Source organism: Mesorhizobium sp. P2_F5 (assembly GCF_056403715.1).
On record NZ_JBFUEY010000020.1, the window covers coordinates 191,275 to 241,861 of the forward strand.

63 protein-coding genes (1 of these 63 cut by a window edge) are annotated in these 50,587 nt (G+C 62.2%); 13 read left to right on the forward strand and 50 right to left on the reverse strand.

Annotated features, from left to right (window positions below; all coding sequences use genetic code 11):
* On the forward strand, positions 1-999 hold the 3' portion of the coding sequence (gene ald, locus AC1DYO_RS24895) for an alanine dehydrogenase (protein WP_477267098.1). The gene continues 126 nt to the left of window position 1, outside the view; 999 of the gene's 1,125 nt are visible here — the last part of the coding sequence; its start codon lies off the left edge, out of view; its stop codon occupies positions 997-999.
* 365 nt (positions 1,000-1,364) lie between these two features.
* Here ald and AC1DYO_RS24900 read toward each other — a convergent pair whose 3' ends face one another.
* From AC1DYO_RS24900 to sseA, 4 genes are all read right to left on the reverse strand, one after another.
* Positions 1,365-1,832, reverse strand: a complete 468-nt coding sequence (locus tag AC1DYO_RS24900; RefSeq protein ID WP_477267099.1) for a DUF1203 domain-containing protein — start codon at positions 1,830-1,832, stop codon at positions 1,365-1,367.
* 144 nt (positions 1,833-1,976) lie between these two features.
* Positions 1,977-2,549 carry an OmpA family protein gene (locus AC1DYO_RS24905; protein WP_477267100.1) on the reverse strand — a complete coding sequence of 191 codons (573 nt, stop codon included), beginning with the start codon at positions 2,547-2,549 and terminating at the stop codon, positions 1,977-1,979.
* A 96-nt stretch (positions 2,550-2,645) separates the two neighbouring features.
* Positions 2,646-3,209, reverse strand: coding sequence for a GNAT family N-acetyltransferase (locus AC1DYO_RS24910; RefSeq protein WP_112562354.1), 564 nt, complete (start codon positions 3,207-3,209; stop codon positions 2,646-2,648).
* Between the two features lie 5 nt (positions 3,210-3,214).
* Positions 3,215-4,066, reverse strand: a complete 852-nt coding sequence (gene sseA, locus AC1DYO_RS24915; RefSeq protein WP_477267101.1) for a 3-mercaptopyruvate sulfurtransferase — start codon at positions 4,064-4,066, stop codon at positions 3,215-3,217.
* A gap of 114 nt (positions 4,067-4,180) precedes the next feature.
* On the opposite strand from sseA, the gene AC1DYO_RS24920 reads away from it, so the two are divergent.
* The 3 genes from AC1DYO_RS24920 to AC1DYO_RS24930 are packed head-to-tail and all read left to right on the forward strand — an operon-like array spanning position 4,181 to position 6,302.
* Positions 4,181-4,612: a hypothetical protein gene (locus AC1DYO_RS24920; protein ID WP_477267102.1), complete on the forward strand. Its 432-nt coding sequence runs from the start codon at positions 4,181-4,183 to the stop codon at positions 4,610-4,612.
* Positions 4,612-5,478: an alpha/beta hydrolase gene (locus AC1DYO_RS24925; protein WP_477267103.1), complete on the forward strand. Its 867-nt coding sequence runs from the start codon at positions 4,612-4,614 to the stop codon at positions 5,476-5,478. The genes AC1DYO_RS24920 and AC1DYO_RS24925 overlap by 1 nt, the downstream gene beginning before the upstream one ends.
* Positions 5,479-5,513: 35 nt before the next feature.
* A complete protein-coding gene (locus AC1DYO_RS24930) occupies positions 5,514-6,302 on the forward strand; it encodes a Stf0 family sulfotransferase (protein ID WP_477267104.1) in 789 nt (262 codons plus the stop codon).
* A 9-nt stretch (positions 6,303-6,311) separates the two neighbouring features.
* On the opposite strand, the gene AC1DYO_RS24935 is transcribed toward AC1DYO_RS24930, so the two are convergent.
* On the reverse strand, positions 6,312-7,514 hold the full coding sequence (locus AC1DYO_RS24935) for a cytochrome P450 (RefSeq protein ID WP_477267105.1): 1,203 nt from the start codon (positions 7,512-7,514) through the stop codon (positions 6,312-6,314).
* A gap of 221 nt (positions 7,515-7,735) precedes the next feature.
* Between AC1DYO_RS24935 and AC1DYO_RS24940 the strand changes: the two genes are divergently transcribed.
* Both AC1DYO_RS24940 and AC1DYO_RS24945 read left to right on the forward strand, forming a co-directional pair.
* Positions 7,736-8,620 carry an Lpg1974 family pore-forming outer membrane protein gene (locus AC1DYO_RS24940; RefSeq protein ID WP_477267106.1) on the forward strand — a complete coding sequence of 295 codons (885 nt, stop codon included), beginning with the start codon at positions 7,736-7,738 and terminating at the stop codon, positions 8,618-8,620.
* A gap of 34 nt (positions 8,621-8,654) precedes the next feature.
* A complete protein-coding gene (locus AC1DYO_RS24945; RefSeq protein ID WP_477267107.1) occupies positions 8,655-9,494 on the forward strand; it encodes an alpha/beta fold hydrolase in 840 nt (279 codons plus the stop codon).
* A 51-nt stretch (positions 9,495-9,545) separates the two neighbouring features.
* Here AC1DYO_RS24945 and AC1DYO_RS24950 read toward each other — a convergent pair whose 3' ends face one another.
* The gene (locus AC1DYO_RS24950; RefSeq protein WP_477267108.1) at positions 9,546-10,289 is read right to left on the reverse strand and encodes an alanyl-tRNA editing protein; all 744 of its coding nucleotides are present in this window, start codon (positions 10,287-10,289) and stop codon (positions 9,546-9,548) included.
* A complete protein-coding gene (locus AC1DYO_RS24955) occupies positions 10,289-11,323 on the reverse strand; it encodes a cysteine synthase A (RefSeq protein WP_477267109.1) in 1,035 nt (344 codons plus the stop codon). The genes AC1DYO_RS24950 and AC1DYO_RS24955 overlap by 1 nt, the downstream gene beginning before the upstream one ends.
* A gap of 215 nt (positions 11,324-11,538) precedes the next feature.
* Between AC1DYO_RS24955 and AC1DYO_RS24960 the strand changes: the two genes are divergently transcribed.
* A complete protein-coding gene (locus AC1DYO_RS24960) occupies positions 11,539-12,360 on the forward strand; it encodes an SDR family oxidoreductase (protein WP_477267110.1) in 822 nt (273 codons plus the stop codon).
* Positions 12,361-12,431: 71 nt separating this feature from the next.
* A complete protein-coding gene (locus AC1DYO_RS24965) occupies positions 12,432-13,412 on the forward strand; it encodes an alpha/beta hydrolase (RefSeq protein ID WP_477267111.1) in 981 nt (326 codons plus the stop codon).
* 93 nt (positions 13,413-13,505) lie between these two features.
* On the opposite strand, the gene AC1DYO_RS24970 is transcribed toward AC1DYO_RS24965, so the two are convergent.
* Positions 13,506-14,936, reverse strand: a complete 1,431-nt coding sequence (locus tag AC1DYO_RS24970; RefSeq protein WP_477267112.1) for a DEAD/DEAH box helicase — start codon at positions 14,934-14,936, stop codon at positions 13,506-13,508.
* 630 nt (positions 14,937-15,566) lie between these two features.
* Entirely contained in the window at positions 15,567-15,803 is a 237-nt protein-coding gene (locus tag AC1DYO_RS24975) for a transcriptional regulator (protein WP_203278203.1), read from the reverse strand.
* Between the two features lie 63 nt (positions 15,804-15,866).
* Here AC1DYO_RS24975 and AC1DYO_RS24980 point away from each other — a divergent pair, with 63 nt between their 5' ends.
* Complete coding sequence (locus tag AC1DYO_RS24980; protein ID WP_477267136.1) at positions 15,867-17,399, forward strand: acyl-CoA carboxylase subunit beta; 1,533 nt, start codon at positions 15,867-15,869, stop codon at positions 17,397-17,399.
* A gap of 20 nt (positions 17,400-17,419) precedes the next feature.
* Here AC1DYO_RS24980 and AC1DYO_RS24985 read toward each other — a convergent pair whose 3' ends face one another.
* Both AC1DYO_RS24985 and AC1DYO_RS24990 read right to left on the reverse strand, forming a co-directional pair.
* Positions 17,420-19,420: a hypothetical protein gene (locus AC1DYO_RS24985; protein ID WP_477267113.1), complete on the reverse strand. Its 2,001-nt coding sequence runs from the start codon at positions 19,418-19,420 to the stop codon at positions 17,420-17,422.
* A complete protein-coding gene (locus tag AC1DYO_RS24990) occupies positions 19,417-20,940 on the reverse strand; it encodes an NAD(P)H-hydrate dehydratase (RefSeq protein WP_477267114.1) in 1,524 nt (507 codons plus the stop codon). Before AC1DYO_RS24990 ends, AC1DYO_RS24985 begins: the two co-directional genes overlap by 4 nt.
* 384 nt (positions 20,941-21,324) lie before the next feature.
* Here AC1DYO_RS24990 and AC1DYO_RS24995 point away from each other — a divergent pair, with 384 nt between their 5' ends.
* The 3 genes from AC1DYO_RS24995 to AC1DYO_RS25005 all read left to right on the forward strand — a co-directional run bounded on the left by AC1DYO_RS24995 (position 21,325) and on the right by AC1DYO_RS25005 (position 23,719).
* Positions 21,325-21,663, forward strand: a complete 339-nt coding sequence (locus AC1DYO_RS24995) for a P-II family nitrogen regulator (RefSeq protein WP_006205430.1) — start codon at positions 21,325-21,327, stop codon at positions 21,661-21,663.
* A 76-nt stretch (positions 21,664-21,739) separates the two neighbouring features.
* On the forward strand, positions 21,740-23,149 hold the full coding sequence (glnA, locus tag AC1DYO_RS25000; protein WP_477267115.1) for a type I glutamate--ammonia ligase: 1,410 nt from the start codon (positions 21,740-21,742) through the stop codon (positions 23,147-23,149).
* Positions 23,150-23,275: 126 nt separating this feature from the next.
* The gene (locus tag AC1DYO_RS25005) at positions 23,276-23,719 is read left to right on the forward strand and encodes an SRPBCC family protein (protein ID WP_477267116.1); all 444 of its coding nucleotides are present in this window, start codon (positions 23,276-23,278) and stop codon (positions 23,717-23,719) included.
* Positions 23,720-23,814: 95 nt separating this feature from the next.
* Here the strand turns inward: AC1DYO_RS25005 and AC1DYO_RS25010 are convergent, their stop codons facing one another.
* Entirely contained in the window at positions 23,815-24,855 is a 1,041-nt protein-coding gene (locus AC1DYO_RS25010; protein WP_477267117.1) for a glutamine synthetase beta-grasp domain-containing protein, read from the reverse strand.
* 317 nt (positions 24,856-25,172) lie between these two features.
* Between AC1DYO_RS25010 and AC1DYO_RS25015 the strand changes: the two genes are divergently transcribed.
* Positions 25,173-25,370, forward strand: a complete 198-nt coding sequence (locus tag AC1DYO_RS25015) for a DUF2735 domain-containing protein (RefSeq protein WP_477267118.1) — start codon at positions 25,173-25,175, stop codon at positions 25,368-25,370.
* A 96-nt stretch (positions 25,371-25,466) separates the two neighbouring features.
* Here the strand turns inward: AC1DYO_RS25015 and AC1DYO_RS25020 are convergent, their stop codons facing one another.
* The 38 genes from AC1DYO_RS25020 to AC1DYO_RS25205 all read right to left on the reverse strand — a co-directional run.
* On the reverse strand, positions 25,467-27,353 hold the full coding sequence (locus tag AC1DYO_RS25020; RefSeq protein ID WP_477267119.1) for an MFS transporter: 1,887 nt from the start codon (positions 27,351-27,353) through the stop codon (positions 25,467-25,469).
* A 182-nt stretch (positions 27,354-27,535) separates the two neighbouring features.
* Entirely contained in the window at positions 27,536-28,327 is a 792-nt protein-coding gene (locus tag AC1DYO_RS25025; RefSeq protein ID WP_477267120.1) for an ATP12 family chaperone protein, read from the reverse strand.
* An 11-nt stretch (positions 28,328-28,338) separates the two neighbouring features.
* Positions 28,339-29,196 carry a DMT family transporter gene (locus AC1DYO_RS25030; RefSeq protein ID WP_477267137.1) on the reverse strand — a complete coding sequence of 286 codons (858 nt, stop codon included), beginning with the start codon at positions 29,194-29,196 and terminating at the stop codon, positions 28,339-28,341.
* Between the two features lie 62 nt (positions 29,197-29,258).
* Entirely contained in the window at positions 29,259-30,239 is a 981-nt protein-coding gene (locus AC1DYO_RS25035) for an RluA family pseudouridine synthase (protein WP_181061931.1), read from the reverse strand.
* A 63-nt stretch (positions 30,240-30,302) separates the two neighbouring features.
* Positions 30,303-30,641 (reverse strand): DUF190 domain-containing protein, encoded by a 339-nt coding sequence (locus tag AC1DYO_RS25040; RefSeq protein ID WP_477267121.1) that lies wholly within the window; start codon positions 30,639-30,641, stop codon positions 30,303-30,305.
* Positions 30,638-31,138, reverse strand: coding sequence for a fluoride efflux transporter CrcB (gene crcB, locus AC1DYO_RS25045; protein ID WP_477267122.1), 501 nt, complete (start codon positions 31,136-31,138; stop codon positions 30,638-30,640). The genes AC1DYO_RS25040 and crcB (AC1DYO_RS25045) overlap by 4 nt, the downstream gene beginning before the upstream one ends.
* Positions 31,135-31,521: a fluoride efflux transporter CrcB gene (gene crcB / locus AC1DYO_RS25050; RefSeq protein ID WP_477267123.1), complete on the reverse strand. Its 387-nt coding sequence runs from the start codon at positions 31,519-31,521 to the stop codon at positions 31,135-31,137. Before crcB (AC1DYO_RS25050) ends, crcB (AC1DYO_RS25045) begins: the two co-directional genes overlap by 4 nt.
* 31 nt (positions 31,522-31,552) lie before the next feature.
* The gene (locus AC1DYO_RS25055) at positions 31,553-32,383 is read right to left on the reverse strand and encodes an aspartyl/asparaginyl beta-hydroxylase domain-containing protein (RefSeq protein ID WP_477267124.1); all 831 of its coding nucleotides are present in this window, start codon (positions 32,381-32,383) and stop codon (positions 31,553-31,555) included.
* Positions 32,384-32,614: 231 nt separating this feature from the next.
* On the reverse strand, positions 32,615-33,943 hold the full coding sequence (locus AC1DYO_RS25060) for a replication-associated recombination protein A (RefSeq protein WP_477267125.1): 1,329 nt from the start codon (positions 33,941-33,943) through the stop codon (positions 32,615-32,617).
* Positions 33,944-33,986: 43 nt separating this feature from the next.
* Positions 33,987-35,480, reverse strand: coding sequence for a DegQ family serine endoprotease (locus tag AC1DYO_RS25065; protein WP_477267126.1), 1,494 nt, complete (start codon positions 35,478-35,480; stop codon positions 33,987-33,989).
* 190 nt (positions 35,481-35,670) lie between these two features.
* Positions 35,671-36,102 (reverse strand): 50S ribosomal protein L17, encoded by a 432-nt coding sequence (gene rplQ / locus AC1DYO_RS25070; protein ID WP_477267127.1) that lies wholly within the window; start codon positions 36,100-36,102, stop codon positions 35,671-35,673.
* A 104-nt stretch (positions 36,103-36,206) separates the two neighbouring features.
* Positions 36,207-37,217: a DNA-directed RNA polymerase subunit alpha gene (locus tag AC1DYO_RS25075; protein WP_032933403.1), complete on the reverse strand. Its 1,011-nt coding sequence runs from the start codon at positions 37,215-37,217 to the stop codon at positions 36,207-36,209.
* A 102-nt stretch (positions 37,218-37,319) separates the two neighbouring features.
* The gene (gene rpsK / locus AC1DYO_RS25080) at positions 37,320-37,709 is read right to left on the reverse strand and encodes a 30S ribosomal protein S11 (protein ID WP_006205444.1); all 390 of its coding nucleotides are present in this window, start codon (positions 37,707-37,709) and stop codon (positions 37,320-37,322) included.
* Between the two features lie 127 nt (positions 37,710-37,836).
* The gene (rpsM, locus tag AC1DYO_RS25085; RefSeq protein ID WP_006205445.1) at positions 37,837-38,205 is read right to left on the reverse strand and encodes a 30S ribosomal protein S13; all 369 of its coding nucleotides are present in this window, start codon (positions 38,203-38,205) and stop codon (positions 37,837-37,839) included.
* A gap of 191 nt (positions 38,206-38,396) precedes the next feature.
* The gene (locus AC1DYO_RS25090; protein ID WP_477267128.1) at positions 38,397-39,005 is read right to left on the reverse strand and encodes an adenylate kinase; all 609 of its coding nucleotides are present in this window, start codon (positions 39,003-39,005) and stop codon (positions 38,397-38,399) included.
* Positions 39,002-40,342, reverse strand: a complete 1,341-nt coding sequence (gene secY / locus AC1DYO_RS25095) for a preprotein translocase subunit SecY (RefSeq protein WP_454575218.1) — start codon at positions 40,340-40,342, stop codon at positions 39,002-39,004. Before secY ends, AC1DYO_RS25090 begins: the two co-directional genes overlap by 4 nt.
* A 191-nt stretch (positions 40,343-40,533) precedes the next feature.
* Positions 40,534-41,007: a 50S ribosomal protein L15 gene (rplO, locus tag AC1DYO_RS25100; protein WP_142865528.1), complete on the reverse strand. Its 474-nt coding sequence runs from the start codon at positions 41,005-41,007 to the stop codon at positions 40,534-40,536.
* 22 nt (positions 41,008-41,029) lie between these two features.
* Positions 41,030-41,227, reverse strand: coding sequence for a 50S ribosomal protein L30 (rpmD, locus tag AC1DYO_RS25105; protein ID WP_006205449.1), 198 nt, complete (start codon positions 41,225-41,227; stop codon positions 41,030-41,032).
* 24 nt (positions 41,228-41,251) lie between these two features.
* Positions 41,252-41,815, reverse strand: a complete 564-nt coding sequence (gene rpsE / locus AC1DYO_RS25110) for a 30S ribosomal protein S5 (RefSeq protein WP_006333394.1) — start codon at positions 41,813-41,815, stop codon at positions 41,252-41,254.
* An 81-nt stretch (positions 41,816-41,896) separates the two neighbouring features.
* The gene (gene rplR / locus AC1DYO_RS25115) at positions 41,897-42,256 is read right to left on the reverse strand and encodes a 50S ribosomal protein L18 (RefSeq protein ID WP_181061939.1); all 360 of its coding nucleotides are present in this window, start codon (positions 42,254-42,256) and stop codon (positions 41,897-41,899) included.
* A gap of 86 nt (positions 42,257-42,342) precedes the next feature.
* Positions 42,343-42,876, reverse strand: a complete 534-nt coding sequence (gene rplF / locus AC1DYO_RS25120; RefSeq protein ID WP_023682603.1) for a 50S ribosomal protein L6 — start codon at positions 42,874-42,876, stop codon at positions 42,343-42,345.
* Positions 42,877-42,965: 89 nt separating this feature from the next.
* Positions 42,966-43,364 carry a 30S ribosomal protein S8 gene (gene rpsH, locus AC1DYO_RS25125; RefSeq protein WP_006205453.1) on the reverse strand — a complete coding sequence of 133 codons (399 nt, stop codon included), beginning with the start codon at positions 43,362-43,364 and terminating at the stop codon, positions 42,966-42,968.
* 12 nt (positions 43,365-43,376) lie between these two features.
* Complete coding sequence (gene rpsN, locus AC1DYO_RS25130; protein WP_013895695.1) at positions 43,377-43,682, reverse strand: 30S ribosomal protein S14; 306 nt, start codon at positions 43,680-43,682, stop codon at positions 43,377-43,379.
* Between the two features lie 27 nt (positions 43,683-43,709).
* The gene (rplE, locus tag AC1DYO_RS25135) at positions 43,710-44,288 is read right to left on the reverse strand and encodes a 50S ribosomal protein L5 (protein ID WP_181061940.1); all 579 of its coding nucleotides are present in this window, start codon (positions 44,286-44,288) and stop codon (positions 43,710-43,712) included.
* A complete protein-coding gene (gene rplX / locus AC1DYO_RS25140; RefSeq protein WP_013531428.1) occupies positions 44,281-44,595 on the reverse strand; it encodes a 50S ribosomal protein L24 in 315 nt (104 codons plus the stop codon). The genes rplE and rplX overlap by 8 nt, the downstream gene beginning before the upstream one ends.
* A 12-nt stretch (positions 44,596-44,607) precedes the next feature.
* Entirely contained in the window at positions 44,608-44,976 is a 369-nt protein-coding gene (gene rplN, locus AC1DYO_RS25145; RefSeq protein ID WP_006205457.1) for a 50S ribosomal protein L14, read from the reverse strand.
* 71 nt (positions 44,977-45,047) lie between these two features.
* Positions 45,048-45,287: a 30S ribosomal protein S17 gene (gene rpsQ / locus AC1DYO_RS25150; RefSeq protein WP_010909280.1), complete on the reverse strand. Its 240-nt coding sequence runs from the start codon at positions 45,285-45,287 to the stop codon at positions 45,048-45,050.
* An 11-nt stretch (positions 45,288-45,298) separates the two neighbouring features.
* A complete protein-coding gene (gene rpmC / locus AC1DYO_RS25155) occupies positions 45,299-45,499 on the reverse strand; it encodes a 50S ribosomal protein L29 (protein ID WP_006205459.1) in 201 nt (66 codons plus the stop codon).
* 13 nt (positions 45,500-45,512) lie between these two features.
* Complete coding sequence (gene rplP, locus AC1DYO_RS25160) at positions 45,513-45,926, reverse strand: 50S ribosomal protein L16 (RefSeq protein ID WP_006205460.1); 414 nt, start codon at positions 45,924-45,926, stop codon at positions 45,513-45,515.
* Positions 45,927-45,952: 26 nt separating this feature from the next.
* On the reverse strand, positions 45,953-46,678 hold the full coding sequence (gene rpsC, locus AC1DYO_RS25165; RefSeq protein WP_023672753.1) for a 30S ribosomal protein S3: 726 nt from the start codon (positions 46,676-46,678) through the stop codon (positions 45,953-45,955).
* Positions 46,678-47,067 carry a 50S ribosomal protein L22 gene (rplV, locus tag AC1DYO_RS25170; RefSeq protein ID WP_006205462.1) on the reverse strand — a complete coding sequence of 130 codons (390 nt, stop codon included), beginning with the start codon at positions 47,065-47,067 and terminating at the stop codon, positions 46,678-46,680. Before rplV ends, rpsC begins: the two co-directional genes overlap by 1 nt.
* Positions 47,068-47,069: 2 nt before the next feature.
* Positions 47,070-47,348 (reverse strand): 30S ribosomal protein S19, encoded by a 279-nt coding sequence (rpsS, locus tag AC1DYO_RS25175; RefSeq protein WP_006205463.1) that lies wholly within the window; start codon positions 47,346-47,348, stop codon positions 47,070-47,072.
* 16 nt (positions 47,349-47,364) lie between these two features.
* Positions 47,365-48,198, reverse strand: coding sequence for a 50S ribosomal protein L2 (gene rplB / locus AC1DYO_RS25180; protein WP_023706515.1), 834 nt, complete (start codon positions 48,196-48,198; stop codon positions 47,365-47,367).
* A gap of 22 nt (positions 48,199-48,220) precedes the next feature.
* A complete protein-coding gene (locus AC1DYO_RS25185) occupies positions 48,221-48,514 on the reverse strand; it encodes a 50S ribosomal protein L23 (protein WP_181061941.1) in 294 nt (97 codons plus the stop codon).
* Positions 48,511-49,131 carry a 50S ribosomal protein L4 gene (gene rplD / locus AC1DYO_RS25190; protein ID WP_023672750.1) on the reverse strand — a complete coding sequence of 207 codons (621 nt, stop codon included), beginning with the start codon at positions 49,129-49,131 and terminating at the stop codon, positions 48,511-48,513. The genes AC1DYO_RS25185 and rplD overlap by 4 nt, the downstream gene beginning before the upstream one ends.
* On the reverse strand, positions 49,131-49,859 hold the full coding sequence (rplC, locus tag AC1DYO_RS25195; RefSeq protein ID WP_023682606.1) for a 50S ribosomal protein L3: 729 nt from the start codon (positions 49,857-49,859) through the stop codon (positions 49,131-49,133). The genes rplD and rplC overlap by 1 nt, the downstream gene beginning before the upstream one ends.
* 61 nt (positions 49,860-49,920) lie before the next feature.
* Positions 49,921-50,229, reverse strand: coding sequence for a 30S ribosomal protein S10 (gene rpsJ / locus AC1DYO_RS25200; RefSeq protein WP_477267129.1), 309 nt, complete (start codon positions 50,227-50,229; stop codon positions 49,921-49,923).
* 67 nt (positions 50,230-50,296) lie between these two features.
* A partial coding sequence (locus AC1DYO_RS25205) for an EF-Tu C-terminal domain-related protein (RefSeq protein ID WP_477267130.1) occupies positions 50,297-50,587 on the reverse strand: 291 nt, incomplete at its 5' end.

Genomic DNA, 50,587 nt, shown 5'->3' on the forward strand with positions numbered 1-50,587 from the left:
GGCGCCGGCATCGGCGCCGACGACAATGCCTACCGAGCCGCTGGCGCCACGATCGCCAAGACGGCCGCCGACGTGTTTGCCAAGTCGGACATGATCGTCAAGGTCAAGGAACCGCAGCCCAATGAATGGGCGCAGTTGCGCGACGGCCAGATCCTCTACACCTATCTGCACCTGGCTCCGGATCCGGAACAGACCAAGGGCTTGCTCGCCTCCGGCGTCACTGCGATTGCCTATGAAACCGTGACCGACGACCGTGGCGGCCTGCCGCTCCTAGCGCCGATGTCGGAAGTCGCCGGTCGCCTGTCGATCCAGGCCGGCGCCACCGCGTTGCAGAAGGCCAATGGCGGCCGCGGCGTGCTGCTCGGCGGCGTGCCCGGCGTGCTGCCGGGCAAGGTCACCGTGCTCGGCGGCGGCGTCGTCGGCCTGCATGCCGCCCGCATGGCGGTCGGCCTCGGCGCCGATGTCACCATCATCGACCGCTCGATCCCGCGTCTGCGCCAGCTCGACGACCTCTTTACTGGCCGCGTCCACACCCGCTACTCCACTGTCGAGGCGCTTGAGGAGGAATGCTTCTCCGCCGACATCGTCGTCGGCGCCGTGCTCATCCCCGGTGCTGCGGCACCCAAGCTGGTGACCCGTGAAATGCTGTCGGGCATGAAGAAGGGCTCGGTGCTGGTCGACGTCGCCATCGACCAGGGTGGCTGCTTCGAGACCTCGCATGCCACCACCCATGCGGAGCCGACCTATGAGGTCGACGGCGTCATCCATTACTGCGTCGCCAACATGCCCGGCGCCGTGCCGGTGACATCGGCGCACGCGCTCAACAACGCGACGCTGCATTATGGCCTGCAGCTGGCCGACAAGGGCCTGAAGGCGCTGGTCGACGACCACCATTTGCGCAACGGTCTCAATGTCCACAAGGGCAAGATCACCAATCGCGCCGTCGCCGAAGCGCTCGGCTATGAGCTGGTCGAACCCAAGGCGGTCCTGGCCGCCTGATCTGACTTAAGCATTTGCCTCCCTCACCCGCCGGTTGTACCGGCGGGTTTTTTCTTTGCGTGGAACAACGCCGACAACAAAAAAGCGGAGCCAAAGCCCCGCTTCCTCTGATGTCGAGATTCCCGCCGGTTCATCCGCGGTCGGCAAATCCATCGACACTCGTCTTTTAACGTATGAATGCGACGGGAGTACGACAGCTCACCGGCAATCGGCGCGCCGCCACGCCGGCGCCAATCGCGAGCGCTGTGTGAAGCGCTTCACATCAGGCATTCAAAAAACATGCGCAGACAGGGATGCCAGCTTGACGGCTCGAGCCGTCACACGGTTCCCAACTGCCCGCCAGACCACCGGCGGGCATCTTTTTGTCAGACGCGCTCGATGCGGCACTGATAGCAATTGTTGCGCGCCGAGCGGACATGGACATAGGCGATGTCGTCACGCTCAAACAGCGTCTCCGCCCGCGCCGCGATGGCGCCCGTCAGAATGACGCCGCCACTGCCATAGACGATGCGATCATCCGCGCCATAGCCGCGCACGATATAGTCGCTGCTCTCCAGCATTTCGGGCAACATCTCGACCTCGGCTGCGTATTCGCATTCGTCAGCATGCAGGAAGATCGGTCCGGTTTCCGCGTAGGGCTGCAGCTTAGGAAACGGCCGGTAGGCCAGGATCAGATAGCCATCGCCGCCAGCGACATTTTTCAGGCAATGCCGGCACGGCACGCCGTCGCCGTCGGAAATCTTGCGCTCGGGCGTCAGCCCATAGGCGTCCGGACCGCCGCGCTGCAGCGCTCTCACATCTTCCGTCGGCAAGGCTTTGAACTGAATGGTCATGGCTGAATCTCCGGTGTCGTTGACCGGAAAATATGCCGCCACGCAGGTGCCTCCCACCCGATTCCTGCCAAGGCTGTGAGACCGTCAGCAGCCCGGCCATTTCAAGCCGGACTGCTGAAGCATTGTTTTAGAAACCTGTCCTGGTCAGCGGATGAAATCGTCGAAGCGGCGCAGCGTCACCCGGCGGTTGCGCCAGTTTTCATCCTGGGTCCGCACCAGCAGGAATTCCTCGCCATAACCGACGGTCTCCAGCGCATGGCCCGGCACGCCGAATTCGCGCACCAAAGTGCGCTTCAGCGAGGCGGCGCGCTGCTCCGACAGGATCTGATTCGACTGGAACGAGCCGACCGCATCCGTATGCCCCTCGATCAGCACGCGGGCGCCGCGATCGCGGCGCAGAATGCGCTCCAGCGCATCGGCGATGTTCTCGATCTTGCCGTACTGCGAACTCGAAATGGCCGCCGAGCCGAAGGCGAAATTGATCGACTGGATGTCAATCGAACGCGCCTGACGCCTCAGATCCGGCCGCCGCTTGAATTCGCGGATGGTGACGCGCTGGTTGGGGCGCAATTTCACCCGCGGCGCCGCGTCGAGTTGGCGCTCGATCGTTGCCGCCGACGGCGTGGTCGCCTGCGCGGCGGCCACTGTCGGCATGACAACGCTCGGCATGGCAAGTGCAGCAATCAGCGCTGCGGCAAATGTACGTCGGCTCAGCATGTCTTTCTCCTTGGCAATGGTCGCATCAGTGTTGACGCCACCATCGCAAAGGCAGTCTGAAGCGCCGATGAACAGCTGGTTCAGCCTTCAGGAGGGTCACGGCCGCATGACGCTGGCCGAGCGCTCGGCAAACGGCAGCGGATGCACGGTCTCCTTCTTCTGCGCCACCGGCGCAAAGCCGAGCTTCTGGTAGAGCGGCAAGGCGGCCGGATGGTCGAGCGTGCAGGTCTGCACCGTCACCCGCTTCGGCCCGTACGACCAGGCGGCGGCGATCGCCGCGCCCAGGAACCAGCGGCCTATGCCTTGCCCCGTCGCATGCTCCATCATGCCGAAATAGGCGAGCTCGACCTCCTCAGGCAGATGCGGCTTGAGGTCGAAGAACCCAGCCGGCGCGCCGTCGAGATAAAGCACCCTGATGTCGCGGTCCTCGCGGTGGATGCCGGCGGCAAGCTCGTCATCGTCCAGCCGCAGCACATTGACCCAGTGCCATTTGCGCCCCACCCGATCCATCAGATAGCGGTAGAAGTGCAGCGGAATGTCCTTGGTCTTCAACAGCGCGATCTGCTTGTTGTAGGGCACGGGCGGCGAATAGGCCGGCGGCACGTGCATTTCCAGAAACGTGACTGTGACCTCGATGTCGTCCAGCGCGCCGTTTTCCATCGCCATCATTCCTTGCCCGTTGCAACGGGCGTATCGGGAAGTCCGCCCCATTCCGTCCATGAGCCGTCGTAGAGCCGGTTGTCGGTGTGGCCGAGCGTCTCCAGCGCCAGCGTGATGACAGCCGCAGTGATGCCGGAGCCGCAAGAGGTGACGACGGGTTTCGACAGATCGATGCCGGCATCTTCAACGGCTTTGCGCAACTGGTCCTTCGACAGCAGCGCGCCATCTTGCGACAGCGCCGAATAAGGCACATTGCGCGCGCCAGGCATGTGGCCAGAGCGGACACCCGCGCGGGGCTCTGGCTCGGCTCCGGTGAAGCGGCCCGCACCTCGGGCGTCCGCTATCTGGCTCTCCTTGGTTTCGACGATGCGGCGCATGTCAGCGAGGCTGGCGACACGGGCGGCGTCGAAATCGGCATGAAACACGTTCGGCGCGATCTTCGTCGGTTCCGCCGTCACCGGCCGGCCCGCCGCCTTCCAGCGGTCGAAGCCGCCGTCCAAGACATAGACCTGGAACACACCCATGACGCGGAACATCCACCAGGCGCGCGGCGCCGAAAAGAAACCCGGACCGTCATAGACGACAATGGTGTCGTCGGCTGAAATGCCCATGGTGCCGACATATTGCGCGAAATGCTGTGGCGAGGGCAGCGTATGCGGCAGCTTGGCATCCGGGTCCGAGGCCGCATCGTGGTCGAAGAAGCGCGCGCCGGGAATATGCGCCGCCTCATACTCGGCGCGCGCGTCGCGCTTCTGTGCCGGCAGGTACCAGGACGCATCGACAATCGTCAGGCCAGGCTCGCCAAGACGGCTCTGCAACCAGTCCGCATCGACGGTGAAAGGGCTGTCATCGGCCATTGCAGTTCTCCCGGTTCGTCCTTGGCAGCATGCCAATTCCAATTGTTTTCGCATTTTATGGCGAGTACGGATTGATGGTTATGATCTGGGGTGGGTGGGGTCAATAATCCTGGCATGAGCAATCTTCTGTTTTCCCGTGTCCCCAGCAATCCGCTTTCGCTTGGGCTTGTTTGCAACTTCATTGCGCACTATCCACCGTTCGACCGTTACGAGTTCGGCCTGATGGTGAAGACGCTGCGCTATCAGTTGGACCAGCAAACCCACATGATCGGGTCGATAGACGACGCCATCGTCGCCTATGTCGGCTGGATCCAGACCAGCCGCGAGATAGCGGAGGCCTGGGCAACGAATGGCGGCCCGCTCAACCCCTTTCCCGGCGGCGATGCCACCGCGGTGACGGTGCTGGCGACGCGGTCTTCGTCCCACATCCTGCCGATGATCAAAGAAGCCAAGCGCATCAACCTGGACAAATCGGTATTCTGGAAGCGCGACTTCATCGACAACCGCGGCTCGGTCAAGCGTGCCGTCCGCAAGCGTGACGTCTGATGGATACGGCCGGCTCCACCGAAGCGCTGACGCAAGAGATCCTCATCCGGCTGGACGACCGCTATGCCGCGATGTTCGTGCGCATCTGGCAGCCCGCCGGCACCCCGCGCGCAACCGTGTTCTGCCTGCATGGCTTTACCGGCAACGGTGCCGACTTTGATTACCTCGCCACCTTCCTGTGCCGTAACGGCTTCCTGGTGATCTGCCCCGACCTGTTGGGGCGCGGACGAAGCGCTTATCTGGGCGCCGGTTACGACATCAATGTCTATTCCAAATGCCTGCGCGCGCTCGGCGAGTTCGCCGGCTCGGAAAACCACTTCATTGGCACGTCGTGGGGCGGCACGATTTTGCTGCTGTTTCTGCAGATGACCCGCTCCAAGGCCGCTAGAATCGTTCTCAACGACGTACCCATGCTAGGCGGGCCAAAAGTCGACGCGATGAGACACGAAGTCATCAGAGAAAGTACGCTTGCATTCGAAACCCGCGCAGCGGCCAAGGACTATCTAAGCGCCACCAAGGCCGTTACAGGCCCTGTCGAGGACACAGTGTTCAATCGCTATGTCGAGAACAGGATCGCAGCGGGCCCCAATGGCTTCCGGCTCGCCTATGACCCGGCCACGACGGGAAATTTCGCCGCCCTGACCGGCCGCGAATACGATCTGTTCCCAATCGCTGCCCGGATCGACGCCCGCATCCTGCTGATGTACGGCCGTGGCAGCCAGGTCATTGACCGGCAAGCCATCGACCGCACGCGGCTGACACGGCCTGATCTATGGCTTGTCGACAATATCGACGCGGGCGATCCTCCATCATTGATGACGCTGGACCAGGCCCTGCTCATACTGGGGTTCCTGTCTGCTGTCTGAAAACTTGGCGTGTCGTGGTGGGGCTGGTTCCGGAAATGCATTTCGACGATCTATACAGCGAATATATCGCCGCGACCTATGATCGCCAAAGCTCTGCCGAAAACCCAGCCAAAATCCTGATTTGCACGACTCCGCGAACGGCGGGCCATTCCTATTGTCAGGTCTTGCAGCAGTTGGGTCTGGGAATACCCACGGAGTATTTTCAGTGGCAGTATGCCTTGCCGCTGATGAGACGGTGGTCGGCCGACGACAACATGGACCTTGAAAAGCTCAATCAGCAGGCGCCCGCCTATGGTAGCCGTCTCCTGGCAAAAAGGGCTCAGAACGGCGTATTCGCCGCCAAGATCTTCTTCGAAAACCTGCCATTCGCGCGCAATTCAATCGGCGATGATGACGGCAACTCGTTCTATGTCTTTCTCTCCAGGAGAAACAAGATCGATCAGACCATAAGCCTGCTCTCCATGCTGCATACGGGACAGCCGTTCGACAGCCAGGAGACACTGGCTGGAGTTCCCATGGTGACAACTCTGAGCGAAAAGGTTGTCAAGGATGTCGCGCTGCACATTCTCGATAGCGAAATCAGGTGGAAAAATTATCTGAACACTGTTGATCGCCGCAGAGTGGCCCACGTCTGCTATGAGGACTTTGTCGCGAACCAGCAAGAAAACGCTTCCGCCACAATGAGCAACTGGTTCCCGGGCTTCGAGCTGAAATCAAAGGCCATATCGACAAGCACGCGCTATGCGCATGATGTCGAGTTCAAGACCATGATCAAAAGGCAATTTGGGGACTACCTCCGCCGGTTCTGGCAGGACCATATCTGACCTGGCGTTTCATCGGCGCGAAACACTGACGGAAGACCCCTGCGCTGGGCGCAATGCGAGCGCATAGTCGAACCGAATCACATCGTCGGTACGGCTGAAAGCGAACTGCCGCACAATGGCGAGGACCGCCTCCCTGACTTCCAGCCGGCCGAGACGCGCGCCACCGCACATGCGCGGTCCGGTAAGGAAGGGAATAAACGCCCGTCGATCAAAGCTGTTCTCGAGGAATTCCCTGCGGCTGGCGTCGAAGACATGCGGGTTTGACCAGAAAGCCGGATTCTGGTGCACGCCGACGATCGATACCATGATCAGTTGCCCAGCATAGAGGTTCTGGCCGTCGAGAACCGTATCGGCGCCGACTTCCCGGGTCAGAAACGGTATCGGGGGGAAATAACGCATCGTCTCGTTGATCATGCAATCGGTGTACGGCGTCTGCGCATCGCCCGAGAGAACCTCTGCATGAATACGCTCCTGCACCTGCTGGTTCGCCCCCAGTCGGTCGACCACCCAAAGCGCGGTGGTCACCGTTGTCTCGACGCCAGCGAAGAAGTTCATGACGAACTCCTCCGCCGGCGAGAAGCCTTCGACATCGCGGGCCTCGCGTTCAAAGCGATCCATCTCTGCGGCAGATCTGGGATCCGCCGTCAGCAGCGATGCGAAATCGGCGACCACCGTGCGAGCATCCTGGATGGCGTTCCCACGTTCGGCGGTCGTCGGGGTCACCCAGGAATAATATTGGAGACGCCTCAGTACGTCGCGGACCCTGTCGAGCAGCAACAGGGTCGCCGCCCTGTCGGGAACAAGGCCGAAAGCCCGGTAAAATATCGTCATCGACGCGGCGAACAACGCTTGCTGGATGGCTGGCAGCGTAGCGTCGCTACTGGACAGACAGGCGGCGAAGATTTCCGCCACGGGATGCTGCTGCGCTGGCCTGGCGGCCGCCAGATAAATATCCTGGGTGATGGCGCGCCGGACGGACCAGTCCTCATCATTGGTGTTGAATCGGCTGAAACCCAGGGCCGAGATCAGGGAGAAGTTCTTTCGGAAGAGTTCCGGCGCCTTGACGATGACGTCGACGGCCTCGGGATTGTCGAAGACAGTCAGATTGCCGAGGTCTCGGGCTCTCCCGTTCGGCCCCACCTGCCCGCTCTGGGCGAAAAGCGCATAGACAAGGTTGTTGAGCACGCTTTCGATTTGCGCTGGATTGTCCACCAAACCCCCTGTCAGCCGCGGCTCGGTCAGCCCCAGCGCGACGCTTACCACATCTATCCAACGGCGCTACCGGGCGCCGTGGCAAAGCTGCAACATCACCCGGTAAAATTGTTGGCCGGACTTGCTGCAATGTACCGTTAGGGTATGTGTGTAATGTTAGATTTCGGGGCAAAGTTTTGGGCGGGGATCAAGTAATGCGGGCTAGGGCACCGGGTAAACTATTGGCGACTGTCGCGGCATCCGCCGCTTCGGTGACTTCGGTGGGCGTGATTGCGGCGCATGCAGAGGATGCGAAGGCAACAGACCAGTCGGTCATCGATTCACGCGTCAAAATCGCCTTCGAGGGCGCGTTCTTTCAAAACAACGTCCATGAGGGCGACAAGACCGGCGGCACCGACAAGCTTGGAAATAGCAACGGTGACTTCTCAGCTTCGATCGCGCTGACCAAGCAGATTTCGCCGGACATGGACTGGCGCCTTGCAGGTGCGTTTCACTTGGGCAAGAACCGTTCCTGGGAAGAAAGTGGCCAGATACCACAAGGCTTTTTGACCATAGGCTACGGCGACGACTACAGTTTCCAGGCGTTCGATTTCGACGTCGGCAAGCACGTCAAGGTTCAGGCCGCCGATATCCGCTTCTTTGGCGGTCTGCGCCTGGTGCATTCGGATGAAAGAGTTGTTGCTTCCGAAACCTTCAACCCGGACGATCCAGCCGACAAGGGCGGCACCGTCGACAAGATAGGATCGTCGGAATATTGGGGCATTGGCCCGCGTGTCGGCGCCGAGGCATACTACCCGCTGAACGAAACCTGGGGGCTGACAGGCGCTGTTTCCGGCTCCGTCATGTGGGGCCGCCGTGAAAACCGCGCCGGATTCAACTACGACTTCACAACGGGTGAGCAGGGCTCTGTCCCGTTGGGGAGCGAGTCCGAGAACCAGACAGTGACAAATCTCGACGCCTCGGCCGGCCTGAGCTGGATGCCTCTCGAAGGCGCGACCTTTACGGCCGGCTACAAGATCGAGCAGTGGCACAATCTGCTTGTCAATGCGGACAGCACCACCCAGACCTTCCACGGCCCGTTCCTTCGTCTCGAAGTAAAAATGTGACGGTAGTAGCCGGCACGCGGTGAGCTTGGGCGCGATGTTCGAATCCAGGATCGCTGTCAACGGCAACGTCAAACTGTACTACACAGCGGCGGGCTCTGGCCCGCCGATCGTCTTCCTGCACGGCTTTCCCGATCACGGAATGGGTTGGCGCCGGCAGATGCAAGCGCTTTGCGGCCGCTATCGCGTGATCGCGCCGGACCTGCGGGGCTTCGGACAAAGCGATGCGCCACAGGGCTACGGCAACTACGTGCTGACGAATCTGGTCAATGACGTGCTGGCCGTTCTCGCCGCTGAAAAGCTGACCCAGGCCGCCATTGTCGGCCACGACTGGGGCGGGATCATCGCATGGTGGCTGGCCATACGCGTGCCGCAGGTCGTGCGCCATCTCGTCCTGTTGTCGACGCCGCACCCCCGCAACCATCTGCGCGCCATTGCCGATCCGGCCAATGCCGAGATCACGGGATACATACGCCGTTTCCAGGTACCGGGCGCGGCCCAGATGCTGGACATTGACGAACTCTGCGCCTGGGTCACCGATCCACAGGACAGGCAGGCTCTGGTGGACTCGCTCAAGCGTTCAGATCCGGAGGCGATGCTGGGCTACTACAGGGCCAACATACCGCTTGGCAGAGTTCCAGATATCGGCCAGTTGCCTCTCGTCAAGGCGCCAACCCTTGTGCTGTTCGGCACCGACGATCCCTATGTTCCGGCCGGCGCTTTCGATGGCACCTTTCGCGAGGTCGACAATGTGACCGCGCTGATAGCCCTGCCCGGTGCCGGTCATTTCATCCACCATCAGGCAGCCAGGTTCGTCACCGAGCAGATCGAAGCCTGGGTGGAGAGACCGCTCTCCAATTTCCGGCATCTTGCGTAAGGCGTCTCACGACCGCGCGAAGAATTGTAAAAGGCCGACCGCCATCTGACTTCAGGCGACCGGCAGCGGTCCGAAGCGAATGCGAAAACGCCGGTTCTCGCGGCCCTTCTTCTCGATCTTGCCGATATGGATCTCGCCGATCTCGCCGGTGCTTTTGACATGGGTCCCGCCGCAGGGCTGGCTGTCGACCGAAGCGTTGTCGCCGATGCAGACCAGGCGGATCTTGCCGGTGCCGACCGGGGGCCGGACATTCTTCGATTTCACCAGGCCCGGGTTGGCTGCCAGTTCCTCGTCGGTGATCAACCTGACAAAGATCGGATGATCGGCCCGCACCAGCTCCATCAACCCGGCGGTGACATCTTCCTTGGTGAAGCCCGCATCCGGAGCATCGAAGTCGACACGGCTGTCGTCCTCGGAAACCGCAGCGCCCGTGATTGGAAACGGACAGACGACAGTGAGCAGGTGGCAAGCGGCGTGCATGCGCATCAGGAGATGCCGCCGCTCCCAGTCGATGGCGAGTTTCACCCGCTCGCCAATTTCGGGCACCGGCTGCTCCGGCGCCGGCACGTGGATGATCTCGTCCTTGGTCTCGCCTGACATGGTGGCGGCAACGGCGATGGCGCTGCCGTCGGCGCGCTCAATCGTTCCAACATCGCCGGGCTGGCCACCCGACGTCGCGTAGAAGATGGTCCGGTCCAAAATGATGCCGCCACGCTCATTGACGGCGACGACGGTAGCCTCGGCTGTCTTCAGATAGGCGTCGTCGCGAAACAGCGCTTCTGTTCTGTGCGCCATCAGGCGACCTTCTCGTACGGCACCGAAATCGTGCTGCGCTCATCCATCCAGCCCGGCACCGGCAGGTTCTTCTCGCGCAGGAAGTCCGGGTTGAACAGCTTCGACTGATAACGGGTGCCATAGTCGGCAAGGATGGTGACGATGGTATGGCCGGGGCCAAGCTCGCGCGCCAGCCGGATCGCGCCGGCAATGTTGATGCCGGTCGAGCCGCCGACGCACAGGCCCTCTTCCTGGATCAGGTCGAAGACGATCGGCAGCGCTTCCTCATCCGGCACCTGGAACGAGAAGTCAGGCGTAAACCCTTCGAGATTGGCCGTAATGCGCCCCTGCCCTATCCCCTCGGTGATCGAGCTGCCATCGGACTTCAACTCACCACTGGTGTAGAACGAGTAGAGCGCGGCGCCCAGCGGATCGGCGAGCGCAATCTTGACGTTCTTGCTCCGGGCTTTCAGCCCGAAGGCGACGCCGGCCAGCGTGCCGCCCGAACCCACCGCCGAGACGAACCCGTCGACCTTGCCGCCGGTCTGCGTCCAGATCTCTTCCGCCGTGGTGCGGATATGGCCGTCGCGATTGGCGACATTGTCGAACTGGTTGGCCCAGATCGCGCCATTCGGTTCGGAACGCGCCATCTGCTCGGCCAGCCGCCCGGACAATTTCACATAGTTGTTGGGGTTCCTGTAAGGCACCGCCGGCACTTCGATCAGCTCGGCGCCGAGCAGCTTGATCGTGTCCTTCTTTTCCTGGCTCTGGGTGTCGGGAATGACGATCACGGTACGATAGCCCAGCGCCTTGGCGACCAGCGTCAGGCCGATGCCGGTATTGCCGGCCGTGCCTTCGACGATGACGCCGCCCGGCTTCAGCAGCCCGCGCTGTTCGGCGTCGCGGATGATGAACAGGCCGGCGCGATCCTTGACCGATTGGCCCGGATTCATGAACTCGGCCTTGCCCAGAATCTCACAGCCGGTTGCTTCCGAGGCCTTGTTGAGGCGGATCAGGGGCGTGTTGCCGATCGCTTCGATCACAGAACGGGGCATCCGGGATTCCTTATGTAGCTGCGGCGAGACCCTAGAAACCCGAAGCTTGCGTTTCAAGGCAAGAATTCGCCTGGTCCAGTCGCATTTCGGGTACTGCAATCTCCCGCCGCCGGATGGCGCGCGATGACGATCATTTCAACCTTGTGCGGAAAAGCGCTCTTTTCATTCGATTTTTTCACCGCTAGAGCACTAATGACAGATCGGCAGGGCGCAGAATGACACTTTACCGGGCCAACCCGAAGCACGGCGTCGCCTGGATCACCGGCGGCAGCAGCGGCATCGGCCGTGCTCTGGCCAAGGACCTTGCGGCAAAGGGCTTTGTCGTCGCGGTGACCGCGCTTGACGAGCACCCGATCGACTCGCTCATCGTCGAGACGGCACAGATGCCGGGACGCGTGGTTGCCTACCCCTGCGACGTCACCGACGAGCCGCGCATGGCAAGCACGGTGGCGGCGATCGAAAAGGATCTCGGGCCTATCGTGCTCGCCGTCTTCAATGCCGGCAACTACATCGCCACGCCCGGCGAAGACCTCAGGGTCCGCGACTTTCGCCAGTCCTTCGAGGTCAACTATTTCGGCATCATCAATGGCCTCGTTCCGCTGATGGAGCGCATGCGCATCCGCGCGCGCGGCCATATCGTGCTTGTCGGCTCGGTCACCGCCTATTTCGGCTGGCCGACCACGGCCGCCTATGGCGGCTCGAAGGCGGCGATCAACATCCTGGCCGAGTCGCTGAAATACGATTTCGACAAGATGAATGTCCGCGTCCAGGTGATGAATCCGGGCTTCATCGACACGCCGCTGACCGAAAAGAACATGCTGCCGATGCCCGGGCTGATGCCGGTCAACCGCGCCTCGCGACGCATGCTGCGCGGCATCGAGCATGGCGGCTTCGAGGTCACCTTCCCGCGCCGGCTGAGCTGGGGGCTGAAGCTGCTGGCGCTGCTGCCCAGGCCGTTCTGCCGCTGGTTCATCAGCACCGCGACCCGCTGGACAGGGCGGCCGCTGAATTTCGACCGCAAGCCGCCGAACGAGTAACTGTCCACAGGCCAGCTGTTGCTTGGGCGTAGCGGCCGCCATAGGCTGAGAATTGTTGCGTGGAGTCTGCGATGGGGCGACGGATCGTGCTTGCGGTGCTGGGCGTCGTCGTCATCATTGTCCTGGCCTTCCTGCTTGGTCCGCGCGTTCCCGTCGACACAACGATCCGCTTCGATCCCAAAGTGATCGGCGACGATCCACAGGCCTATCTCGCGCGCGAAGAGGCTGCCGTCCCCAATATCCGTGACGGGCTCGAGAAGGAAATCATCTGGGCCGATCCGATGGTTCACGCCAGGACGCCGCTGGCGATCGTCTATATCCACGGCTTTTCGGCATCGAAGGGCGAGGTTCGCCCACTGGCCGACGAGGTCGCCGACCAGCTCGACGCCAACCTTTTCTACACCCGCCTCACCGGCCATGGGCAGGACGGCGCCGCAATGGCGCAAGGCAGCGTCAATGCCTGGATCAACGACTATGAGGAGGCGCTCGCCATCGGCCGCGCCATCGGCGACAAGGTGATCGTCATCGGCACCTCGACCGGCGGCTCACTGGCGGCGTGGGCGGCGACCGAGCCTGGCGCATCGGACGGCGTCGCCGCAATCGCGTTCATCTCGCCGAATTTTGGCGTCAGGGCTTCAGGCGCCGAGCTGCTGACCATGCCCTGGGGCAAGCAGATCGCCGAACTCGTCGGCGGCAAGGAACGCAGCTTTCCGACGCGCAATGCGCTGCACGAGAAACTCTGGACGCACACATATCCGATGGCGGCCGTACTGCCGATGGCAGCACTGACCAACCTTGCCTATGCAGCACCGGTGGAAAAAGCGACGATACCGGCTCTGTTCATCTTCTCGGATTCGGACACTGTGGTGCGCGAAGACCGCACCCGCGAAATCGCCGGCCGCTGGGGCGCACCGCACGAGCTGGTGCCGGTCGACGATAATGGCGATGCCGACAACCACGTCATCGCCGGCGACGCGCTGTCGCCATCGACTACGGCCTTCCTGGCGCAGCGGATTGTCGTCTGGGTCAAGGCAATTGCCGAGCAGCCCTAAACGAAAAAGGACGGCCGAAGCATTGCTCCGGCCGTCCTCATGTAAATCGTCAGCAATCAAGCCAAGCTAGACCAGCCTGGCCAATCTGTCCGATCAGGCAGCCCGCGCCGCGGGCCGCTTGCCGCCGAAGCGGCGCTTGTTGTTGCCCTTGAAGGGCTTGGCGCCTTCCGGCTTGCGCTCGCCCGCACCTGCAAAGGCCGGCTTGTCACCAAAACGCTTCTTGCCGAAGCCATTGTTCTGGCCGCCGGGCCGCCTGCCGTCGCGACGGCCATTGCGGTCGTTGCGATCGTTCGCGGGCTCAAAGCGCTCGTTCTTTTCAGCCGGATTGCGCGCCGGATCGGGGCTGCCGAGATGGTCGGCAACGATCGGCAGCTTGCTGCGGATGATGCGCTCGACCTGGCGCAGCTTGCTGTTTTCGGAAGGATCGCACAGCGTGATAGCAATGCCGTCCATGCCGTTGCGGCCGGTACGGCCGATGCGGTGGACGTAGCTTTCCGCTTCATCCGGCAGGTCGAAATTCACCACATGGCTGATGCCGGGAACGTCGATGCCGCGCGCCGCGATATCGGTCGCCACGAGAATGCGCACCGAGCCTTCGCGGAAATCGTTAAGCGCCTTCTGGCGGGCATTCTGCGACTTGTTGCCGTGGATAACGGCGGCCTTGAAGCCGTCGCGCTCGAGGTCCTTGGTCACCCGGTCGGCGCCATGCTTGGTGCGCGAAAAGATGATGACGGACTTCATCGCTTCGTCGGCGAGCATCGTCGACAGCACCTGGCGCTTCTGCTTGGTGCGGGCAAAGACGACGCCTTGCACGATCTCGGCAGCCGCAGTGCTCTGCGGCGCCACTTCGACGCGGATCGGGTTCTTCAACAGGCCCTTCGCCAGCTCGGCGATTTCATTGGGCATGGTGGCCGAGAACAGCACCGTCTGGCGGTCAGGCGCGGTCGCCTTGGCGATGCGCTTGACGTCATTGATGAAGCCCATGTCGAGCATGCGGTCGCCCTCGTCAAGCACCAGCCATTTGGTGTCGGAGAGGATGAGGTCGCCCTCGCGCACCAGGTCGGTCAGGCGGCCGGGCGTGGCAATGAGGATATCGACGCCGGGCGCTACCTTCTTCACCTGGCTGAAGCGCGAGACGCCGCCAAGCACGAGAGCAGTCGAGACATGCGCGCCCTTGGCGAGGATCTTGATGGTGTCCTCGATCTGCACGGCAAGCTCGCGGGTCGGCGCCAGGATGAGCGCACGGGTGGTCTTGGCACGGCGCTTGGTGCCGAGCGCGATGATCTTCGACAGGATCGGCAAAGCGAAGGCAGCGGTCTTGCCGGAGCCGGTCTGGGCGATGCCGAAAATGTCACGGCCTTCCATCTGCGGCGGGATCGCCTGCATCTGGATCGGCTTCGGCTCGGTGAAGCCCGCGCCATGCGTCGCCTTGAGCAGCGCGCCCGTAATTCCAAGTGCTGCGAAACCCGTCAGTTCCGCAGTGTTGCCGGTCACAGTACCGGTTGATGTGTTTTCGTTGGTCAAAATAGTCTTCTTTCACGCGGCCTTAGCCGCAAACATCGAAGGCGGCAGGGCGCAACCTGCCGTCGAAAAATTTGATACGAAACGACAAGGCGGGCGGACGGTAACGTCCACTCGGCTGCGCTGTCGTGCCCGCAGGCATCATGCCACGGGGCTTTTCCGCCACCTTGCCGATCAGTCGGAAAGAGGGAAAACAGACGCAACCAGTCTCATTTGTCGAGAAGGCCGGAATCTCCCGGCCCAAGCGCCTATGGGCTGCATATGGCTGAGTTCGCCCCGGAATGCAAGGGGCGTCATGTTGCAGCGCAACAAGACCGGCAAGAGAGCGACCGTAAATGTCCGCTCAACCTCGTCCGGCCATTTCCTGGCGCCGTGTTGGACAAACAGGATTTCTATCTGGGTATCCTTTACCCGATACGCGACAATGTAAGGCGCCCGGGATCACCAGCTCACGCGTGCCTTTGATCTCACCAACTCGGCCGATAACGGATTGGCGGACAACAGCCGAGCGGTCTTTGAGTGAATCTCATTGACGACCCTGGCAGCGGCCCGCGGATTGTGTTGGCCGATATAGTCGCCGATTGACGCAAGCTCGATCCGATAGTGTCGGGTCCAGACAATTCGCACCGAGGCTCATGCCTGACTGTATTTATTGAGAACCGTCGCGATCTCTTCTTCGTTGGCGAAATCACCGCGGTCGGCGGCCTCTATTCCCGCCTGAACGCCGGCAACCCACTTTTCCTGCCACGCCAGCGAACGCCCATGGGACAGGGCATCCTCAATGATCTGATCGCGTGTCAGCGTCGAGCGCGAGGTCAGCATTTCAATTCGGCGGTTCAGATCCTCGGATATTTCTACGTTGTTCTTCATAGGCTTATTCTGCCATATCTGGAGAATGCCTGCCAAGAAGTATCGCGTATGGGGGACCAAGCGATGAAGGACGTGCTGAAGGAACTCGAGCGCCGCCGCGACATCGCTCGCATGGGCGGCGGCCAGGCCCGCATCGACGCCCAGCACAAGAAGGGCAAGCTTACCGCACGCGAGCGCATCGAGGTGTTTCTCGACGAAGGCTCGTTTGAGGAGTTCGACATGTATGTCGAGCACCGCTCGACCGATTTCGGCATGGAGAAAACCAAAATTGCCGGCGACGGCGTCGTCACCGGCTGGGGCACGGTCAACGGCCGTCCGGTCTACCTCTTCGCCAAGGATTTTACCGTGTTCGGCGGCTCGCTGTCAGAAGCGCACGCCGAAAAGGTCATCAAGGTGCAGGAGATGGCGCTGCGCAACCGCGCGCCGATCATCGGCCTCTACGATGCCGGCGGCGCCCGCATCCAGGAAGGCGTGGCGGCCCTTGGCGGCTATGCCGAAATCTTCCAGCGTAACGTGCTGGCCTCCGGCGTCATCCCGCAGATTTCCGTCATCATGGGCCCGTGCGCCGGCGGCGACGTCTATTCGCCTGCCATGACCGACTTCATCTTCATGGTGCGCGACACCTCCTACATGTTCGTCACCGGGCCGGATGTGGTGAAAACCGTCACCAACGAGACGGTGACCGCCGAGAGCCTTGGTGGCGCTTCCGTCCACACGACCAAATCCTCGATCGCCGACGGCGCCTACGACAATGATGTCGAGGCTCTCTTGCAGATGCGCCGGCTGGTCGACCTGCTGCCCGCGTCCAACACGGCCGAACTGCCCGAGATCGAATGCTATCAATCGGTGACCGATCACGACATGTCGCTCGACCGGTTGATCCCGGACAATGCCAACAAGCCCTACGACATCAAGGAGCTGATCCTGAAGGTCGCCGATGAAGGCGATTTCTTCGAGATCCAGCAGAGCTTTGCCAAGAACATCGTCACCGGCTTCGGCCGGATCGAGGGCCGCACCGTCGGCTTCGTCGCCAACCAGCCGATGGTGTTGGCCGGCGTGCTCGATTCCGACGCCAGCCGCAAGGCGGCGCGCTTCGTGCGCTTCTGCGACTGTTTTTCGATCCCGATCGTCACCTTCGTCGATGTTCCGGGCTTTCTGCCCGGCACCGCGCAGGAATATGGCGGGCTGATCAAGCATGGTGCCAAGCTGCTGTTCGCCTACGCCGAAGCGACCGTGCCAAAAATCACCGTGATCACCCGCAAAGCCTATGGCGGCGCCTATGACGTCATGGCCTCAAAGCATCTGCGCGGCGATATGAACTATGCCTGGCCGACGGCCCAGATCGCGGTGATGGGCGCCAGGGGCGCGGTCGAGATCATCTACCGCAAGGATATCGGTGACGCCGAAAAGATCGCAGCGCATACAAAGGCTTACGAGGATCGCTTCCTGTCGCCCTTCGTCGCCGCCGAGCGCGGCTATGTCGACGAGGTGATCATGCCGCATTCCACTCGCCGCCGCATTGCCCGCGCACTCAGGATGCTGCGCAACAAGGACATGCAAAACCCCTGGAAGAAGCACGACAACATTCCGCTGTAGTGCCTCGTCAACCGAGATGCCTACTCCTCTTCCGCCGCGCCGAACCCTGCGTCCCTGGTGGCGGCGGTGGCGCTCGCCCAGGGTGTCGCATGGTTGTCGATGCGCATCTGGAAGATGAAATAGGTTGGCGAGCAGAAGCCGATGCCTTTCACCTTGGCGGCACCCGGCGTGTCCGGCGGCAGCGACTGGCACATATAGTCCTCACGGCAGAAATGATCGGCCGAACACGCCGGGCGGTTGCCACGATTGACCGCGCCACCAAGGCACTGGTCGAAATTGTTGGTCGCCACGCAGGTGTCGAATTTTTTTCCACCCACCATCCCGCAGATTTCCGACGGCATCGGCTTGCCCGTCTTGAAGGCGGCAAAGCTGCGGTCCTTGTTGTCGCAGGCGCGGTAGGCGATGCCGGCCGGCACGCCGATCTTCGGTGGCCGGCAGGTGTAGGCGGTTCGCGAAAAAGTCGGCGCGAAGGCGGCGAACTGGCCGGTGATCTTGTAGCGGTCGTTGAAAGGCTGCGACGCGTTGCTGGCGATCGACCCGGTCAGACAGGGATGGCCGGAGAACATTTTTGGGCTGTCCTTGGGCAGCAGACACTGCGCCAGCGTGGTGCGCACGCCCGATGCCGTCGCCAGCGGCGTGCAGACCGTGCCGCCGCCGCACTGCCAGGTCGTACCGAAGCGTTTTGCATCGTCCGGCATCAAGCACGGCATCGCCATGTCGGCCGGTGCGTAGTCGACATCGCCGGCTTCGGTCCAGGTGGCTGGTGGGGCAAAGGACAGCGGCCGGTACCGGTTCGGCTCTTTGCCTTCCTGCGTTGCGCGCAGCCAGGCCTCGCGTCGCGGGATCTCGGCATGGAGATGCGGCGAGATGCCGACCTCGATCCGGTTGAGCGGCGACGTCGTCTTGTCGTCGAGGCCGATGAAGTGGAAGCCGGCCGTGGAGCCCGCCTGGTGACAGCCTTGGCAGGCGCCATTGTCCAGCCGCTCGACCAGCGCTTCCGGCGTGCGCACGAGCTTCAGAGCCGAATAATCCAGACTGGCGAAATCCGCGGGCTGGAACAACGGCGTGAATGGGTGATTGGCCTGTCTTGCGCTGCCGAAAGTCGACCACGAGATGATTTTCTTCGCCAAAAACTCGTCGGGGATTTCGTAGACGCCGAGATCGACCGCCGCGACATTGGCGCTGACATAGTCGGCGAGCCTTTTCTTCAGTGCCGCATCGTCCGAGAGCCGCGCGGTGTCAGGCGTGTTTTCCAGTGGCTTCTCGCTGACCGTCGCGCCATCGATCCCAAAAATCCGCATGAGATAGGCCGCCTGCCCGCCGAATTCGGTCTCCTGTCCGGAGGGGAAGCGCACCACTTGCGCGTTGAGCTCGAGCTGCTTGAAAGTCAGTTCCGCCGGTTCCAGCGGACCGCCGGCCAGCCAGCCGGCATCGACGTTTTCATCGAGCTGTGGCGTCCAGCGTCCGGCAACGCCGACGCAGCCGCCATCGGCATCGGGCTCCACGCTGTAGACAGCGTTGAAATTGAACGGCAGCCGCGACGCCAGCACCTTGCCCTTCTTGCGGAAACTGTAGGCCAGGCGATAGATGAGGCGCACCTCGCCGCAACTCTTGTCGCCCGCCAAGGCGGAGAAATCGCGCCGGTCGAGCCGGTTGACGACGCCGACGAGGCGGAAGCGCGCGGCCTCGGTCTTCAGCCAGCGCATGTCAATGATGCGGCCGACATTGCCATCGGTCACCTCGTAGAGCGTGCGCCCGCCGGCCTTCATCTGGGCACGCAGCGCTGCAATATCGGCCGCCACCATGTCGACAACAGCATGATAGGCCGGCGCCTCGCTATAGAGCGTCTTCAGATCGTCCCCGCCGTCGACGGCGAAAATCCCGGCAAAGCCAAAGCCCTTGGCATCGAGGGCGGCGAGCACCGCGGGATCGTCGACGATGGTCACCGGCTGCTCGGCGCGCGCGCCATGCGATGCGAACAGCGCGATGATGGCCGCAAAGACTAACGGGAGCCGCTTCATCCGGTCGGCGCTTTCTGTCGTGCTTCGACCAGTTCGCGCAGCACCGGCACCAGCGCCAGCGGCAGATCCTCGGCGATCAGCCCCGGTCCGAAGCGGCTGCCGGCCTCGGCATGGATCCAGACTGCTGCGCAGGCAGCTTCGAAAGCCCGCATGCCTTGCCCCAGGAGCCCGGCAATGATGCCTGCCAGCACATCACCCGAACCGGCGGTCGCCAGCCAGCGCGCGCCATTGCTGTTGATCGCCGCCCGGCCGTCGGGTGCCGCGATCACCGTATCGGCGCCCTTGTAGATGACAGTGGCATTGGCGCGCGCCGCCGCCGCGCGGGCCTTGGTAAGCTTGGACAGGCTTTTGTCATCAGCTATGTCAGGGAACAGTCGGCCGAACTCGCCCTCATGCGGCGTCATGACAAGTGCTGGCGCATCCGCCCTGCTGGCAGCATCGAACAGCGTCGAGGCAGCGTTGCGGAAGGACGTGATGCCGTCGGCATCGAGCACCAGCCCTTCGACACCACCCTCCTGCCGTGTTCGGGCGAGCACGGCGAGGGCGAAATCGCGCGCTTTGTCACCGACACCGAAGCCTGGTCCGAGGACGAAGCTCGACGACCGGCGATCGCCGAGAAACTCGTGCACATCCTCGATAGCACCAGTCTTGCGCAGCATGATCGCGGTCAGATGCGCGGCATTGACCTGCATGGCATTGGCGGGCGACAGCACGGTTACTGCCCCTGCCCCGCTTCGTGCAGCGGCAAGTGCTGCCAGCCGGGCAGCACCCGTCGCCGACGGTCCGCCGGAAAAGACACCGACATGGCCGCGTTTGTATTTGTGCGCATCGACCGCCGGCACCGGCAATTCCTCGAGCCAGAACGCCGGCTTGTTTTCGAACGTCCGCGACGCGACCTGCGCGATGATGTCGTCGCCAATGCCGATGTCGGCGACCACGATCTCGCCGCATCGCTCCCGGCCAGGCAATAGCAGATGCCCAGGTTTCTTGCGCGCGAAGGTGACGGTAATGTCGGCACGAAATGCCGTGCCGAGAATGTCACCGCTGTCGCCGGAAACGCCTGACGGCAGATCGACGGCAACGACAGGCAGGCTGGCGGCGCTGTCCACGGCGCGTGCGGCATCGCCCGAGAGGTTCTTCGATAGCCCGGCCCCATAGAGAGCATCGACAACCAGCGAGCCAGGCTCGGCGACAAACGTCGCCAACGGCCGGCGCTCCAGCGAGCATTCTGCCGCGGCAATCGCCGCCTCGCTGCCTGCCCTCGGTTCGCCGGAAACCCACAGCGTGACATCGACACCACTTTCCCCAAGCAACCGCGCCACGACATAACCGTCGCCGCCATTGTTACCGGGGCCGCACAGCACGTGCACGCGGCTCGCCGCGGGATAGCGCGCCAGGACCACAGCAGCGATCGCTTCGCCGGCACGCTGCATCAGGCCATAGCCGTCGAGCGGACCGGCCGCGATTGCCAGCCTGTCGGCCTCGCCCATCTCGGCCGGCGAGAGGACTTCGTTGCTCATGAATTGCCGATCCGTATTTCGCTCAAGGCCCGACCTCTTTTTCCCGGTCGAGCATTGTCCAGTTTCGGGTTCGAAGCAAACGGCCAGCCGCCGAGATGGCGTGCGGCCAATCCCTTGCGGAACGGAATCGCCGATGCACGACTGCTCGCGAAATACGCCATCTGCCTAATTATCGTGCAGACGCCCGAAGCGGCAATGTGTAGGCTTCGGGCAGCTTTGCCGCAGCCGAAGCAGCGGATGACGCGAATGTGCATCCCGGCCCGGCGCAGCATTGGAATTGCGCGAAACCGCCTCTGGTGGGCTGAAATTGGCACAGTTCGTGCTTGATGGAGGCGCAAGCGGGGCGCACAACCCGTCTTTTTGGCAGTGGAGGCCACTTTTTACATGAAAAAGATCGAAGCGATCATCAAGCCGTTCAAGCTAGACGAAGTAAAGGAAGCGCTTCAGGAGGCCGGGCTGCAAGGCATCACCGTGACTGAAGCGAAGGGTTTCGGCCGCCAGAAAGGCCATACCGAACTCTATCGCGGCGCCGAATATGTCGTCGACTTTCTACCCAAGGTGAAGATCGAAGTCGTGCTTGGTGACGACGCCGTCGAAGGCGCCATCGAGGCCATCCGCAAGGCGGCGCAGACCGGTCGCATCGGCGACGGCAAGATCTTCGTTTCCAACATCGAGGAAGTCGTTCGCATCCGTACCGGTGAAACGGGGATGGACGCCGTCTGAGGTTTCTGATTTCAGATATCTCGGTATCTGATTTCCGATAACTCCTCGAAACGTCATCAGACAGGGAAGAAACGACATGACGACAGCCAAAGACATCATGAAGCAGATCAAGGACAACGACGTGAAATTCGTCGACCTGCGCTTCACCGATCCGAAGGGCAAGCTGCAGCACGTGACGATGGATGTCATAGAGGTCGAGGAAGACATGTTCGCCGATGGCGTGATGTTCGACGGCTCGTCCATCGCCGGCTGGAAGGCAATCAACGAGTCCGACATGGTGCTAATGCCCGATCCGGACACCGTTCACATGGACCCGTTCTTCGCCCAGTCGACGATGGTCATCCTGTGCGACATTCTCGATCCGGTCTCCGGGGAATCCTACAACCGCGATCCGCGCGGCACCGCCAAGAAGGCCGAGGCCTACATGAAGGCTGAAGGCATCGGCGACACCATCTATGTCGGCCCGGAAGCCGAGTTCTTCGTCTTTGACGACGTCAAGTACAAGGCCGACCCATACAACACCGGCTTCAAGCTCGATTCCACCGAACTGCCGTCCAATGACGACACCGATTACGAAACCGGCAACCTCGGCCATCGTCCGCGCATCAAGGGCGGCTATTTCCCGGTGCCGCCGATCGACAGCGCGCAGGACATGCGCTCCGAAATGCTGACCGTGCTCGCCGAAATGGGCGTGCGCGTCGAAAAGCACCATCACGAGGTGGCGGCCGCCCAGCACGAGCTCGGCATCAAGTTCGATACGCTGGTCCGCAACGCCGACAAGATGCTGATCTACAAATATGTCGTGCACCAGGTCGCCAATGCCTATGGCAAGACGGCCACCTTCATGCCGAAGCCTATCTTCGGCGATAACGGCTCGGGCATGCACGTCCACCAGTCGATCTGGAAGGGCGGCAAGCCGACCTTCGCCGGCAACGAATATGCCGGCCTGTCGGAAAGCTGCCTGTTCTACATCGGCGGCATCATCAAGCACGCCAAGGCGATCAACGCTTTCACCAACCCGCTGACCAATTCCTACAAGCGCCTGGTGCCAGGCTACGAAGCGCCGGTGCTGCTCGCCTACTCCGCGCGCAACCGCTCGGCCTCCTGCCGCATTCCGTTCGGCAACTCGCCGAAGGCCAAGCGCGTCGAGGTTCGTTTCCCCGACCCGGGCGCGAACCCCTACCTCGCCTTCGCCGCGATGTTGATGGCCGGCCTCGACGGCATCAAAAACAAGATCCATCCGGGACAGCCGATGGACAAGGATCTCTATGATCTGCCGCCGAAGGAACTGAAGAAGATCCCGACCGTCTGCGGTTCGCTGCGCGAAGCCTTGCAGAGCCTCGACAAGGACCGCGGCTTCCTCAAGGCCGGCGGCGTCTTCGACGATGACCAGATCGACAGCTACATCGAGCTCAAGATGGCCGAAGTGATGCGCTTCGAAATGACCCCACATCCGGTCGAATACGACATGTACTATTCGGTCTGAGCTGACCGTTTCAGAGACAAACCCCGGCGGAGACGCCGGGGTTTTTTGTTAGCGGGCGCCAAAGTCGGAACGCCACCGACTGTGTTTCGTTAAACCTCTACGTCAACTTTCGGAGGTATATCGATCATGGCTGATCTCTTCACGCCGGACCTTTCCGACCGACCTCACGACGCACAACTGGTTCGCGCCATGCGCGCCCGGCCGGAGGCCATCTACAAAAGCTTCACCGCCGGTTGGGAAGGCTGGTTCGCCTTGCCCGGAGGACTGATCGCAAAGCCGGTTCCGCAGGGACAATTGTTCTTCGTGGTCGAGCATGAGGGGGAGCGCCACCCGCATTATGGGCGCTTCCTGACACTTCAACCGAACCGAAAGGTGGAACTGACCTGGCTTACCGGCAAGAGCGGAACCCAGGGCGCCGAAACCGTCCTGTCAGTCGACATCGAACCGTACGGCGACGGATGCATCGTCACTCTCAGACATCGCGGTTTTTATGATCAGGACCGCGCCGACGGACACGGGAAGTCATGGGAGCAGATTCTCGCCAATCTCGACGCACGATTGACCGCGTGAAGAGCGAGCGCCCAAGAGCAATGAAAAACCCCGGCATTTCCGCCGGGGTTTTGTTTGGGCCGGCGTAGACCCTGGGCCTGCGCCGCGGCGAATGCTCAAGCCGCAGCCGAGACCTGCGCGCTGGTCGAAACCTCCGCGATCGTCTTCAGAATCTGCGAAGCGATCTGGTAGGGGTCGCCCTGCGAGTTCGGGCGGCGGTCTTCCAGGTAGCCCTTGTAGTCATTGTTGACGAAGGAATGCGGCACGCGGATCGAGGCGCCGCGGTCGGCGATGCCGTAGCTGAACCGGTTCCACGGCGCGGTCTCGTGCTTTCCGGTCAGGCGCTTGTCATTGTCCGGGCCGTAGACGGCGATGTGGTCCATCAGGTTCTTGTCGAAAGCCGCCATCAGCGCTTCGAAATAGGCCTTGCCGCCGACTTCGCGCATATAGGAGGTCGAGAAGTTGGCGTGCATGCCCGAGCCGTTCCAGTCGGTGTCGCCGAGCGGCTTGCAGTGGTACTCGATGTCGATCTCGTATTTTTCGGTCAGGCGCTGCAAGAGATAGCGAGCCATCCACATCTGGTCGGCGGCCTTCTTGGAGCCCTTGCCGAAAATCTGGAATTCCCACTGGCCCTTGGCCACTTCGGCGTTGATGCCTTCATGGTTGATGCCGGCGGCGAGGCACTGGTCGAGATGTTCCTCGACGATCTGGCGCGCGACCGGGCCGACATTCGAATAGCCGACGCCGGTGTAGTACGGGCCTTGCGGTGCCGGATAGCCGCTCTCGGGGAAGCCGAGCGGACGGCCGTCCTTGTAGAAGAAGTATTCCTGCTCGAAGCCGAACCAGGCGCCCTCGTCGTCGAGGATGGTGGCGCGCTTGTTGGACGCATGCGGCGTCACGCCATCGGGCATCATCACTTCGCACATCACCAGCACGCCATTGGTGCGGGCCGGATCCGGGAATACGGCGACCGGCTTCAGCACGCAATCGGAGCTGTGGCCTTCGGCCTGCTGCGTCGAGGAACCGTCAAAGCCCCACAGCGGCAGCTGCTCGAGCGTCGGGAACTCGGCGAACTCCTTGATCTGGGTCTTGCCGCGAAGATTGGGGACCGGGGTGTATCCATCGAGCCAGATATACTCGAGCTTGTATTTCGTCATTCTAGAGCCTCTCGTTGCTTGATCACCGAAGCTGGATAGTGCGGGCGCATGCCGAGCCATCCAGCAGCCGGCTGCCGGTCGATAAAATGCAAGTCATGTGCCATTTCAGCCGCGCTGGGTGCGTCAAAAGTGCCCATTCGCCTCGACGATCCGGCCAAGCCGTCTAAGCAATGCGCCGGGATCGATCAGAAGCCAAATCTGATTAAATAACAGGCAAATACTGATCTTTCTTTAGGCATCTTGCCTAATCGGATTGCAGGACTTACTTTGATGGAAAGATGAATCGACAAGCCTCTCCAAAAGAAAGGAGACCGACAATGGAAATCACGTCAGCCCGTCCGTCGGCAAAAATCCTGATGTTCCCGGTGGCAGCGCGTGCGGCTGCCTCAAATTTAGGCGTAAAGGCCAAGTTTGCGGCAGAGCTCGCTTCCTTGCGCGTTCAACCCTTGGGCTATGGCGAGGCCTGGTATCATGAGGCGGCCATCGCGGAAGCCGAGCAGCCTCGCAAGAGCTAGGTCGTCTTCCGGGCCAACAGCTGAAAGCAGGCCCGACAATTGAAAAACCCGGCGCGATCGCTCGCGCCGGGTTTTTGTTTGATACCACGCCGTCGGCTACTGCTTGGTATGCAGGTCGGTTCCCAGCGTATCCCTGACGAAGATCATGCCGATGATAAGCGACATCGCCGCGATCACCACCGGGTACCAGAGACCGTAATAGATATCGCCCTTGGAGGCGCTGAGCGCGAACACGATCGCCGGCAGCAGACCGCCGAACCAGCCATTGCCGATGTGATAGGGCAGCGACATGCCGGTGTAGCGGATGCGGGTCGGGAACATCTCGACCAGGATCGCCGCGATCGGCCCGTAGACCATGGTCACGTAGACGACCAGGATGAACAGGATGCCGATGACCTTTGCCCAGTTGACGGCTGCCGGGTCGGCAAACATCGAGAACGCACCGGCCGCCGGAACACTGTAGACCGTCACGTCGGTGGCGCCGGCGGCGTCATCTGCCGTCAGCAGCTTGTCCTTGACCGCCTGGGCGAGCGGGACAGTGGCCTTTTCACCGGCGCGAATGGCTGCCGCGTCGAGTTTCAGTTCGGGATTGCCCGCGACAAAGGCGTCGAGCTTCTGGTCGGCAACCTTGGCGGCGGCACGTTTCAGCGGATAGCCGCCGTCCTGAAGCGCGAGGTTGACCGCCTTCTTGAAGGCAGCATCGTTGGAAGTCGCCTTGTCCGCGGCTGCCACGGCATCATAGGACGCCACCGTTTCGGTGCCAATTTTCACACTGGCCGCGGTTCCCGGTGCCGCCGTCGTAACGATGTCGTAGGGTACGGAGCTCTTGGCAAGGAAGTCGGTCGCAATATCGCACGAAGTGAGAGGCTTGCGTGTTCCGGTCGGATTGAACTGGAACTTGCAGTCTCCCGGCGCAGCGGTCACCGTGGCACGCGTGTTCTGCTGCGCGGTGGCGAGCGCCGGGTTAGCGGCCCAGGTCAGCGCCTTGAACAGCGGGAAGGTGGTGACGATCGCCAGCGCGAGACCGGCCATGATGATCGGCTTGCGGCCGATCTTGTCGGAGAGCCAGCCGAACACGACGAAGAAGATCGAACCGAGCGCCAGCGCGATCGCGATCATGATGTTGACCGACTGCGGATCGACCTTGAGCACATTGGCCAGGAAGAACAGCGCGTAGAACTGGCCMKWRTACCAGACCACGSCCTGGCCGGCGGTCAAACCGAACAACGCCAGCAAGGCGATCTTGGCGTTTTTCCACTGTCCGAAGGCTTCAGTGAGCGGCGCTTTGGAGCCCTTGCCCTCGTCCTTCATGCGCTGGAAGGTCGGCGATTCGGCAAGCGACAGGCGAATCCAGACCGATATGGCGAGCAGGATGGCCGAGACCAGGAATGGAATGCGCCAGCCCCAGGCCGCGAAATCCTCCTTGCTCAACGAATTCTGCACGATCAGGATGATGATCAGCGACAGGAACAGGCCAAGCGTCGCCGTTGTCTGGATCCACGACGTGTAGAAGCCGCGGCGGTCGTCGGGAGCATGTTCGGCGACATAGGTCGCCGCACCACCATATTCACCACCGAGCGCCAGGCCCTGCAGCATGCGCAGCCCAACCAGGATGATGGGCGCCGCGATGCCCCAGCTCGCCGAGCCGGGAAGCAGGCCGACCAGGAAGGTCGACAGGCCCATGATCGTGATGGTGACAAGGAATGTGTATTTGCGGCCGACGAGATCGCCGATGCGGCCGAACACGAGCGCGCCGAAGGGACGCACGAGGAAGCCGGCGGCGAAAACCAGCAGCGTGAAGATGTTGCGGGTCGCCTCTGGATAAGTGGCGAAGAATGTGGCGCCGATCGCGGCCGCCAACGCACCGTAGAGATAGAAATCATACCATTCGAAAACGGTGCCGAGCGAAGAGGCGAAGATGACTTTCTTCTCCTCTCGCGTCATGCCGCGGCTGCTTCCGCCGGCGGTCGATGCCATTGCCATGGAAATGTCCTCCCGTGAGATCCCGTCTGTCCTCGATGCCGTGCGTCACGGTCCACGTTCCCTCTGAACGCGGACTCAGCCCAGCCATCGGCGCAAAAAATGACAGAAAGCGGCAACCGGAGGCAGACCGACATTGGGTTTATGACTTTGGTATTAGGTGCAGTGCGGCAAAGAGCCGAGGATCAGGCCTTGAGCGCTTCCAGCAGACTGACGGCGGCCATCATGTCGCGCTTGCGGGCCGAGCGGCGTGCCACCGCCTCGGCATCCTGGCCCCAGTGCTCGATCTGCCAGTCCTCATCGACATGGCCGGCGGCCCAAGCCGCCTCGCCATCCAGCGCGCCATAGTCGACCGCAAGCGCCAGCAGCGCCGACCCGGTCAGCGACGTCATGACATGGATTGCGGCCAGCCGCAGCGGCTCGGCGCGCTGGGCAAGGTGGGCGCCGAGCACCGCGATGCTCTCGCGCGGCTGCTCGACATGGATGATCCCCTCGGCGAGATTGAAGCGAGCCCCGAGCGTCGCCCTCGCCCAGTCGATCACCGGGTCCCAATGCTGGTTCTGCCGGTCGACCAGCCCCTGCGGCGCGTCGGCGCGGTAGCAGGTTAGATCGGACGAGGCGAAACGCAAGACGTCCTCCAGCACCACCTGCGGGTCGCTGGCGACGCCGTCAATGGCGGTGTTGACCAGACGCAGAACCGGCATCGTCACGGGGTCGATGGTCTCGCCTTGCGCAGCGAACTCGCCCGCGACAAGCGCGGCGGCCTTCCCGGTCGGCAGCGCCAGCAGCGCCTTGCCCGGCGTGCGCACCGGCTTGCCGTCGAGATGGACGGCATAACTGTCTTCGACTGGCGCGACCGAGGCGTCCTTGTAGAAGCGCTTCGGCAGATGCGTCTTCATCTGGATCTGCGCGCGGCGCACCGGATCCGGATCGGACAGATGCTTGCCCGCTTCGAGGTCGTTGAGGATGTCGCGCATAGTAGAACTTTCTATACAGGTAACTGCTTGCGCGCCGGTCGGTTGACGATGATCAGGCCGATGGCGATCAGTCCAAGCGCCACAAAGATCCTGACTGTCGGCGCTTCACCCAGAATAATAGCGCCGCACAAGACGCCGAACACCGGCGACAGGAAGGCGAAGCTCGACAGGCCCGATGCCGGATAGCGCCTGAGCAGCCAGAACCACAGCACATAGGTGAAGGCAACAATATAGAGCGACTGGAACAGCAGCGCCAATGTCGACAAGGCGGTGACGTCGCGGATCGGCGGGCCGGCGAAAGGCATCACCAGCACGCCGACAATGGCCGCACCGGCCAGCTGATAAAGCAGCAGTTTCTCGGCACTGGTCTCGACCAGTTTAGAACGCTTGATGACGATGCTGGTCGCCGCCCAGAGGATGCCTGAGCCGAGGCTGAGCAGATCGCCCATCAGCGTCACGTCGTTGCCGGCGGCAATCCCGTCGGAGAACACCGCCACCAGGCCGCAAAAGGCAAGGACAAGCCCGCCAAGCTTCCTCGCATTGATGCGATCGCCAAGCAGGAAATGGCCGCCGATCAGGACCCAGAACGGCATGGTGTTGACCAGCAGCGTGTTGCGGGCAACGGTGGTGTATTCCAGCCCGATATAGAGGCACAGGAACTCGACGCCGAACAGCACGCCGACGACGATGCCCGCGACAAGCGACCCGTCAGCCTCGAACAGTTTGATGCCGCGCAGCCAGCACCAGCCGAGCACGCAGAAACCGCCGATGATCGAGCGTGCGATCGAAACGAAAACGGGGTCGTAGCCGGCATAGGAGATCTTGGCGGCGACGTAGTTCAGCCCCCAGGAAAAGGTCAGCCCGACCATGATGGAAGCAGCCGCCAGATCGACCGCGTCGCGGCGATCCAATGCCGAGGCAACAGCCAATGTCAGTCCTCCGCGCTGGCGTCGTCGAAGCCGATCAGGTTCCAGCTCTGGCGCATATGCGGCGGCATCGGCGCGGTGACGTCGATCACGCCCTTGTCCGGATGCGGAATGACGATGCGGCGCGCATGCAGATGCAGGCGATTCTGAATACCGCCCGGGAAATCCCAATTGGTGTCGGCCTCGAAATACTTGGGGTCGCCGATGATCGGGCAGCCGATATAGGCGGCATGAACGCGAAGCTGGTGGGTGCGGCCGGTATAAGGCTCCATTTCCAGCCAGGTCATTGTCTGCGCCGCCTGCTCGATGATGCGGTAGTAGGACACGGCATGGTCGGCGCCCTTTTCACCATGCGCGGCCACGCGCACGCGGTCGCCGTCCTCGGTCGGCTCCTTGATCAGCCAGGTCGAAATCTTGTCCTCGCGCTTGGGCGGCACGCCCTTGACCAGCGCCCAGTAGGTCTTCTTGGTCTCGCGTGCGCGAAAGGACTCGGAGAGCTTCATCGCCGCAAGCCTGGTGCGGGCAACCACCAGCACGCCCGATGTGTCGCGGTCGAGCCGGTGCACCAGGCGCGGCTTCTCGCCCTTCTGGCTGCGCCAGGCCTCCAGCATGTCGTCGACATTGCGGGTGACGCCCGAGCCGCCTTGCACGGCCAAGCCAGCCGGCTTGTTGAAGACGAAGACCTTCGGGTCTTCGTGGATCAGCATCTTGGCCAGCACATCGGCGTCGCCCTGGTTGCGGATCGAGTAACCGGTAAGCGCGCTCTCGCCCTTCTTGTCGACCTCGAGCGGCGGCACACGCACCACCTGGCCCGGCTCGACACGGCTGTCGGCCTTGACCCGGCCACCATCGACGCGGATCTGGCCCGAGCGAAGCAGCTTCTGCAAATGGCCGAAGCCGAGGCCGGGGAAATGGGTCTTGAACCAGCGATCGAGCCGCATGCCCGCCTCGCCGGCCTCCACCGTGATCTGTTCTACGCCTGCCATGATTTCAACCACCGTTTCGCGGGATGCAACGGCATTCGCCGGCACCCGCAACCTCATACCCTGTCATTCGTTGTCGGTTCCATATTGCAGAACCTGAACTTTCTCCAGCGTGATCAGGCCGCTTGTCATGATTGTCTCGAGCACCGGCAGAAAAGCGGCTATCTTTTCCTCGCCATCTACGATCTCGATCACCAGCGGCAGATCCTCCGACAGACGGAGGATTTTCGTGGTGTGAAGCCGGCTGGAATGGCCGAACCCCATCGCGCCGCGCAGGACGGTCGCGCCGGCAATCTGCAGTTCGCGGGCCTTGAGCACGATCGCCTCATACAGGGGACGGCCGTCTGCCCTGTCGTTCTCGCCGATGAATACGCGCAGCAATTGCGCCTGCCTTGGTATCTTCATTGCCCGGATCCTCTCAATCTGTTGAGGCGCACTGCAAAGATGTGGCCGAGCCAGACGGCGACAAGCCATGCCACCACGGAGATCGCGATATTGAGTCCCGCCTCCACAAGTTTCCCGCCCTGCGCGAGGGTGAGTGTCTCAAGGCTGAACGCGGAGAAAGTGGTCAGGCCGCCGCAGAAGCCGGCCATGAAGAACTGGCGCTGCAGCGAATTGGCGAAGACGCGGCCATCGGGGCCCGTCAATGTCGCGTAGAAGCCGATGAGGAATGAGCCGACAACGTTCACAAGGAGCGTGCCGAAGGGGAATCCGCTGCCCCAAAAAGCAGCGCTCGCCGATGAGGCAAGTGACCGCAACACGCCGCCGATCATGCTGCCGACGGCCACGGTGGCATAGATCCGAACTGTTTCGCTCGTCTTGCGCCAGCCAATGACGCGCGCCGCGTGCCCTGCTCCGGCAGCGTCGGTCCCGCCGGAGCGGAGCTTCCGCGGACTGCTCACGGCGATCCGCTGCCGATCAGAAGACTTCCCGCGGCAAAACCCAGCGTCACGCCACCAAGGCTCAGAAAAACCGAAAGCAGAACGTTGCCGCCGGCGCGCAGCCATTCGCCGGCGCGCACCAGCGCTAGCGTCTGCAGGCTGAAGGAAGAGACAGTGGTATAGCAGCCGAGGCAGCCGGTAACGACAAAGGCCCAGATGGCGGGCATGCCGTCACGCGCCACCGCATGCGCGACGACGCCGATCGCAAACGCTCCCGAGATGTTGACCACCATCGTGCCCCAGGGAAAGGTCTCGCCGACCCGGCGGGCGATGAAGCCGGACAGGAAGAAGCGAGCCATTCCGCCGATCGCGCCACCAAGACAGACAAGCAACAGGTGATACATCGCGCTCCCTCTTGCCGGTCGGACCGCGCTCTCAGGTCGTCTCGACCTTCTTTGCCTTGCTCGAGCCGATCATCTTCCAGTTCTTGTAGAACATGGAATTGATGCGTTCGACGGTGACCGAAACGATGGCGAGAAGGCCGGCGATGAACCTGGGGAATGGCGACGGACGGATGATGTCCATGAACACGCAGTAGCGGCGCCCGTCATACTCGTTGACCGAGCGGTGCAGCAGCGTGTCGTCGAAAATATAGAGCGGGTTGTCGTGCCAGTAGTTCCTGGCGCCGTTGCACTCGACGAAAACCTCGGCCTTCACCGGCAGGAGATTGTAGAGGATGCGCAGGCTGAGCCGCAGCGGTCCGAAATGCCAGGAAGTCGATTCCTTGCCCCTGAAGACCGACACGGCAATGGTCTTGATGTATTTGAAATCCTTGTTGAATTCCGCGACGTTGTCGATCCGGTGCTTGCCATACCACTGATAGACATACATGCCGCGACGGCCGGTGCCGAAATTGGCGTCGATATCGGTGATGATCTCGTCCTTGCGCGCCTTGAAGACGTCGAGAACTTCGTTGACCTCGCGCTGATAGTCCGGCGGAAACTGGTCCAGCTTCCACACACCCGGGTTGCGGTAGCAGACGAGGTCGACCAGCAGATTGAAGGGTGACAGCAGCCAGGTGAAGATGCCGTTGCCGAGGAAATAGCCGCGCAACAGCGACAGGTTCTTGCTGGCGTTGCGCAGCACATCGATCAAGCCGCAGACGATCCAGATCGTGGTCAGGATCGGAATGAAATAGAAGCCGAGCGCGAGAAGCGGCAGCGCAATGACCAGCTGGCGAAGGGTCTTACGGGTTTGTTTTGTCATTGTCGTTCGCGCGGGAGCGCGATCCTGTTCGCATGAGCCAAATTACGGCGACCCCCGCCAGCCGTGCGCCTTGATAGGATTTTTTGTTCCCCCGCACAATGCCGTGCCATCGCAGCAGAATGAACGCCTCCGCCAGCATGCCAACCAGCGCGACGTGGAGAAGAATAGAGGCGGGAATGCCCCAGGGCAGGGTTTCGTCCTGGGGCGACAAGACCAAAGGGGCGCGCAAGCCTATTTTTCCCGCTCGCTGCGCAGCTTCGCCCAATAGTCCAGCCGTTTCCGGATATCGCGCTCGAAGCCGCGTTCGGGCGGATCGTAAAATGTCTGCCGGCCCATCTTTTCCGGAAAATAATCCTGGCCGGAAAAAGCATCAGGCTGGTCATGATCGTAGCGATAGCCGGCGCCGTAATCTTCCTCTTTCATCAGCTTGGTCGGCGCGTTGAGGATGTGCTTGGGCGGCAGCAGTGAACCGAACTCCTTGGCTGCCCGCGTGGCGGCCTTGAAGGCGGTGTAGACGGCATTGGATTTGGGCGCGGTGGCGAGATAGACGGTGGCCTCGGCGAAGGCGAGTTCGCCCTCGGGCGAGCCCAGATAATCATAGGCATCCTTGGCGGCGTTTGCCACGACCAGCGCCTGCGGGTCGGCCAGCCCGATATCCTCCATCGCCATGCGCACCAGCCGGCGGCCGAGATAGAGCGGATCCTCGCCGGCGTCGAACATGCGGGCGAGATAGTAGAGAGCCGCATCGGGATCGGATCCGCGCACCGATTTGTGCAGCGCCGAGATCAGATTGTAGTGACCGTCCTGGCCCTTGTCGTAGATCGGCGCGCGGCGCTGGACGATGCGCTGCAGCCCTTCGGGATCGAACACCTCGCCAGGCTTGGCGGCACGCCAGACTTCCTCGGCCAGCGTCAGCGATGCCCGGCCGTCGCCATCGCTCATGCGGATGAGCATCGCCCGCGCCTCGTCGTCGAGCGGCAGCGCCCTGCCCTCAGTCTCTTCCGCTCGCGTCATCAGTTTGGCGATGCTGTCCTCGCCCAGCGTATGGAAGACCAGCACCCGCGCGCGCGACAACAAAGCCGCGTTGAGTTCAAAGGACGGGTTCTCGGTCGTAGCGCCTACCAGAACGACCGTGCCGTCCTCCATGACCGGGAGAAACGAATCCTGCTGGGCGCGGTTGAAGCGATGGATCTCGTCGACGAACAACAGCGTCTGGCGGCCATTGGCGCGACGCAGCTTCGCCGCCTCGAACACTTTCTTCAGGTCGGCGACGCCGGAAAACACGGCCGATATCTGCTCGAAGGCAAGACTGGTCTCGCCGGCCAGCAGCCGCGCCACGGTGGTCTTGCCAGTGCCGGGCGGCCCCCAAAAAATCATCGAGCCGAGCGAGCCGGAATTGATCAGTCGCGTCAGCGCGCCGTCAGGCCCGGTCAGATGCTCCTGGCCGACGACTTCGCCGAGGTTCTTCGGGCGCAGCCGGTCGGCGAGCGGCCGAAGACCTTTGGTGGGATCCTTGGGCGGCGCTCTTTCCGGTTCATCGACACTGAACAGATCGGCCATGCAAGTCTTTTTGTTGGACGACCCTCAAGATGGGAAGACCGCCTCAGTAGCGCAACACCTGGCGCAGTATCTGCCCGCCGCGCTCGACGGTAAAGCGCCACCAGCGGGTATCCTGCTGGGCAAGCTGCGCCAGCGTCGCCGCCGTATCGACCGTCGTGCCGTTCACCTCACGCACGATGTCGCCCGGCTGGAAGCCGAAATCGGCGGCCGGCGAATCGCGGTTGATGTCGACCACGGTGACGCCCTTGAGGTCGGTGCGCAGGCCAAGCCGCTGGGCGAGCCTGGGCGACAGTTCCGCCACCTTGGCGCCGGAGAACGGGCTGCGGCCATGCAGCGTCACTTCCGAAGCCTTGGCGCCTTCCGGCGCACGCTCCAGCGCAATTTCCATCGTCGCCTGCTGGCCCTTGCTCAGAATGGCGAAGGTCGCCTTGGTGCCGATCGACAACGTCGCCATGCGGTAGTCGAGCGCCTCGATGCCTTCGACGGTCGTGCCGTTAAGCTGCAGCACGACATCGCCGGGCTTCAGCCCTGCCTTGGCTGCCGGTCCAGCTTCCTCGACCGACGAGACCAGCGCACCGGTCGGCTTCTCCATGCCGAGCGATTCGGCGATCTGCGGTGTGACCGCCTCGAACTCGGCGCCGATATAGGGCCGCTCGAAGAAATCGAGCCCGGCCTTGGCCGCATCGGCGAAAGCGCGCACCATGTTGGCGGGGATGGCAAAGCCGATGCCGATCGAGCCGCCGCTGCGGCTATAGATGGCGGTGTTGATGCCGACCAGCTGGCCGCCCATGTTGATCAGCGCGCCGCCCGAATTGCCGGGATTGATGGCGGCATCGGTCTGGATGAAATAGCCCGAATCCGAAACGCCGATATGGCTGCGAGCAAGCGCCGAAACGATGCCACTGGTGGTGGTTTGACCGACGCCGAACGGATTGCCGATCGCCAGCACCAGGTCGCCGACCTCAAGCGCGTCGGAATCGCCGATGGCGATCACCGGGAACGGCTTGTCGGAGGTGATCTTGAGCACGGCAAGATCGAGCGTTTCGTCCTTGAGCATGACCTTCGAGGTGAATTCGCGCCCGTCGGCGGTCGCCACCTTGACCTCGTCGGCATCCTTGATGACATGGAAATTGGTGACGATGACGCCGCTCGGATCGACCAGCACGCCGGAGCCCAACGACGACTGCGCGCGCGGCTGCGCGCGGCCGAAGAATTCCTCGAAGAAAGGATCGCCGTCGAAGGGCGACGTGACCTTGGCCGTCTGCGAGGCGTAGACATTGACCACCGCGGGCGCTGTCTGCTTGACCAGTGGCGCAAACGACAGCTGCACCTCCTCGCGGCCGAACGGCACGCGCTTGTCGGGACCGGAGGTTCCGTTCTCGCCCTCGACGCCATGCAAGAGGTCGGTCAGCACATCGGAAAGGCCGGGATCCGCCGGCTTGGCGGCGTCCTCGGCCAGGGCCTGTCTCACGGCCGGTGCCGCGGCAAAGGCGGCCAGCGCGCAAAGGGCGACAAGAAACAGCCGTTTGAAGTGCATTCCGAATCCTCCAGATCGGGCGCCATTGTCCCGACGATTGTGCAGAATGAAAGGCTAATGCACTGAAATACGGCGATTGTCGTCCAAAAGCACTCAGCCGGCAGGCAAAAAAGCTTGGCGAAGCTTGCCCTCGCGCCAATGCAAAAAGGGGCCCGAAGGCCCCTTGAAGTCATTCCTGGAAAACCGAGCCTTATGCAGCCGCGGTTTCCTCGTTGGCGCCTTCGGCCTCGAGGCGAGCACGGTCGCCGGCGCCCTTGGCGTCGGTGTCGCGGTCGACGAACTCGATGACCGCCATGGCGGCATTGTCGCCGTGGCGGAAGCCCGCCTTCATGATGCGCAGATAACCGCCATTGCGGTCGGCGTAGCGCGGCGCAATCGTGTCGAACAGACGCTTGACGACGCCTTCATTGCCGATCTGGGCAATCACCTGGCGGCGCGCATGCAGGTCGCCGCGCTTGCCGAGCGTCACCAGCTTCTCGACGATCGGACGCAGGTCCTTCGCTTTCGGCAAGGTGGTGACGATCTGCTCGTGCTCGAGCAGCGACACGGCGAGGTTGGCGAACATCGACTTGCGATGGCTAATGCTTCGGGCGAAACGACGGCCTTTGAAACCGTGGCGCATGGCTCTTTTCCTTCTTCAGTTGTTCAAGAGGCCACGGCCTCTGATGATTTTCCGCATGACCGTCGGATCGAGCGGCCCACGCCGCCGATCCTTGGAATTCATGCTCAATATTGATCTTCGTAACGCTTGGCGAGGTCTTCGATGTTTTCCGGCGGCCAGTCCGGCACTTCCATGCCGAGGTGCAGGCCCATCGCCGCGAGCACTTCCTTGATCTCGTTCAGCGACTTGCGGCCGAAGTTCGGGGTGCGCAGCATCTCGGCTTCGGTCTTCTGGATGAGATCGCCGATGTAGACGATGTTGTCGTTCTTCAGGCAGTTGGCCGAACGCACCGAAAGCTCGAGCTCGTCGACCTTCTTGAGCAGCGCCGGGTTGAAGGCGAGCTCGGTGACGGCTTCGGTGGCGACTTCCTTCTGCGGCTCGTCGAAGTTGACGAACAGGCCGAGCTGGTCCTGCAGGATGCGGGCGGCGAAAGCCACCGCGTCCTCGCCCGAGATCGAACCGTCGGTCTCGATGGTCATGGTCAGCTTGTCGTAATCGAGAACCTGGCCCTCGCGGGTGTTCTCGACCTTGTAGGAGACCTTCTTGACCGGCGAATACAGGCTGTCGACCGGGATCAGGCCGATCGGCGCGTCTTCGGCGCGGTTGCGCTCTGCCGGCACGTAGCCCTTGCCGGTGTCGACGGTGAATTCCATGCGGATTTCAGCGCCTTCGTCCAGCGTGCAGATGACGTGGTCGGGGTTGAGGATCTCGACATCGCCAACCGTCTGGATGTCGCCGGCCAGAACCGCACCCGGGCCCTGCTTGCGAACGACCATGCGCTTGGGGCCATCGCCTTCCATGCGGATAGCGATTTCCTTGATGTTGAGCACGATATCGGTCACGTCTTCACGCACGCCGGCGATCGACGAGAATTCATGCAGAACGCCGTCGATCTGCACGGCGGTCACAGCCGCACCGCGCAGCGAAGACAAAAGCACGCGGCGCAACGCGTTGCCGAGCGTCAGGCCAAAGCCACGCTCGAGCGGCTCGGCGACCAGCGTGGTCAACGTCTTCTTCTTCGACGAGAACTCGATCTTGTTCGGCTTGATCAGTTCCTGCCAATTTTTCTGGATCATGATGCTTTCCTTCCGTTGACCCGCCACCATCCAATCGTGGCGGGCGACCTGGAGTGCCGTGGAGGAGCGCCCTGAGGCGCTCGCGCGGCGTTCGGTAATGTCTTAGACGCGGCGCTTCTTGCGCGGGCGGCAGCCATTGTGCGGGATCGGCGTCACATCACGGATCGAGGTGATGGTGAAGCCGGCCGCCTGCAGGGCGCGAAGCGCCGATTCACGACCGGAGCCGGGTCCGCAGACCTCGACTTCGAGCATGCGCATGCCGTGTTCCTGGGCCTTCTTGGCGACGTCTTCGGCGGCCATCTGGGCGGCGAACGGGGTCGACTTGCGCGAACCCTTGAAGCCCTGGGCACCGGCCGACGACCAGGCAATGGAATTGCCCTGCGCGTCGGTGATGGTGATCATCGTGTTGTTGAAGGTCGAATTGACGTGGGCAACGCCCGACGAGATGTTCTTGCGTTCGCGACGGCGAACACGAGCGGCTTCCTTGGCCATGATAGTCCTTTCAGTTGATCTCTACACCGCCGTAATGCCAGCGGCTCCACCTTTGAAAGCGAGTAGTGAATAGGGATTAGCGAATAGGGACCCCTACTCGCTAATTGGCTACTCGCTATTCGCTCACTTACTTCTTCTTGCCGGCGATCGACTTGGCCGGGCCCTTGCGGGTGCGTGCATTGGTGTGCGTGCGCTGGCCGCGAACCGGCAGCGAGCGGCGGTGACGCAGGCCGCGGTAGCAGCCGAGGTCCATCAGACGCTTGATGTTCATGGACACTTCGCGGCGCAGGTCGCCTTCGACCTGGTAGTCGCGGTCGATGGTCTCGCGGATCTGCAGCACTTCCGCGTCGGTCAGCTGGTTGACGCGGCGCTCGGCCGGGATGCCGACCTTGTCGACGATCTCCTGGGCGAACTTCTTGCCAATGCCGTGAATGTACTGAAGCGCAATGACGACGCGCTTGTTGGTCGGAATGTTGACGCCGGCTATACGAGCCATTTCTTCTCTTCTCCATGTGGGCTGGACGAACCAGCGCTATCCAAAATTCCCCGCGTCCGGTGGAGGCCGGCCCATGCGGGAGTTTCCTAGTTTCAATGCGGCTGCCTTGCCCTTGCGGACAAGCAAGCCTCATGCCTGATAGGAAGACGGGCCGCCATAACCCAGCGAACCGTTCCAGTCAAGCGCAATCTCTACTTTGCCGTAACGGTCTCCCGCGTCACTGCCGTGAGCAGCGCTTCGATCTCCGCAGTCACAGTGTCGATACCGGCCATGCCGTCGACGCTCTTCAGCGTGCGTTTGGCGTAGTAATAGCCGATCAGCGGGGCGGTCTTCTTGTAATATTCCCGCAAGCGCTCTTCGAACACCACCGGGTTGTCGTCCTTGCGCACCGGCTGCCCGGCTGCTTTGGCGTCTTCGGCGCGCTTGACGATGCGGCCGACCAGCGCCTTGTCGTCGACGACGAACTCGATCACGGCGTCGAGGCCAATGCCGCGCGCGGCAAGCATCGATTCAACCGAATCGGCTTGCACCAGCGTGCGCGGATATCCGTCGAGGATGAAACCGTTAGCGCAATCGGGCTGATCGATGCGCTCGGCCACGATGGCGTTGACGATGGCGTCGGAAACCAGCTCGCCGGCGTCCATTACCGCCTTGGCGCGCTTGCCGACTTCGGTGCCAGCCTGCACGGCGGCCCGCAGCATGTCGCCCGTCGACAGCTGCGGTATGCCGTATTTCTCTACCAGTCTTTGTGCTTGCGTCCCCTTGCCCGCTCCTGGCGGCCCAAGCAATATCAATCTCATCTGGCCTTCTTCCCCCCGCGCAACTTCGACTTCTTGATCAGGCCCTCATACTGGTGCGCGATCAGGTGGCCCTGAATCTGCGCCACCGTATCGAGGGTTACACTGACCACGATCAGAAGCGATGTGCCACCGAGGTAGAATGGTACGCCAGTCGCCGAAATCAGGAACTCGGGCAGCAGACACACCAGCACCAGATAGATGGCGCCGACGACGGTGATGCGCGTCAGGACATAGTCGATGTAATCGGCGGTGCGCTCGCCCGGACGATAGCCCGGGATGAAGCCGGAATGCTTCTTGAGCTGGTCGGCGGTGTCCTTCGGATTGAACACGATGGCCGTATAGAAGAAGGCGAAGAACACGATCATCGCCGCATAGAACAGCATGTAGAGCGGCTGGCCGTGGCCGAGCGAGGCGAGCACCGTGCTTGCCCATGCCGGCAGATTCGTCGACTGCGAGAAGCCGGCGACCGTTGCCGGCAGCAACAGCAGCGACGAGGCGAAGATCGGCGGAATGACGCCCGACGTGTTGAGCTTCAGCGGCAGATGCGAGGTGTCGCCCTGGAACATGCGGTTGCCGACCTGGCGCTTCGGATACTGGATCAGCAGACGGCGCTGTGCGCGCTCGAAGAAGACGATCAACGCGATGACGACGATGGCCAGCACGATGATTGCGAGAATCAGTCCGGTCGACAAGGCGCCGGTGCGGCCGAGTTCCAGCGTGCCGGAAATGGCGCGAGGCAGGCCGGCAACGATGCCGGAGAAGATGATCAGCGAAATGCCATTGCCGATGCCGCGCGCGGTGATCTGCTCGCCCAGCCACATCAGGAACATGGTGCCGCCAACCAGCGTGACGACGGTCGAGATGCGGAAGAACATGCCGGGATCGTTGACGATGCCGTTACCGCCTTCCAGGCCGACCGAAATGCCATAGGCCTGCACCAGCGCCAGCAGAACCGTGCCGTAGCGCGTGTACTGGTTGATGACCTTGCGGCCCTGCTCGCCTTCCTTCTTCAGCGCTTCCAGCGACGGAATGACCGAAGTCATCAGCTGCATGATGATGGAGGCCGAGATGTAAGGCATGATGCCGAGCGCGAAGATCGCCATGCGCTGCACGGCGCCGCCGGCAAACATGTTGAACATGCCGAGCACGCCCTTGGCCTGCGAGGAGAAGGCCTGCGCGAAGGCATCCGGGTTGATGCCGGGCAGCGGGATATAGGTGCCGAGGCGATAGACAAGCAGCGCGCCGATGGTGAACCAGATTCGCTTCTTCAGGTCCTCCGCCTTGGCGAAGGCCGCAAAATTCAGATTCGAGGCTAGTTGTTCAGCAGCCGAAGCCATGCCTGATTCTCCGCTTGATCACGCTCGATGCCCGCAGCTCAGGCGGCGCGTTTCACCGAAGCCCACGAGATAAGCTCCGGGCTCTCAACATGCAAGCGGCCGCGTTGACGCGGCCGCTTAATTGATTGGATCAAAGCGCAATCGTGAACAAAAACGGATACCGTTCTTGTCGATCGCTCTTCAAATTGCCGTTACTCGGCAGCTGCCGCTTCCGGCAGCTTGACCGAACCGCCGGCCTTTTCGATCTTCTCGATCGCAGCCTTGGAGGCGCCGGCGACGTCAAAGGCAAGCTTTGCCTTGAGCTCGCCGTCCGACAGGATGCGCACGCCGTCCTTGACGCGGCGGATGACGCCGGCGGCAACGAGTGCCTCGGCCGTCACGGTCGCCTTGGCGTCGAGCTTCTTGGCATCGAGCGCGGTCTGGATACGGGCCAGCGACACGACGACAAAGCTCTTGGCGAAGATGTTGTTGAAGCCACGCTTCGGCAGACGCCGGTAGAGCGGCATCTGGCCACCCTCGAAGCCGTTGATGGCGACGCCGGAGCGCGCCTTCTGGCCCTTGACGCCGCGACCGCCGGTCTTGCCCGAGCCGGAGCCGATGCCACGGCCGAGACGCTTCTTGGAGTGCGTCGCGCCGTCCTTGTCACGCAGATCGTTGAGTTTCATCTGGGTTCTCCTGCGCTTTTGCTCAGCCCTCGTCCACGACGCGGACGAGATGCTGGACGGCAGCGATCATGCCGCGCACCGAAGGAGTGTCCTCCAGCGTGCGCTGCTTGTGCATCTTGTTGAGGCCGAGGCCGACCAGCGTCGCGCGCTGTTCCTTCGGGCGGCGGATCGGCGAACCGATCTGCTCAACGGTGATGGTCTTGGTTGCTTTCTTGGCCATGGTCAAAATCCCTGGTCAGATCGACTATTCTTCAGCCGCAACGGCGGTGCCGCGGCGGGCCTGAAGGGTCGAATACTTGATGCCGCGCGCAGCAGCCACATCCTTGGGATGCATCTGGCTCTTCAGCGCGTCGAACGTGGCGCGAACCATGTTGTAGGGGTTCGACGAACCCATCGACTTGGCGACCACGTCATGCATGCCGAGCGTCTCGAAGACAGCGCGCATCGGGCCGCCGGCGATGATGCCGGTACCCTGCTTGGCAGCGCGCAGCAGCACGCGTCCAGCGCCCCAGCGTCCTTCGACGTCGTGGTGCAGCGTGCGACCCGAGCGCAGCGGCACGAAGATCATGTCGCGCTTGGCCGATTCGGTTGCCTTGCGGATCGCTTCCGGCACTTCGCGCGCCTTGCCGTGACCGAAGCCAACGCGGCCCTTCTGGTCGCCGACGACGACGAGTGCTGCAAAACCGAAGCGACGGCCGCCCTTGACGACCTTGGCGACGCGGTTGATGTGGACGAGCTTGTCCACCATGCCGTCATCGCGCTCTTCACGATCGCGGCCGCGGCCGCCATCCCTACGTTCCTGTGCCATATCCTGTTCCTTGTTTTTTTCCGGAAGCACGGTTGCTGATAAGATCCGGTGCCTCTGTGGGTCACCGGGGGCGAAAATTGCTTAGAAGCTGAGACCGCCTTCGCGGGCAGCCTCGGCCAGCGCCTTGACGCGGCCATGATAGATGTACGGGCCGCGATCGAAGACGACTTCCTTGACGCCGGCCTTCGAGGCGCGCTCGGCGATCAGCTTGCCGATAGCGGCCGCAGCCGCGGTGTCGGCGCCGGTCTTGAGCGAACCCTTGAGGTCCTTCTCGAGCGTCGAGGCGGCGGCGATGGTGTGGCCCTTGGCGTCGTCGATGACCTGCACATAGATGTTCTTCGACGTGCGGTGAACCGACAGACGCGGACGCTCGCCGGCGACCTTCTTGATCTGGCGGCGAACGCGCTGCGAACGGCGCTGCGTGGCTTCCTTGGTACCCATGATGGTCTTCCTTGCCTTCAAAAACGGGGGCCGCCATATGCGGTAGGCGAAAGCGCCTCCCGCGACCGCTCCCCGCGGCGTTAAACTTACTTCTTCTTGCCTTCCTTGCGGACGATCTTCTCGCCGGCATAGCGGACGCCTTTGCCCTTGTAGGGCTCGGGACCGCGATACTCGCGAATCTCGGCTGCAACCTGGCCGACCTGCTGCTTGTCGATGCCGGTCACGGTGATTTCCGTCGGCTTCGGCACAGTGATCGTGATGCCGGCCGGCGTCTCGTAGACGACGTCATGGCTGAAGCCAAGTGCCAGCTGCAGGTTCTTGCCCTGAAGTGCGGCGCGATAACCAACGCCGGTGATCTCGAGCTTCTTCTCGAAACCGTCCTTGACGCCCTGCAGGATGTTGACGATCTGCGTGCGCGACATGCCCCACTTGGAGCGGGCGGTCTTGGTCTGGTCACGCGGCTGGACAGCGATCTCGCTGCCTTCCATCTTGACCAGCACTTCGTCGTTCACCACGAACTTCAGCTCGCCCTTGGGGCCCTTCGCCGTCACGGTCTGGCCGTTGACGGTCGCGGTCACGCCCTGCGGCAGCGAAACGGGTTTCTTTCCAATACGAGACATTTTGTTGTCCTCGTCACTTCTCTTGTTTCAGGTCTCTGTCTTCGGGAACGATCCGAAGACCGGATTCCACTTTGCGGTCAGCTGCCAGATCAGAAGATCTGGCAGAGGATCTCGCCACCGACATTCTGTTCGCGTGCTTCGTGATCGGCCATCACGCCCTTCGGCGTCGAAAGGATGGCGATGCCGAGGCCGTTGGCGACGTGCGGGATCGACTTGGCCGAGACGTAAACGCGGCGGCCAGGCTTCGAGACGCGGGCGATTTCGCGCACGACCGGTGCACCGTCGAAATACTTCAGCTCGATTTCGATCTCGGACTTGCCGTTGTCGAAGTCGGTCTGGCTGTAGTCGCGGATATAGCCTTCAGCCTTCAGCACGTCGAGGACGCGGGTACGCAGGCGCGAGGCCGGCGTTGAAACGCTCGACTTCTTGCGGCCATACGCGTTGCGGATGCGGGTCAGCATATCGCCGAGAGGATCGCTCAATGACATGTTATGTCCTCCTTACCAGCTCGACTTGACCAGGCCCGGGATCTGGCCGTTATTGCCGAGATCACGAAGCGCGATGCGCGATACTTTGAGCTTGCGATAATAGGCGCGCGGACGGCCGGTAACTTCGCAGCGGTTGCGGATGCGGATTTTGGCCGAGTTGCGCGGCATGGCAGCAAGCTTCAGCTGAGCGCGGAAACGCTCTTCCATCGGCTTGGACTGGTCCATGATGATCGCTTTCAGGGCAGCGCGCTTGGGACCGTACTGGTCGGCAAGCTTGCGGCGCCTGTTGTTCTTCTCGACTGAGCTGGTCTTTGCCATTTCAGATTTTTCCTTTTCTCGCTGCCGTTACTGGCGGAAGGGGAAGTTGAAGGCCTTGAGCAATGCCCTGGCTTCGTCGTCCGTCTTCGCAGTCGTACAAACGATGACGTCCATGCCCCAGATCTGATCAACCTTGTCGTAGTTGATCTCCGGGAACACGATGTGTTCCTTGATGCCCATGGCGTAGTTGCCACGGCCATCGAAGCTCTTCGGATTCAGTCCGCGGAAGTCGCGGACGCGTGGCAGTGCGATGTTCACGAGGCGGTCGAGGAACTCGTACATGCGTTCCTTGCGCAGCGTGACCTTGGCGCCGATCGGCATCTTCTCGCGGACCTTGAAGCCGGCGATGGAGTTGCGAGCGCGGGTGACGACGGCCTTCTGGCCGGCGATCATCGCCAGGTCTTCGGCCGCGATCGAAGGCTTCTTCGAGTCCGCGGTCGCTTCGCCGACGCCCATGTTCAGCACGATCTTGTCGATGCGCGGAACCTGCATCTCGTTGTCGTAGCCGAACTGCTCCTGCAGCGCCTTGCGGATGGTCTCGTTGTAGACCTGCTTGAGACGCGGCGTGTTCTTGGCAGTCGCCTGCTTGGTTTGAGCCTTAGCCATTGATGACTTCTCCCGAGCGCTTGGCGACGCGCACCTTCTTGCCGTCCTTCTGGAAGATGAAGCCGACGCGGGTCGGCTTGCCATCCTTGGGGTCGGCCAGCGCGATGTTCGACAGCTGGATCGGCGCTTCCTTGGTGATGATCCCGCCCTCTTGGGACTGGGACTGCTTCTGGTGACGACGGATCATGTTGACGCCGCGCACCAGCGCGGTGTCTTCCTTCGGCTGAACCGAGAGGACTTCGCCCGAACGGCCCTTGTCCTTGCCGGCCAGCACGACGACCTTGTCGCCTTTTCTAATCTTTTGCATTGGTCCGGCTCCTTACAGCACTTCAGGCGCGAGCGAGATGATCTTCATGTGGTTCTTGGCGCGAAGTTCGCGCGGAACCGGTCCGAAGATACGCGTGCCGATCGGCTCTTTCTTGTTGTCGACGAGAACGGCCGCGTTCTTGTCGAAACGGATCACGCTGCCGTCCGGGCGGCGGATGTCCTTGGCCGTGCGAACCACGACCGCCTTCATCACATCGCCCTTCTTAACGCGGCCGCGCGGAATGGCTTCCTTGATGGACACCACGATGATGTCGCCCACGGAAGCGTATTTCCGCTTCGAGCCGCCCAGCACCTTGATGCACATGACACGACGCGCGCCGGAATTATCCGCGACGTCGAGGTTTGTTTGCATCTGAATCATGACTGGCCGCCTTCTTCTTTTCTAACGGGACGGGCTCAAAGCCCCTCCCCGGTCTGTCCAAAATTCGTTGTTTACGCCTGGTCCGAAGACACGACGATCCAGCGCTTATCCTTGGAAATCGGCTTCGATTCCTGGATGAACACCTGATCGCCGACCTTGTGGGCGTTGTTCTCGTCGTGCGCCTTGTACTTCTTGGTCATGCGCACGGTCTTCTTCATCACGGGATGCGTGAAGCGCCGTTCGACCTTGACGACTACCGTCTTCTCGTTCTTGTCGCTGACGACAGTGCCCTGCAGAATGCGCTTTGGCATGGTTTTCGTCCTTAAGCCTTCTTGGCCGCGGACTTTTCCGCAGCGATGGTCTTGATACGCGCAATGTCCTTGCGGACCTGCCTCACGCGCGCGGTCTTCTCGAGCTGGCCGGTGGCCTTCTGGAAGCGCAGGTTGAACTGCTCCTTCTTCAGGCTGGCCAAATCGTCGGTCAGCTGGTCCTGGGTCTTGGTCCGGATGTCTTCGGCTTTCATGATCAGCCCGTCCTTATTCTGCGATGCGCTGTACGAAGCGCGTCCTGACCGAGAGCTTGGCCGCGCCGAGACGCAGCGCCTCACGGGCGGTTTCTTCGTTGACGCCGTCGATCTCGAACATGATGCGGCCCGGCTTGACGCGCGCCGCCCAGTAATCGACAGCGCCCTTACCCTTACCCATGCGCACTTCGGTCGGCTTCGACGTCACCGGCACGTCTGGGAAAATACGGATCCACACGCGGCCGGCACGCTTCATCTCGCGAGTGATCGCGCGGCGGGCCGCCTCGATCTCACGCGCGGTGACGCGGTTCGGCTCAAGCGCCTTCAGCCCGAAACCACCGAAATCCAGGTTGGTGCCGCCCTTTGCGGTACCATGGATACGGCCCTTGAACTGCTTGCGGAACTTTGTGCGCTTTGGCTGCAGCATCGTTCTAACTCCAAATTCCTAAATAATCAGGCGTTTTCGCGACGACGACCGCGTTCGCGATCACCACCACCGCCATGCGCAGCATCACCCTCGGTCGCGCGACGCTCCGAAGCCATCGGATCGTGCTCGAGGATTTCGCCCTTGAACACCCAGACCTTGACGCCGCAGATGCCGTAAGCCGTATGCGCTTCGGCCGTGCCGTAATCGACATCGGCGCGCAGCGTATGCAGCGGCACGCGGCCTTCGCGGTACCATTCCATGCGCGCAATCTCAGCGCCGCCGAGACGGCCGGCGCAGTTGATGCGGATGCCTTCGGCACCGAGGCGCATCGCCGACTGAACGGCGCGCTTCATGGCGCGGCGGAACGCGATACGGCGCTCGAGCTGCTGGGCGATCGACTGGGCGACCAGGGTCGCGTCGATTTCCGGCTTGCGCACTTCAACGATGTTGAGGTGCGTCTCGGACTTCGTCATCTCCATCAGCTTCTTGCGAAGCTTCTCGATGTCGGCGCCCTTCTTGCCGATGATCAGACCCGGGCGCGCCGCATGGATGGTGACGCGGCACTTCTTGTGCGGACGCTCGATCACGACCTTGGAGATCGCAGCCTGCTTGAGTTCCTTCTCAAGATACTTGCGGATCTTGATGTCCTCATGCAGCAGCTTGCCGTACTCGCCGGTGTTCGCGAACCAGCGCGAATCCCAGGTGCGGTTGATGCCGAGGCGCAGACCGATCGGATTGACTTTCTGGCCCATTATGCGGCCTCCCCTTTTTCTTCGACTTCACGAACGACGATCGTGAGGTGCGAGAACGGCTTTTCGATACGGCTGGCGCGACCGCGGCCACGAGCGTGGAACCGCTTCATAACGATCGACTTGCCGACATAGGCTTCCGCCACGATCAACGCATCGACATCGAGGTCGTGGTTGTTTTCCGCGTTGGCGATCGCCGATTCCAGCGTCTTCTTGACCGTGCCGGAAATCCGCTTGGCCGAGAATTCGAGGTCGGAAAGCGCTGTCGCGACCTTCTTGCCGCGGATCAGCGCGGCAACCAGGTTCAGCTTCTGCGGGCTGATACGGATCGTGCGCAGAACGGCGCGCGCTTCGTTGTCAGCAAGCCTGCGCGGAGCTTTGGCCTTGCCCATGATTATTTCCTCTTCGCCTTCTTATCCGCGCCGTGACCGTAATAGGTCCGGGTCGGAGCGAATTCACCGAACTTGTGACCGACCATGTCCTCGTTCACCGAGACGGGAACATGCTTCTGGCCGTTGTAGACACCGAAGGTGAAGCCGACGAACTGCGGCAAGATCGTGGAGCGACGGCTCCACATCTTGATCACCTCATTGCGACCACCTTCACGAACCTTGTCCACCTTCTTGAGAAGGTAGCCGTCGATGAAGGGGCCTTTCCAAATAGAACGAGTCACTTGGCGTTACCTCTTCTTAGCTCTTGCGCTGATGGCGCGAGCGCAGGATGAACTTGTCGGTCGCCTTGTTGGACCGCGTCTTCTTGCCTTTGGTCGGCTTGCCCCACGGGCTGACCGGATGACGGCCACCCGAGGTGCGGCCTTCACCACCGCCATGCGGGTGGTCGACCGGGTTCATGGTCACGCCGCGATTGTGCGGGCGCTTGCCGCGCCAGACCGTGCGACCGGCCTTGCCGTCATTGATGTTGCCGTGGTCGGGGTTCGACACGGCGCCGACAGTGGCCATGCAGGAGCCGTGCACGACACGCTGCTCGCCCGAGTTGAGGCGCAGGATCGCCATGCCCTGGTCGCGACCGACCAGCTGGCCGTAGCCACCGGCCGAACGGGCAACCTGGGCGCCCTTGCCCGGCTTCAGCTCGATGTTGTGGACGATCGTGCCGACCGGCATCGAGGCCAGCGGCATCGCATTGCCCGGCTTCACGTCGACCGATTCACCGGCCACGATCTTGTCGCCGGCAGCAAGGCGCTGCGGGGCGATGATGTAGGACAGCTCGCCATCGTCATACTTGATCAGCGCGATGAAGGCGGTGCGGTTCGGATCGTATTCAATGCGCTCGACCGTGCCGACGACGTCGAACTTGCGGCGCTTGAAGTCGATGATGCGGTACGAACGCTTGTGACCGCCGCCGATGAAGCGGGCCGTGATGCGGCCGTGATTGTTGCGGCCGCCCGACTTGGTCAGGCCTTCGGTCAGGCCCTTGACGGGCTTGCCCTTGTAGAGGCCCGAGCGGTCGACGATGACCAGCTGGCGGGTGCTCGGCGTTACCGGGTTGAATTTTTTAAGTGCCATTGTCCTGTCCTCGCGGCCTAGCTCAGAGACCCGTCGCGACGTCGATCGACTGGCCTTCGGCCAGCGTCACTACCGCCTTCTTGACGTCGCTCTGGCGGCCGATCGTGCCGCGGAAGCGCTTGATCTTGCCCTTGCGGACAAGCGTGTTCACGGCCGTAACCTTGACGCCAAACAGCGCTTCGACAGCGGCCTTGATTTCCGGCTTCGACGCCTTCTTGGCGACGTTGAAGACGACCTGGTTATTCTCGGAAGCCATGGTCGACTTTTCGGTGATCGCCGGCGAGACGATCACGTCGTAATGACGAAGGTCGGTCATTTAAAGCGCTCCTCGAGAGCCTCGACGGCGGCCTTCGAAAGGACCAGCGTGCCGCGGCGAAGAATGTCGTAGACGTTGATGCCCTGGATGGGCAGCACGTCGATGTTCGGGATGTTGGTCGCCGCCAGCTTGAAGTTCTGGTCAAGCTCGGCACCGCCGATCACCAAAGCGTTGGTCAGGCCCAGCGTCGCGAAATTCGCGATCAGCGCCTTCGTCTTGGCCTCGGTCAGCTTCAGCTCGTCGATGATGATGATCGACGCGCTCTTGGCCTTGGCCGAGAGAGCATGCCTCAAGCCCAGAGCGCGCACCTTCTTCGGCAGATCGTGCTCGTGGCTGCGAACGACCGGGCCGTGGGCCTTGCCGCCGCCGCGGAACTGCGGAGCGCGTGCGGAATGGTGACGAGCGCGGCCCGTACCCTTCTGCTTGTACATCTTGGCGCCGGTACGCGCGATTTCGGCGCGGCCCTTGGCCTTGTGCGTGCCCTGCTGGCGCTTGGCCAGCTGCCAGCGCACGACGCGCTGCAGGATGTCCTCGCGCGGATCAAGGCCGAAAATCTCCTCGGAGAGTTTCACCTTGCCGGCGTCCTTGCCGCCAAGCGTTGTGATCTTGAGATCCATTATTCTGCTCCCTCTGCGGCCGGAGCCTCGTTCTTGGCGCCACTCTCGGCGGCAACAGCCCGGATCGCGGCAGGCTTCGGCGCATTGGCCGGCAGTGCCACCTTGGCCGCATCGCGGACCAGGATCCAGGCGCCCTTCGATCCGGGAACCGCACCGCGGATCAGGATCAGGCCGCGATCGGCGTCGGTCGAAACGATCTCGACATTCTGTGTGGTGACGCGGGTGTCGCCCATGTGGCCAGCCATATGCTTGCCCTTGAACACCTTGCCCGGGTCCTGACGCTGGCCGGTCGAACCGTGCGTACGGTGCGACACCGAGTTACCGTGCGTCGCGCGGCCACCACCCATATGGTGGCGCTTGATGACGCCCTGGAAACCCTTGCCGATCGTCGTGCCCGTCACATCGACCTTCTGGCCGGCGACGAAGTGCTCGACGGTGATCTCGGCGCCGACATCAATCATGTTGTCGGCGGAGACACGAAACTCGGCGACTTTCGCCTTCGGCTCGACGGAAGCGGTCGCGAAATGGCCGCGCATCGCCTTCGACGTGTTCTTCACCTTGGCAAGGCCAACGCCGAGCTGGACGGCCGTATAGCCGTTCTTCTCCTGCGTGCGCTGAGCCACGACCTGGCAGTTCTCCATCTGGAGAACGGTGACGGGAACATGTTCCCCGGCATCATTATAGATGCGGGTCATTCCCACCTTCTTTGCAATCACACCTGAACGCATCGGTTCAATTCCTTTAGAGTTCCGGGCCAGGGGCACCGCCCCTTACCGCGCTCTCATTCCCTTAGAGCTTGATCTCGACGTCGACACCGGCGGCCAGATCGAGCTTCWTCAAAGCATCGACCGTCTGCGGGGTCGGATCGACGATGTCGAGCAGACGCTTGTGCGTGCGCATCTCGAACTGCTCGCGGCTCTTCTTGTCGACGTGAGGCGACCGGTTGACCGTGAACTTTTCGATCCGCGTCGGCAGCGGAATGGGGCCTCGGACGTTTGCTCCGGTGCGCTTGGCCGTCGACACGATTTCTTTCGTCGAGGCGTCGAGCACCCGGTGATCAAACGCCTTCAGGCGGATGCGGATATTCTGTCCGTTCATGCGTCACTTCCTTGTTCTGGCGCGGCGCGGGCAACTCCGCGCCCGCGACAGATCGGTTTAAGTCTAATTATTCTTTAATGGTGACGACGATGCCGGCACCGACGGTGCGGCCGCCTTCACGGATGGCGAAGCGCAGCTTCTCTTCCATGGCGATCGGCACGATCAGCTCGACATCGACCGTGATGTTGTCGCCCGGCATCACCATTTCCGTGCCTTCCGGCAGCGACACGATGCCGGTCACGTCGGTCGTGCGGAAGTAGAACTGCGGACGGTAGTTGGTGAAGAACGGCGTGTGACGGCCACCTTCGTCCTTGGTCAGGATGTAGGCTTCAGCCACGAACTTCTTGTGCGGCTTCAC

What these genes read in the sequence shown, in the direction of transcription:
- rplX (WP_013531428.1), bottom strand. Translation starts at nt 44,595, where the DNA reads ATGCAAAAGATTAGAAAAGGCGACAAGGTCGTCGTGCTGGCCGGCAAG.
- rpsC (WP_023672753.1), bottom strand. Translation starts at nt 46,678, where the DNA reads ATGGGCCAGAAAGTCAATCCGATCGGTCTGCGCCTCGGCATCAACCGC.
- AC1DYO_RS25055 (WP_477267124.1), bottom strand. Translation starts at nt 32,383, where the DNA reads ATGACAAAACAAACCCGTAAGACCCTTCGCCAGCTGGTCATTGCGCTG.
- AC1DYO_RS24925 (WP_477267103.1), top strand. Translation starts at nt 4,612, where the DNA reads ATGGATACGGCCGGCTCCACCGAAGCGCTGACGCAAGAGATCCTCATC.
- rpmD (WP_006205449.1), bottom strand. Translation starts at nt 41,227, where the DNA reads ATGGCCAAGAAAGCAACCAAGACCATCACCGTTGAGCAGATCGGTTCG.
- AC1DYO_RS25010 (WP_477267117.1), bottom strand. Translation starts at nt 24,855, where the DNA reads ATGACGAAATACAAGCTCGAGTATATCTGGCTCGATGGATACACCCCG.
- rpsE (WP_006333394.1), bottom strand. Translation starts at nt 41,815, where the DNA reads ATGGCACAGGAACGTAGGGATGGCGGCCGCGGCCGCGATCGTGAAGAG.
- rplE (WP_181061940.1), bottom strand. Translation starts at nt 44,288, where the DNA reads ATGGCTAAGGCTCAAACCAAGCAGGCGACTGCCAAGAACACGCCGCGT.
- rpsM (WP_006205445.1), bottom strand. Translation starts at nt 38,205, where the DNA reads ATGGCTCGTATAGCCGGCGTCAACATTCCGACCAACAAGCGCGTCGTC.
- AC1DYO_RS25040 (WP_477267121.1), bottom strand. Translation starts at nt 30,641, where the DNA reads ATGAAGATACCAAGGCAGGCGCAATTGCTGCGCGTATTCATCGGCGAG.
- rplR (WP_181061939.1), bottom strand. Translation starts at nt 42,256, where the DNA reads ATGGGTACCAAGGAAGCCACGCAGCGCCGTTCGCAGCGCGTTCGCCGC.
- AC1DYO_RS24905 (WP_477267100.1), bottom strand. Translation starts at nt 2,549, where the DNA reads ATGCTGAGCCGACGTACATTTGCCGCAGCGCTGATTGCTGCACTTGCC.
- rpsN (WP_013895695.1), bottom strand. Translation starts at nt 43,682, where the DNA reads ATGGCAAAGACCAGCTCAGTCGAGAAGAACAACAGGCGCCGCAAGCTT.
- AC1DYO_RS25060 (WP_477267125.1), bottom strand. Translation starts at nt 33,943, where the DNA reads ATGGCCGATCTGTTCAGTGTCGATGAACCGGAAAGAGCGCCGCCCAAG.
- secY (WP_454575218.1), bottom strand. Translation starts at nt 40,342, where the DNA reads ATGGCTTCGGCTGCTGAACAACTAGCCTCGAATCTGAATTTTGCGGCC.
- glnA (WP_477267115.1), top strand. Translation starts at nt 21,740, where the DNA reads ATGACGACAGCCAAAGACATCATGAAGCAGATCAAGGACAACGACGTG.
- AC1DYO_RS24985 (WP_477267113.1), bottom strand. Translation starts at nt 19,420, where the DNA reads ATGAAGCGGCTCCCGTTAGTCTTTGCGGCCATCATCGCGCTGTTCGCA.
- rplQ (WP_477267127.1), bottom strand. Translation starts at nt 36,102, where the DNA reads ATGCGCCACGGTTTCAAAGGCCGTCGTTTCGCCCGAAGCATTAGCCAT.
- AC1DYO_RS24980 (WP_477267136.1), top strand. Translation starts at nt 15,867, where the DNA reads ATGAAGGACGTGCTGAAGGAACTCGAGCGCCGCCGCGACATCGCTCGC.
- AC1DYO_RS25015 (WP_477267118.1), top strand. Translation starts at nt 25,173, where the DNA reads ATGGAAATCACGTCAGCCCGTCCGTCGGCAAAAATCCTGATGTTCCCG.
- rplF (WP_023682603.1), bottom strand. Translation starts at nt 42,876, where the DNA reads ATGTCTCGTATTGGAAAGAAACCCGTTTCGCTGCCGCAGGGCGTGACC.
- AC1DYO_RS24990 (WP_477267114.1), bottom strand. Translation starts at nt 20,940, where the DNA reads ATGAGCAACGAAGTCCTCTCGCCGGCCGAGATGGGCGAGGCCGACAGG.
- AC1DYO_RS24960 (WP_477267110.1), top strand. Translation starts at nt 11,539, where the DNA reads ATGACACTTTACCGGGCCAACCCGAAGCACGGCGTCGCCTGGATCACC.
- rplC (WP_023682606.1), bottom strand. Translation starts at nt 49,859, where the DNA reads ATGCGTTCAGGTGTGATTGCAAAGAAGGTGGGAATGACCCGCATCTAT.
- rplB (WP_023706515.1), bottom strand. Translation starts at nt 48,198, where the DNA reads ATGGCACTTAAAAAATTCAACCCGGTAACGCCGAGCACCCGCCAGCTG.
- AC1DYO_RS24910 (WP_112562354.1), bottom strand. Translation starts at nt 3,209, where the DNA reads ATGGAAAACGGCGCGCTGGACGACATCGAGGTCACAGTCACGTTTCTG.
- rpsQ (WP_010909280.1), bottom strand. Translation starts at nt 45,287, where the DNA reads ATGCCAAAGCGCATTCTGCAGGGCACTGTCGTCAGCGACAAGAACGAG.
- AC1DYO_RS25090 (WP_477267128.1), bottom strand. Translation starts at nt 39,005, where the DNA reads ATGAGATTGATATTGCTTGGGCCGCCAGGAGCGGGCAAGGGGACGCAA.
- AC1DYO_RS24965 (WP_477267111.1), top strand. Translation starts at nt 12,432, where the DNA reads ATGGGGCGACGGATCGTGCTTGCGGTGCTGGGCGTCGTCGTCATCATT.
- rpsK (WP_006205444.1), bottom strand. Translation starts at nt 37,709, where the DNA reads ATGGCCAAGGAAGCCGCTCGTGTTCGCCGTCGCGAACGCAAGAACATC.
- crcB (WP_477267123.1), bottom strand. Translation starts at nt 31,521, where the DNA reads ATGTATCACCTGTTGCTTGTCTGTCTTGGTGGCGCGATCGGCGGAATG.
- AC1DYO_RS24920 (WP_477267102.1), top strand. Translation starts at nt 4,181, where the DNA reads ATGAGCAATCTTCTGTTTTCCCGTGTCCCCAGCAATCCGCTTTCGCTT.
- AC1DYO_RS25025 (WP_477267120.1), bottom strand. Translation starts at nt 28,327, where the DNA reads ATGCGCGACATCCTCAACGACCTCGAAGCGGGCAAGCATCTGTCCGAT.
- AC1DYO_RS24995 (WP_006205430.1), top strand. Translation starts at nt 21,325, where the DNA reads ATGAAAAAGATCGAAGCGATCATCAAGCCGTTCAAGCTAGACGAAGTA.
- sseA (WP_477267101.1), bottom strand. Translation starts at nt 4,066, where the DNA reads ATGGCCGATGACAGCCCTTTCACCGTCGATGCGGACTGGTTGCAGAGC.
- rplD (WP_023672750.1), bottom strand. Translation starts at nt 49,131, where the DNA reads ATGGATCTCAAGATCACAACGCTTGGCGGCAAGGACGCCGGCAAGGTG.
- AC1DYO_RS25005 (WP_477267116.1), top strand. Translation starts at nt 23,276, where the DNA reads ATGGCTGATCTCTTCACGCCGGACCTTTCCGACCGACCTCACGACGCA.
- AC1DYO_RS25035 (WP_181061931.1), bottom strand. Translation starts at nt 30,239, where the DNA reads ATGGCAGGCGTAGAACAGATCACGGTGGAGGCCGGCGAGGCGGGCATG.
- rplV (WP_006205462.1), bottom strand. Translation starts at nt 47,067, where the DNA reads ATGGGCAAGGCCAAAGCTCCGCGCAGGCTTGCTGACAACGAAGCGCGC.
- AC1DYO_RS25185 (WP_181061941.1), bottom strand. Translation starts at nt 48,514, where the DNA reads ATGACCGACCTTCGTCATTACGACGTGATCGTCTCGCCGGCGATCACC.
- AC1DYO_RS24900 (WP_477267099.1), bottom strand. Translation starts at nt 1,832, where the DNA reads ATGACCATTCAGTTCAAAGCCTTGCCGACGGAAGATGTGAGAGCGCTG.
- rplP (WP_006205460.1), bottom strand. Translation starts at nt 45,926, where the DNA reads ATGCTGCAGCCAAAGCGCACAAAGTTCCGCAAGCAGTTCAAGGGCCGT.
- rpmC (WP_006205459.1), bottom strand. Translation starts at nt 45,499, where the DNA reads ATGAAAGCCGAAGACATCCGGACCAAGACCCAGGACCAGCTGACCGAC.
- rplN (WP_006205457.1), bottom strand. Translation starts at nt 44,976, where the DNA reads ATGATTCAGATGCAAACAAACCTCGACGTCGCGGATAATTCCGGCGCG.
- AC1DYO_RS24930 (WP_477267104.1), top strand. Translation starts at nt 5,514, where the DNA reads ATGCATTTCGACGATCTATACAGCGAATATATCGCCGCGACCTATGAT.
- AC1DYO_RS25065 (WP_477267126.1), bottom strand. Translation starts at nt 35,480, where the DNA reads ATGCACTTCAAACGGCTGTTTCTTGTCGCCCTTTGCGCGCTGGCCGCC.
- AC1DYO_RS24945 (WP_477267107.1), top strand. Translation starts at nt 8,655, where the DNA reads ATGTTCGAATCCAGGATCGCTGTCAACGGCAACGTCAAACTGTACTAC.
- AC1DYO_RS24950 (WP_477267108.1), bottom strand. Translation starts at nt 10,289, where the DNA reads ATGGCGCACAGAACAGAAGCGCTGTTTCGCGACGACGCCTATCTGAAG.
- AC1DYO_RS25075 (WP_032933403.1), bottom strand. Translation starts at nt 37,217, where the DNA reads ATGATCCAGAAAAATTGGCAGGAACTGATCAAGCCGAACAAGATCGAG.
- rplO (WP_142865528.1), bottom strand. Translation starts at nt 41,007, where the DNA reads ATGAAACTCAACGATCTGCGTGACAAGGACGGCGCGACGCACTCCAAG.
- AC1DYO_RS24975 (WP_203278203.1), bottom strand. Translation starts at nt 15,803, where the DNA reads ATGAAGAACAACGTAGAAATATCCGAGGATCTGAACCGCCGAATTGAA.
- AC1DYO_RS25030 (WP_477267137.1), bottom strand. Translation starts at nt 29,196, where the DNA reads ATGGTCGGGCTGACCTTTTCCTGGGGGCTGAACTACGTCGCCGCCAAG.
- rpsH (WP_006205453.1), bottom strand. Translation starts at nt 43,364, where the DNA reads ATGTCATTGAGCGATCCTCTCGGCGATATGCTGACCCGCATCCGCAAC.
- AC1DYO_RS24955 (WP_477267109.1), bottom strand. Translation starts at nt 11,323, where the DNA reads ATGCCCCGTTCTGTGATCGAAGCGATCGGCAACACGCCCCTGATCCGC.